Here is a 57,043-nt window from a genome sequence, read left to right as displayed (position 1 = left end):
CGGCGGTCATGATAGTCCTCGTACGCTGCGACGGTGCGGCGGCATAATGGACCGACCGCCGTCCCGCCATTGCGGAGGCGGCGACCACTAGGACGAGGGAAGCGACATGGACGTTCGCCAGCCGGACGCACCAAGGCGAATCCAGATCTGTGCCCGAACTGTGAAACATGTCACGTTGCGATCACGTCATATTGAGTAAGTACATTTAATACAAACCGTCTTGAGGGAGACTATTTCCGTGTCGGATGTTATCAGCGTGCGTGCAGCGACCAACAACGAAGTCGCTTTCATTGCCTGGGATATTGACGGAATGATGGACGGCTGTCTCGGCTTCGAGATCGTCCGCATCTATCCCGGGACCGGCGAGGAACGCTGTCTGGCGTCTTGGGTGCCTTTCCGGGGGCAACGCAACAAGGACTGGATTCCGCAGGATACCGGCGTCTGGCCGGTGCAGAAGACATTCTGGCGCGATCTTACGGTGCGGCGGCGCCGCGACAGCGTCGAAATCAGGCCGGATGGCGAATTGGTCGCCTACCGGGTGCGTCCAGTCGGCGACATGCGGCCCGGCCTCGATCCGGTGCCGGTGCGGCCCGAGAAAGCCTATACCGGAGCGGCTCGGCCGCTCGGCTATCTCGGACAAGGCGCCGTCAGCCCGACCATCTTCCTGGGATCGATGTTCGGCAAGGCGCGGCTCGCCTTCACCAACGGCGTGCTCTCGACGCAATGGCTGTCGCGAGCGCTGGAAGACGCCGGCATCAAGGTCGGGCAGCGCGACAAGATCAGGGCCGAGCTTCAGCGTCCCGGCAGCAAGATCCGCGCCTATCTTCACGGCGAGGTTCCGGATGTGCTCACCAGCCTGATGAAACGGGCCAAGGCCGAGGGCGGCACTGTCAGACTTGCCCTCTACGAGCTTGGCGATGACGAGTTGTGCGACGCGATCATCGACGCCAAGAACGTCGTCGACGTCATTCTGTCGAATTCGGGCAGGGATGAACAAACCAAGGCCTGGGACGCGGGCAACGCGCCGTTCAGAAAGCGGCTGCGCGACGCCGGCGTCGTGCTGACCGATCGTCTGTTCAACAACAACCATATCGGCCATAACAAGTTTGCCGTCTATCGCGACGCCCAGGGCAATCCGCAAGCGGTCATGACCGGCAGCACCAATTGGACGTCGACGGGCATTTGCGGACAGTCCAACAACGCCTTCATCCGCGACGACCCTGCCATGGCCGAAGTGTTCGATGCCTATTGGGAACGGATGAAGGCCGACGTGTTCCCGCCGCCGGCGAGCGATAGCGCCGCCGGACGTGTGGCGCAGAAGCAAGGCAGGCCGTTTCGCCTGAAGAATCGCACACCGAACCATGTCGATGGGACAACCATCTGGTTCTCGCCAAACGATCCCGACCGCAGCAAAAAGGACATCTCGGTGCGGCCTGTCGATCTCGAAGATGTTTTCGCACGGATCAAGGCGGCGAAGCAGGCGGTGCTCTTTCTCGTGTTCAATCCGTCGCGGCTTGGCAACAATTCGGTCATCGATCAGGCGGTCGCGGCGGCGACGGCGAATCCAAAGCTGATCGTGCAGGGCGCAATCAGCGATCACACCGCCATGCCCAACTATGTTGCTCCGACCCGGGATCCAGTCACCAACAAATCGAACAAGGACGGCAAATCGCCATTCGTCTTTCCGGAGAAGGTCTGGGAGGCGCCGAACGTCTCCATCGTCAGGGCGGCCAACCTGACGGAGGCCTCCGTTGCGCGGGATTTCCAGGCGGAAGTGCTGACCGTCGGCCATGCGATCGTGCACGACAAGATCGTGATCATCGATCCGATGGCCGATAATGCGACCGTCATCGCCGGCAGCCACAACCTTGGCTACAAGGCGTCCTATGAAAACGACGAGAACATGGTGATCGTCGAAGGCGACAAGACGTTCGCTGCGGCCTTTGCGGTGCATATGCTCGACGTGTTCGACCACTACAAGTTCCGCGCCTGGCGCAGAACGATTGGAGACGGACCGTCGGACAATGACGGGCTCTCCATCGACGACAAGTGGCTGAAGCCTTACGCGGAGGGCAGGAAGGGGGCGATTGCCCGGTATTTTCCGTAGTGGCCTGAATGGCGTCGCGGATTCCTTAACAAGGCATGCTCTGGCTGGCGCAAGCGGTTCCTGCCGCCGGTGCTTCCCGGCACGCCGCCGAAACGCTAATCGTGCAGGTTTCGTGGTGCGGATCATGGACCGGGCGGAACAGAACAGCGACCAGACAATGCAGTGGGCGGCGATCACCGGCGTGATCGCCACCGTTTCGGTGTTCGCCATCGCGCAAGGGCTGAGCTACCCGCTGCTGAGCTTCATCCTGCAGCGCCAGGGCGTCTCGCCGGCCATGATCGGCCTGTCGGCGGCAATGACGCCGGTCGGCTTTATCGTCTCGTCGCCGCTTATCCCGGCGCTGGCGCGCCGGTTCGGGGCAGGGCGCACGGCGCTGACCTGCGCGGCCCTTTCCGCGATCATGCTGGCGCTGATCGGCTGGACGCAAAATGTCTATCTCTGGTTTCCACTGCGCTTCCTGATCGGCGTGGTGACCAATCCGCTCTATGTGCTGAGCGAGATCTGGGTGATCGCGCTGGCGCCTCCGGCGCGCCGCGGTCGCGTGATGGGCATCTATTCTACAGTCATTTCGGCAGGTTTCGCGGCCGGCCCGCTGTGCCTGCTTGCGGTCGGCACCGAAGGATGGCCGCCGTTTCTCGTCGGCATCGCCGCATTCGTCTTTTGCGGCGCCTGCCTGGCGCTGGTGCTGGGACGGCTGCCAAAGGTCGATGAAGCCGGGCACCAGGTTTCGGTGATGGGGTTCATGCCGATGGCATGGCTGCTGCTGTCGGCGGTGGTGGTGGCCGCCGGTTTCGAACAGGGGGTGCTGGCACTGCTGCCGGTCTACGGAGCGCATTATGGCATCGCGGAGGCGCGCATGTCGGCGCTGCTGTCTGTCATGATCGCCGGCAACATCGCCATGCAGGTGCCGCTCGGCCTGCTGGCGGAACGGCTGACGGCGCGTCTGGTGCGATTTATCTGTGTATCGCTAACGGTGCTTGGATGCGTGCTGTTGCCGGTTCTCATCGAGACGCCGCTGATCTGGCCGTGCGTGTTTGTCTGGGGTGCGGTTTCCTACGGCATCTACACGATGTCGATCATCGAGCTTGGCGAGCGGTTCACCGGCTCGGCACTGGTCGCCGGCAACGCCGCCTTCTCGCTAATGTGGGGCGTCGGCGGCATCGCCGTGCCGCCGCTGGCGGGCGGCGCCATGGATATTCTCGGTGCGGACGGCCTGCCGATCACGCTTGGCGCCATTTGTCTGGCGTTGGCGGTCACAACCGTATTGCGGGGGCGAGCGGTCTAAAGCGCGTCGCGTCTGATGCGACGCGCTTTAGGTTGTTGTTTTTGCATGTCGTTATCGCAAAACCGCTGCACACTTTTGCGCGACATGCATTAATACAATTGCGGGGTGCCTTCATTTCCTTGCCATCTGGAAATCGCCCATAAATCACACTCGGCATGGTGTTCAGAGGGATGCATCCTGCGTAGAAGGTCTCGAATTTCAACGGCACGATCAAAATCGGGTATCAATCCAACATCGGACAGTTCCGTGTTCGCAAACACGTCAGGAAATCCTCCGCAGTTGGACAAAGCGCTTATGGAGACGTCTTGATCCAACAGGTCGTAGCCCAGGAAGGTAAATCCGTTCCAGTCGAGTGAACGCACGTCAACCGACGGTCTTCGGATCACATTGAGGACATTCAAATCGCCCGGATCGGCCAACTCCGAAAGGAGGAAGTCCAGGTCCACAAAGAAATCGAGCATGTAGTCCTCGTTAACAATATGGGGCCAGTAACTGTCTTTACCTGTCCCAGCGCGACCGGCCCGAGCATTCCATCGAGTGAGACGACCTCGCTTAATTGGGTGAGGCCGGACCAGTTTATGTACATGGTCCACGCAGTGCCGCTGAAAGGACCGAACTTCTCTTTGGCAATGTACAGATGTTGCATGGATTCCCTCGTGGCCTGCGGGCGGCAGGCGGCCCCACCTTAGGAGGCCAACAGCGCAATGGCTCCTTTTGCGTTCCAAGTTGAATACCGATAGTGGCAAGACGACGTTGCCGAGCCTTGACGAATTTATCGGAGACCACATGACCAGTTCGAACACAAAGGCGCGTCCCAATTCGGCGACTGAGGATCCCTTTCTCTGGCTGGAGGACAGAACGGGCAAGGAAACGCTCGACTGGGTTCACCGTCAGAACGAGATCACGGTCGCCGAGTTGCAGGGCGATCCATCCTACCAGACCTGCTTCCAAACCGCACTGGACCTGATGACGGCCGAAGACAACATTGCCGTCGGGTCTGCGCTCAACGGCCACGTCTATAATTTCTGGCAGGACAAGACCAACGTGCTCGGCCTCTGGCGGCGCACTCCGGTCGCTTCCTACAAGACCGAGAAGCCGGAATGGGAGACGATCATCGACTTCGACAGTCTGTCAGCCAAGGAGGGTGTGAAATGGGTGTTCAGCGGCGCCAGCCGGCTTTACCCCGATTTCAGCCGCTGCCTGCTCAGCCTGTCGCCGGATGGTGGCGACGCCAGCGAAATGCGCGAATTCGACATTGACAGCAAGTCCTTTGTCGAGGGCGGCTTTCGTGCTCCTGCCTCGAAGTCGGGCTTCAACTGGCTGGACAAGGACACGGTCATCGTCTCGGCTGCCTTCGAAGAGGACGAAAAAACCCAGTCCGGTTATCCGCGCGTGGTCAAGCTTTGGCAGCGCGGCACCAGGCTGGAGGATGCGACGCCGATTTTTGAGGCGCAGAAGCAGGATCTCGCCGCCGGCGGTTCCCTCGAATTCGACGGCGACAAGCGTCATCTGTTGCTGACCCGGACGCTCGATTTCTTTGCCTCGCACAGTTTTCTGCGTCTGCCCTCCGGTGAAAACAGGCGCATCCCGTTGCCGGACGACGTGACCGACGCGGTGCTGTTCAGGGATCAGTTCGTCTTTGGAGTGCGCAGCCCGTGGACGGCGCCGGACGGCACGCTGTGCAAACCTGATGGCCTCTATTCGCTGGACTTCGCGCGCTGGATCGAGACCAATGCGCTCGGACCTGTCGAGACCGTGCTCGAGCCGGCGGATCGTGTCTCGATTGCCGGCATTGCCCGCACGCGGGACCGGTTGTTCATCAATCTGATGGACAATGTGCGCGGCAAGGTCGTCGCCTGCGATCGCAGCGGCAGCGGCTGGTCGCTGCAGCCAGTGGCGCTGCCCGACAACGGCAGTGTCGGCATCAGCCACGCCGAGCGTTTCGGCTCCAGCGTGTCCTTCTCCTTCACCGACTTCCTGACGCCGAGCTCGATCATCTGGTCGGACGACAATGCAGCGATGCTGACAACCGTGAAATCGCAGCCGGCGCGTTTCGATGCGTCGTCGCTGGTCTCGGAACAGTTCGAGGCACGCTCGAAGGACGGCACCAAAATCCCTTATTTCGTCGTCAGGCGGCGCGACCAGGACGGGCCGGTGCCGACGCTGCTTTACGGCTATGGCGGCTTCGAAGTGCCGCTGCTGCCCGGCTATGCCGGCGTGCGCGGCCGGCTGTGGCTGGAAAAGGGCAATGCCTATGCGCAGGCCAATATCCGCGGCGGCGGCGAGTTCGGTCCGAACTGGCATCAGGCCGCGCTCAAGGCCAATCGCCAGAACGCCTTCGACGATTTCGCCGCGGTCGCGCAAGACCTGGTGAAACGCGGCATCGCCACGCCGGCGACGCTCGGCATCCAGGGCGGCTCGAATGGCGGCTTGCTGACCGGCGTTTCGCTGACCCAGCATCCCGAGCTTTTCGGTGCGGTGATCATCGACGTGCCGCTGCTCGACATGCTGCGCTACACCGAGCTGCCGCCCGGCGCATCCTGGATGGCCGAGTATGGCGATCCGGCGAAGCCGGAAGAGGCCGCGTCGCTGGCGGCTTACTCGCCTTATCAGCATGTCGAGCCCGATGCCGCCTATCCGCCGGTGCTGCTGACGACATCGACCGCCGACGACCGCGTCCATCCCGGCCATGCGCGCAAGATGGCGGCGCGGCTGCAGGCTGCCGGCCACGCGAAGACGCTGTTTTTCGAGGAGACCGAGGGCGGCCATGGCGGGCGCGGCGATCGCCGGCCGCAAGCGGCACAGGCGGCGATGAAGTATGTCTTCCTGCAACGGGCGCTGACCGGAACGGCTTGACGGAACGGCTTGAACTGATCGCATCAGACCGCCTAAGATGCTGCATGGCTTGGATGAAGGCATCATGCGCGTTTGGGGTGGCGGTGACGCCGTCGCCGCGCACGCTTCGCGCCGAGCTTTTGCGGCTTTGCGCCCGCATCGGCTATTCGCCGCCCGCCTTCCTCTGACGAATCCGCCCCCGCTGCAATTGCCGGATTGTCTGCAATTGCCGGATTGGTTCAAGAGGAAGATCAGACATGACCTATCAGAATTATTCGCTGAAGCAGCTTCAGCAGATCGATGCTGCGCATCACCTTCATCCGTTTACCGACCACAAGGAGATGCGCGAGGCCGGCTCACGCATCATCACCCACGCCAACGGGCCGTTCATCTACGATTCCGAAGGCACGGAAATCCTCGACGGCATGGCTGGGCTGTGGTGCGTCAACATCGGTTATGGCCGCGATGAGCTGGCCGACGCCGCTTACGCCCAGATGAAGGAACTGCCCTACTACAATTCCTTCTTCAAATGCTCGACCCCGACACCGGTGCTGCTGGCCAAAAAGCTGGCGGAACTGGCGCCGAAGCATGTCAACCAGGTGTTCTTCGGCTCGTCCGGTTCGGAGGCCAACGACACGGCGCTGCGCCTCGTGCGCCACTATTGGGCATTGGAAGGCAAGCCGGAGAAGAACCGCATCATCTCGCGCAAGAGCGCCTATCACGGCTCGACCATCGCCGGCACGTCGCTGGGCGGCATGGAGCCGATGCACAAGCAGCTCAACGGCGCGGTTCCCAACATCGTCCATGTGATGATGCCTTATGCCTATGAGCTGGCTCTGCCCGGCGAAAGCGACCATGATTTCGGCCTGCGCGCGGCCAAGGCCGTCGAGGATGCCATCCTCGAAGCCGGCGCCGACAAGGTCGCCGCCTTCATTGGCGAGCCGGTGATGGGAGCAGGCGGCGTGAAGATACCGCCGATGAGCTATTGGCCGGAAGTGCAGCGCATCTGCCGCAAATACGATATCCTGTTGATGCTCGACGAGGTCATCACCGGCTATGGCCGCACCGGCGAGTGGTTCGCAGCTCAGACATTCGAAATCGAGCCCGATACCATCACCACCGCCAAGGCGCTGACCTCCGGTTATCAGCCGCTGTCGGCGCTGCTGGTCGGTGACCGCATCGCCGCGACGCTGGTCGAGAAGGGCGGCGAGTTCAATCACGGCTATACCTATGCCGGCCACCCCGTGGCCTGCGCCGTGGCGCTGAAGAACCTCGAGATCATCGAGCGGGAAGGTTTGGTCGATCGGGTCAAGAACGACACCGGACCCTATTTCGCCAAGGCGCTGCAGGAGCACGTCGGCGGTCACGATCTGGTCGGCGAGGTGCGCTCGATCGGCCTGATGGGGGCGATCGAGATCGTCAGCGACAAGGCGACCAAGGCGCGCTTCCTGCCCGCCGGGAGCGCGGCCGTGACCGTCCGAGACCACGCAGTTGCCCAGGGCATGATGCTGCGCGCCACCGGCGATACGATGATCCTGTCGCCGCCGCTGATCTGGACGCGCGAGACGATCGACATGGCCTGCGGCCGCATCGCCAAGGCGCTTGATCTGGCGCAGGCCGATTTTGCGCAAGCAATAAGGTAGAAGGATCGCCGGGCGTCCTGCGGCCGGACGCCCGGCGTTTGAATGCCGGATTCTGCCAGCCGGAGGAGCCGCTCACCAAGAACCGAGGCCCGATCGGCGGATTTCACTTTTTTGTCTCGGGCAGCGCCGCTTTGCTCAAGGTCGTGCTGCGCTTAGGTACGGCGCGCCGCCGCCGCATAAATCGCTCAAGCAAGTTCCGTCTTCTCTTGCGCTGGACAAGATCGATATCGCTGACAAGCTTTGCGCCGCCCTCGCGCCGCTCCAATGTGATCTTGCGGCTATGAAAGGCTTCCAGCTCGGCGCGATGCGCCACGCTTATGATGGTGACCTTCGGCAATTCGTGAACGATCATCTCCATCATCTTGTCCTGGCTCTTTTCATCGAGTGCTGACGTTGCTTCATCCAGCACGATGATATCGGGGCTGTGCAGCAGAAGACGCGCGAAGGCGAGCCGCTGCTTTTCGCCACCCGAGAGGGTCTGGTCCCATGGCGCGTCGTCCTCGATCTTGTCATTCAGATAATCGAGCCCGACCTTGTCGAGGGCAGCCTTGATCTCGTCCAGCGTCCAGCGATCGGCGGCGCCTGGATAGGCGACTGCACGGCGAAGCGTCCCGGTGGGGACATAAGGCCGTTGCGGCAACATGAACAGCCGTCTGTCGGCGTGGATGTTGACGCTGCCGCCGCCCCACGGCCACAGACCTGCGACGGCCCGCACCAGCGTACTCTTGCCTGAGCCGGATTCGCCGGCGACGAGCACCCGCTCGCCTGATTCGATCACGACCTTGGTTTCCTTGACCACGGCGGTGCCGTCGTCGAGCGACACGGACAGATTGTTCAGGCTGAGCATCGCATCGCCTGCAGCTTCGCCGCGCTTTATGCGTCCGAGCGTGTTGCTCTGTTCCGCGCGCTCGAGCCCGTCGAGCGACATCATCAGCGAGGCGATGCGCCGTGCACAGGCGTTCCAATTGGCGAGACGGGGGTAGTTGTCGACCAGCCATCCGAACGCGCCCTGCACGATGGCAAAGGCAGAGGCAGCCTGCATGACCTGGCCAAGTGTCATGCCGCCTTCGAGAAACTTTGGAGCGCAAAGCAAAACCGGCACGACAGGCGCAAACAGACTCGCCCCCTGCGATACCAGCGCTGTGCGCATGTGCTGACCTGTAAGGAGCGCCCATTGCCTGAGCACATAGGCGAACGTCTTGTCTATGCCGCTACGCTCTTCCTCCTCGCCGCCGAGCAATGCGATACTCTCGCCGTTTTCCCGCACGCGCGTCAGCGTGTAGCGGAATTCGGCTTCCGCCTGATTTTTTTCCTCGGAGAGGTGGACGAAATGGCGGCCAATGACCGCCATCGAGGTGGATGTGATCGCCGCATAGAGCACCGCGGTGATGACGAGAAAGCCGGGAATGGTCACCGTCGATCCTGCGATCGTCAGGGTCAGGGCGCCGCCGATCGTCCAGAGCACCACGATGAAGGTCGAGGCCGCCAGAAACGCGTTGATGACACCGGCGATGAAGTCGACCGGGGATTCGGTGGCAATCCGCAAATCCTCCGTGACGCGTGCTTCAGGGTTCTGGTGGTCGCCGCCGACGAGGTTCAACTGAAAGTAGCGGCCGCTTGCAAGCCACCGCGCGATGACCGCGTTGGTGAGCCAGGAACGCCAGCGGCGCTGCATCGTCATGCGAAGGAAGACCTGTGCAACGACAAGGCTTCCGCTTCCGAGCACGAGCGGCACGAAAACGGCGCTCAGGACATAGACGGTGCGCGCATTGCGTTGCTCAAGGGCATCGAAAATTGCGCGATTCCAGACATTGATCCCATACTGGAAGCCGACATTGATGACGATCAGGAGCAATAACCCGATCGTGTACGGCCAAGCCCGCCTATCGCCTCCGCGGCCCCAGTAACCGCGCGCGCTGATCCAGAAACGCCTCAGCAAGTATCTCTTGCGCGCCTGCTCGGCCTCCTCAGGGGTCAGCTCCGGATCGGGTTCGACGAACTCCAGCGGCGGCGGGGCCGCGCCGACGATCTCAGACGCGGCTTCGACAGTCGATTGCTTCTCCTGGCGCGACTTCTCGGCATCGCGCGATTTGGAGACCGATTTCGGCTTGGATTTAGCCCCGGACATACCGGCGATAACGGCTTGGAAATCAGAAGGTTTCAATGATGTCCGCTCAAGCCGCTTGATCTCCACGTCAGCGCGGATGCGGTCGGCTTCGACCATCTGTGGGTCGACGTCGGTCAGGACCGCCGCCACCAGGCCGACGACCGTCTGGAGACGCGCCAGGGCGATCGCCTCACTGTCGTTGAAGAATGCGAAATGCAAAAACCGCGCTCCATCGGGAACGCGGCTTTGCCAGATACGCATGGCGCTTCGCTGACTGAACACTTGGCGAAACTTACGGGCTCCGGGACGCGAGACCTGATCCGGAGCGCCGGGCGGTTGCGATAGGCCGCCTCGCACTCCGTTCTACAGGGACATCGTTACCGGGTGGTTATCGATAGTTTAAGCAAATCTAAATTTCCGCGTTTCTTGCCGGAAACCGAAAGCCGGTCGAGTTCGAGGCTGAAAGCGCGTCGCGTCTGCTGCGCACGCTTTGCGCACCCTTGGGGGTTAAGCCCAAGCTTTTGGGCGACATGCATTACGCCGGGGTGCCGCGCAGGAATTTTATGATGCCGGAGAAGTCGGCAGCGGCATGCCCCTGGGCGTTGAACAGCGCATAAAGCTGGGCGGCCTCGGCGCCCAGCGGCGTCACCGCACCGGCGCTTTGCGCGGCTTCCTGCGACAGTTTCAGGTCTTTCAGCATCAGTGCCGCGGCAAACCCCGGCCTGTAGCCATTGTTGGCCGGCGATGTCGGCACCGGACCAGGGACCGGGCAGTAGGTGGTCAGCGACCAGCACTGGCCCGACGAGTTCGAGGCGACGTCGAACAGCGCCTGGTGCGACAGGCCGAGCTTTTCCGCCAGAACGAAGGCTTCGGCGACGCCGATCATCGAAATGCCCAAGATCATGTTGTTGCAGATCTTTGCCGCCTGTCCGGCGCCGTCATCGCCGCAATGGACGATGCGGCCGGCCATCGGCTTGAGGGTTGGTTCGGCCTTGGCAAAAGCTTCCTTCGCGCCGCCGGCCATGAAGGTCAGCGTGCCGGCGGCGGCGCCGCCGGTGCCGCCGGAAACCGGCGCGTCGATCGACAGCAGCTTGTGTCTGGCGGCAATGGCGTGGGCTTTTCGTGCCGATTCGACGTCGATGGTCGACGAATCGATGAACAGCGCGCCTTTCTTCGCTTTTGGCACGATGTCTTCATAGACCGACAGAACGTGTTTGCCGGCCGGCAGCATGGTGATGACCACATCGGCCTCCTTCACCGCGGCAACGGCATTGGCCATGGCGACGACGCCATGCTCCTTGGCGTTGGCGAGATTTTCCGAGATCAGGTCGAAGCCGTGAACGGCATATCCAGCCTTGACGAGATTGGCTGCCATCGGATTGCCCATATTGCCGAGGCCGATGAAGGCGATGGTGGTCATGATGGCACTCCGTGGTTTGGGTAAGGCAGTTGTAGGCAGGCAGTAGGCAGTAGGCAGTAGGCAGTAGGCGGCCTATTCGGGCGCGAGTTTGCTAATAAGTTGGCGAAGCATTTTTCCGATGCCCTCGGTCGCTAGCAGCACCTGATAAGCTTGATCATGCGTAGCTAGGCCAATGCGTTCAGCGATCTGCAGGTGCGTCTCGAACTCCTTCAACGACCCTTGGGCTATCCGGAGGAATTGCTGATAAGAGCCCCTGTTGTCTCGGCCATAACCTTCCGCGATGTTTGCAGGGATAGAGGTTGCCGAGCGGCGGATTTGGCTGGTCAACCCATACAATTCCTCTTTTGGCCATGGTTTGGTCAAGGCGTAGGTGGTGACGGCCAGATCCATCGCCTGCTGCCATACGATGAGATCCTTGTACGAATTGATCTTGCCGGTCATCTTGCTGCCTATTGCCTATTGCCTATTGCCTACTGCCTACTGCCTACTGCCTTACCGACCGATGAGGGCGCGTGCGATGATGACGCGCATGATCTCGTTGGTGCCTTCGAGAATCTGGTGAACGCGCAAATCCCGCACCAGCTTCTCGATGCCGTAATCGTGCAGATAGCCATAGCCGCCATGCAGTTGCAGCGCGTCGTTGGCAACGTTGAAGCCGACGTCGGTGACGAAGCGCTTCGCCATCGCCGACCATTTCGAGGCGTCCGGGGCCTTGCGGTCGAGCTTCGAGGCAGCGGCGTAAAGGAATATCCGTGCTGCCTGCAACTCGGTCTCCATGTCGGCCAGCTTGAATTGCAGCGCCTGGAACTGGTTGATCTTGGCTCCGAAGGCCTTGCGATCGGCGGTGTAGGACAGCGCCTTGTCGAGCGCCGATTGCGCCCCGCCCAGCGAACAGGCGGCGATGTTGAGCCGGCCGCCGTCGAGCCCGGCCATGGCGATGCCGAAGCCGGCGCCTTCGTCCGAGAGCAGGTTTTCAACCGGCACCTTGCAGTCCTCGAAGACGACCTGGCGGGTCGACTGCATGTGCCAGCCCATCTTGTGCTCGTTGGCGCCGAAAGACAGGCCGGGCGCATCTTTCGGCACGACGAAGGTCGAAATGCCCTTCGGACCGTCGGCGCCGGTGCGCGCCATGACGATGTAAAGGTCGCTGTCGCCGGCGCCCGAAATGAACTGCTTGACGCCGTTCAGCACATAGTCGCCGCCGCTCCTCACCGCACGCGTCTTCAGCGCCGCAGCATCCGATCCCGAACCCGGCTCGGTCAGGCAATAGCTCGCCAGCCATTCCATCGAGGTCAGCTTCGGCAGGAAGTGCTGGCGCTGCTCGTCGCTGCCGAAGCGGTCGATCATCGAAGCCACCATATTGTGGATCGAGATGAAGGAGGAGAAGGCCGGATCGGCGCGCGAAAGCGCCTCGAAGATCAGCACCGCGTCGAGCCGGCCGAGCGCTGAGCCGCCGACATCGTCACCGACATAGATGCCGCCAAGCCCGAGCGGGCCAGTCTCGCGGATCACGTCCGCCGGAAAATGCTTGTTGCGGTCCCAGTCGAGCGCGTTCGGCGCAACGCGATCGGCAGCGAAGGCCTCGGCCATTTGCTGGATGGCGCGCTGGTCCTCGTTGAGTTCGAACTGGCTGGTGCCCGCATCAACAGCGGCGTCCATGGCGTGCTCCGTAATGTCTTCGGCCTCCTGGCCTGTCGTTTTTGGCTTTGCGCGCGGTTCAATCTAGACCAATGATGCCGCCGCGCAAGCCGACTAGCTCCATCCAACGATCTGGGGGCGGCTGTGTGATAATGCGTGTCTGGGGCAAGGCGTGACGACAAATTTCGATGAGCTGCTTGAACGGTTCCACGCCACGCTCGAAACATTCGATGATGCGCTGGTGCGCGATGCGGTGGCCCGGATCGGCTGGGCCATGCCGGCGCGTCCGCTCGAGCCGCGTCCGCTTGCCTGCCTGCGCGAGCTCGACCGCATCGTCGAGCTTGCTCCGGCCAACGCCCAGCCGTTGGCGCGGCTGCTTGCGGAGCGTCGCGGCGAGCTGCGCTGGGGGCAGACCTACAGCGAGGCGGATCTCGGCAAGACATTCATCGACAAGTACGGCTGGCTGGAGGTCTTCGGCATGCGCGGCCATTTCGTCAACGACGAGGTCGCGGCCGGCTTGCTGATCCTCGGACCTGAAATCGTCTATCCCGACCACCATCATGTCGCCGAGGAGATCTACATTCCGCTGACCGGCGGCACCGAATGGCGCATGGACGAAGACGACTTTCGCAGGCGAGAGGCGGGTGAGGTGATCCACCATGCCTCTGATGTCAGCCATGCCATGCGCACCGGCAAGGAGCCTCTGCTGGCGCTCTACATCTGGCGCGGCGGACCACTGGCCGCGAAATCCACGATCACCGGCAGCGTTTCACAGGGCAGGAATTAATGGCGGCCAAGGCGATCATGCTGCAGGGCACAGGCTCCGATGTCGGGAAGACGGTGCTGGTCGCGGGCCTCTGCCGCGTGGCGAAAAAGCGGGGGCTGAAGGTGCGGCCGTTCAAGCCGCAGAACATGTCGAACAACGCCGCCGTCGCCAATATACCGGGTGACAGACGCGGCGGCGAGATCGGCCGCGCCCAATGGCTGCAGGCGATCGCCTGTGGCGTTGCGCCCACGGTCCATATGAACCCGGTGCTGCTCAAGCCGCAGACCGATATCGGCGCCCAAGTGGTGGTGCAGGGCAAGGTGTTCGGCGAGGCGCGGGCGCGCGACTACCAGGCGCTGAAAGCCCGGCTGATGGATGCCGTGCTCGAATCCTGGGCCAAGGTCGCCGAGGGTGCCGACCTCGTCATCGTCGAAGGCGCCGGCTCGCCGGCCGAGATCAATCTCAGGAGCCGCGACATCGCCAATATGGGCTTTGCGACGCGCGCCAACGTGCCGGTGATCCTGGTCGGCGACATCGACCGCGGCGGCGTCATCGCCTCGGTCGCCGGCACCCATCTGATCCTGCCGGAAGAGGACCGGCGCATGATCGTCGGCTACCTCATCAACAAGTTCCGCGGCGATGTCTCGCTGTTCGATGACGGCATCAAGGCGATCGAGAGCTTCACCGCCTGGCGCTGTTTTGGCATCGTGCCGTGGCTGAAGGCGGCGGCGCGGCTGCCCTCGGAAGATTCGGTTGTGCTCGAACGCCTGGCGTCCGGCGAGAAGCGCGCGCTGAAGGTGGCCGTGCCGATGCTTTCGCGCATCGCTAATTTCGACGACCTCGACCCGCTCAAGGCCGAGCCGCAGGTCGAGGTCGTCTTCGTGCCGCCCGGCCAGCATTTGCCGGCCGACGCTGGGCTGGTGATCATTCCCGGCTCGAAGTCGACGATCGGCGATCTGCTAAGATTCCGCGAGAATGGCTGGGACCGCGACCTTGTCGCCCACCGCAAGCGCGGCGGCCACGTCGTCGGCATCTGCGGCGGCTTCCAGATGCTCGGCCGTGTCGTGCGCGATCCCGACGGCATCGAGGGCAGCGCCACCGAGACCGAGGGGCTCGGCCTGCTCGACATCGAAACGGTGATGCAACCGGAAAAGACGGTGCGCAATGTCAGCGCGCGCTCGGTCCAGTTCGACCTGCCGCTCGAGGGCTACGAGATCCATCTCGGCCGCACCACCGGTCCCGACACGCTGCGGCCGTCCGCCGTCATCAACGGCGCCGATGACGGCGCCGTCTCCGCCGACGGCAAGGTGTCGGGGACCTATCTGCACGGGCTGTTTTCCGCCGACGCTTTTCGGGCGAAATTCCTGGAAAATCTCGGCGTCAAAGGCGGCGGCATCGATTATCGCGCCGAGGTCGAACGGGCATTGGACGAGGTCGCAGCCGAACTGGAAACCCACCTCGACTGCGACGCCATCTTTGGTCTGGCGCGTTAGCTGGCGGGCTCACCGGCCTTTGGCCAATAAGTGCCGAACGACCAGACATTGCCTTCCGGATCGCGGCAGATGAATTCGCGGCTGCCATAGTCGCGGTCGGTGAGCTCTTCCAGTATTTCGGCGCCGGCCTTCTTGGCTCTGGCATAAGCGGCATCGGCATCGTCGACGGCAACATAGATCGATCTGCCGCCACCGGGGCCCGGTGCGCCGACCATCTGGCCAAACTTGTCGTCGCGTGCGGTGCCCAGCATGATCATCGAGGAGCCGAAAGTCAGTTCGGCGTGTTGGACGATGTCGCCTTCGCCGTAGCGGGCATGAACGGCAAAGCCGAAGGCTTCACCCAGCCAGTCGATCATTTTCGCGGCATTGCGGTAGCGCAAGGTCGGATAGAGCCTGGGCGGTTCGACTGACATGGTCATGACGATCTCCTTCAATTGGATTTGGACGATAATCCAGTCTGGGCGAAGGCTTTTCCCACGTCTTGAAGAAATGTTACCTGCGCCTCTATGCCTGGGCGGCCAGCGCCGTCGGCGTTTCGCCGGCAAGGTCGCGGAATTCGCGCACCAGATGCGCCTGGTCGGCGTAGCCGCAATCGGCGGCGATATCAGCCCAATCGGATTTGCCCTGCCTTGACAGGCCGAGCGCCCGGTTGAAGCGGACGATGCGCGACAGCGTCTTGGGGCCGACGCCGATCGCGTTGGAGAATTTTCCCGCGAGATGCTTGCGGCTCCAGCCCAGCCTGTCGGCGAGCGATGCGACGCGAATGCGGCCACCCGAGACGATGATCCGGTCATAGGCCCAGGCGATTTCGGCCTGCATTTCGCGGGCGTCGGTCAGCCGCGCGGCGACGAACGTCTCGACAATGGCAAAACGTGCGCTCCAGCCGTGCGCATTGCCAAGTCTTTCGCGCAGCGCGATGCCTTCGATCCCGAGCACATCGTCGAGGCCGACCATGCGGTCGGTCAGTTCGCTCATCGCAAGGCCGAAGAAGCGTCGGGCGCCGAGCGGGGTGAAATTGATCTGGATGCAGCAGGCGCCGCCGCGGGATTCGATCACCACCGGACCGGCATAGAGGCCGGCGGCGAAACTGGCGAAGCGGTCGTTGTCGCCCGGCTCCTTGCCGAGTCCGATGGCGAAGGGTTCGGCAAAGCTGATGACCAGCGGCACGGTCAGCGATGCGTATTCGACGTTGCGGAAACGGCCGGGCATGGTTTCGCGGTAGCCGCAGATGTCAGTGACTGAACCCTGGAGCCAAGGGCCAGGCGCACGCCGAACCATCTCGAACCGGTCGAGGCCAGGACTGTGCTGGTTGCTGCCGTCTTCGCTCTGGGCAGACATGAGCTTTCCTCCGCCCGCGGATGGTAGCAGACCAACCCTCAGAATCAAAAGTGCCCGGCTTGTGGCCGGGCGCTCCGAGTTGCCTGAGAGATCTGAGGGCCTAAGCGCCGCGAACCAGGCAGCCGTCGGCAAGCACGACATAAGCGATGAGGACGATCCACACCGCGGCCAGGGGAATGAACGCAAAAACGCCGAGAGCGGCGAGAAGACCGATGATGGCGATAACAAGGGATATGATGAAAATAAGCTGCGTAGGCGCACTGAGATTCATGTGTGGCTCCTCCGACATGATTCGTACAACCGCATCCTATCAGGCGCCCCGTTCACCACCAATCAGCGTGCGCAGCGGCGGAGACCACCAATTATCGATCTTGGCGCCGCCCCTCATCGCCCTGCCGGGCACTTCTCCCCGTATAGGGACGGGGAGAAGAGGGCGGTGGCGACCTCGGTGAACATTCTGCAACGCTGGTGATTGGCGAAACCCTCGATGGGAGCGCCCCTCTCCCCGTCCCTATACAGTCCCTATACAGGGAGAGGATGCCGGCAGGCAGGAGCGATTGCTCTGTCGAACCACAGCCGACCATTTGCGCAAGGCCGATTCCGCGCTACCTATTTGCAACGAATCGGAAAGGGGTCGCTGATGGCATTCGCATTGCTGGAGCAGATACGCTCGATCTTCGACGGCGATCCCGGCGTGCGCAAGGTCGCGGACGATCCGGTGCTGTCGGCGGAACTGCTGATGCTGTTTCGCATGATTTTGGCCGACGGCACGGTCAACGAGAGTGAAATGGCCGCCTTCAGGCGCATCTGCCGGGAAGCCTTCGGCATTCCGGAAGCCAGCATCGACAGCGTCATCGAATATCTCAACGAGTTAGGCTACGAGACCAACGGCTCGCAAGCCATCGCGCAGTTCCGTGACCTCGACGTCGAGAGGCGCAGCCTGCTTGCCCGCCATATGGCCGAGATCGCCAAGGCCGATTCGCAACTTGCCGGGACAGAGATGCAGCTCTTGCGCCGCACCCTCGATTTGCTCGACATCAGCCCCGCCGATGTGGTGAAGGCCGAAGAGTAAGCCTCTCCCGACGGTCGGCTGTTCACCCCTGTTCCTGTAACCGCCGGGCAATCGCGCGGTGCAGGTCCGGGGCCGCAGCGACCAGCGCCTTGGTGGCTTCGCACTGCGGATGGTCGAGAACCGCGCTCGTCCTGCCGCGCTCGACGATCTTGCCGGCATGCATGATCATCACCTGGTCGGTAATGGCGCGGGCAACGGTCAGATCGTGGGTGATGAACAGATAGGCAACGCCGAGCTTCTGGTTGAGCTCGGCGAAGAGGTCGAGAATCTGGGCGCGGATCGAGACGTCGAGCGCCGAGACCGGCTCGTCGGCGACGACCAGCTTGGGGCGGGTGATGATGGCGCGGGCGATCGACAGGCGCTGGCGCTGGCCGCCTGAAAATTCGTGCGGATATTTGTCCATGTCGCGTGGACCAAGGCCGACTTCGTGCAAGGCCATTGCCACCATCTCGCGCCGCTCTGCATTGGTCGGCCTTTTCTCCAGGACATGCAGTGGCTCGGCGACCAGTTTTTCCACCTTCTGGCGCGGATCGAAGGAGCCGTATGGGTCCTGGAACACCACCTGCATGTCGCGGCGCGCCGGCTTGAGCTCCGCCTCGCTCTTGTCGGTGATGACTTCGCCGCGAAACCGGATCGTTCCCGATGTCGGCCCGTCCAGCGCGAGGACCATGCGGGCAAGCGTGGACTTGCCGCAACCGGAACGCCCGACCAGCGCCACAGACTGCCCAGGATCGATCGAGAACGAGACATCCTCGACGGCGCGGGTCGGAACCGCGCGCTGCAGCAGCGATTTGCGCCGTCCCGGATAGTCCCGCGTCACGCTCTCTACCTGAAGAAGAGGCTTGGCCTGGAGCATGGGGTTGCCGACCTCGTTTGTCCTGGCACGCGCCGGCACATGCATCGAGGCCTGCGCAAGTTGTCTTGTGTAGGGATGAAGCTGCTCGGACAGGGTGCGCGCCGTGTCGCCGGCCTCCATCACTTCGCCGTGGCGCAGGATGGTGATGCGCTCCGCCATTTCGGTCACCACCGCGAGGTCATGCGAGATCAACAGCAGGCCCATGCGGTTTTCTGCGACCAGGTCGCGCAACAGGTCGAGGATCTGCGCCTGCAGCACGACGTCGAGCGCCGTCGTCGGCTCGTCGGCGATCAGCAGTTTTGGTTTCAGCGCGCAGGCGATGGCGATGACGACGCGCTGGCGCTGGCCGCCGGAAAGCTCGTGCGGATAGCGCGACAGCGGGAATTGCGCTGCGGGCAAGCCGACCCGGTCGAGCATTTTTCGGGCGCGGTCCTCGGCGTCGGCGCGGCTTGCCCTGGTGTGCCAGCGGATGCCTTCGGCAACCTGCTCGCCAATGGTCTTGACCGGGTTCAGCGCCGTCATCGGTTCCTGGAAAACCATGCCGATATCATCGCCGCGCAGCGCGCACATCTGGTCTTCGCTGGCCGCGAGGATGTCGATGCCGTCGAAGACGACGCGCCCGCTGGCGCGCGCCGCCCAGGGCAGAAGCCGCATCACCGTCAATGCCGTGATCGACTTGCCCGAGCCGGATTCGCCGACCAGCCCCATCACCTCGCCGGGCGCGACGGCGAGCGCGACATCCCTCAGGATCGGCGTGTCGCCGATCGTCAGCGACAATTTCTCGATTTCGAGCAGGCTCATCGCTGCCGCCGCGATTTTGGGTCGAGGATGTCGGCAATACCGTCACCGAGCAGGTTCAGTCCAAGCACGGTGACGACGATCGCCATGCCTGGAAAGATCGCCATCCACGGCGCCATCCCCATGCGCGTCTGGGCGTCGAACAGCATCCGCCCCCAGCTCGGCATCGGCGGCTGTGTGCCGAGCCCGACATAGGAAAGCCCGGCTTCGGCCAGGATGCCGAGCGCGAACTGAATGGTGCCTTGCACCAGGAGCAAAGTAACGATGTTGGGCAGCACGTGTTCGATGGTGATCAGTGCTTTGCCTTTTCCGGCGGCACGCGCGGCGAGGATGAATTCGCGCGGCCAGATCGCCAGCGCGCCGGCCCGGGCGACGCGGGCGAAGACCGGGATATTGAAAATGCCGATGGCGATGATGGCGTTGAGCGCGCCCGGGCCGAAGATGGCGGTGATCATGATCGCTGACAGCAGGGCAGGGAAGGCGAAGACGAGATCGTTCAGCCGCATCACCGCCTCGTCGACGACGCCGCCGCGCGCCGCGGCAAGGGCGCCGAGCGGCACGCCAACGCCCATGCCGATACCGACCGCCACCAGCGCCACGGCGATCGAATTGCGGGCCCCGACCATGATCATGGAAAAAATGTCGCGGCCGAAATGATCGGTGCCGAACCAGTGCGCCGGCGAGGGTGCCTGGGTCTTGTCGGCGATGATCAGCCTGGTGACGTCAAAAGGCGTCCAGAAGAACGAGACGATGGCGACCGCCGCCACAAGTGCAGTGATGACGAAGCCGGTGAGGAACGAGCGGTTGGTGAAAGCCTTGACGAGGATGTCGGCAAAATTTTCCTCCGGGATGTCGAAGCGCAGCGTCATTGGCGGCTTCTCAGCCGCGGATCGACGACCGCATAGGAGAGATCGACAAGCAGGTTGACGGCGATGACGGCGGCGACCAGCAGCATGACGACGCTTTCGACGACGATCAGGTCGCGCTGGGTGATCGCCTGGAACACCAGCCGGCCGAGGCCGGGGAGATAAAAGACGTTCTCGATGATGATGGTGCCGGCGAGCAGGAAGGCGAACTGCAGGCCGAGAATGGTCAGCACCGGGATCATTGCGTTGCGCAGCGCGTGCCGCCACAGCACCGCGCGATGGGGCAGACCCTTGGCGCGGGCAGTGCGGATATAGTCCTCGTTCAGCACTTCGATCAGCGCCGAGCGGGTGACTCGGGCGAGGATCGCCGCTTGCGGCAGAGCGAGCGCGATCGCCGGCAGGACCAGCGATTTCAGCGCCGGCCAGACGCCGGCGCTCCATCCCGGAAAGCCGCCGGCCGGCACCAGCCGCAGCCAGACGGCAAACAGGTAGATCAGCATCAGCGCAAACCAGAAGTTCGGCACGGCAACACCAAGCTGGGCGGCGCCCATCGCGATCGTGTCGCCGGCCCGCCCGTGCCGGCCGGCGGAAAACAGCCCGACCGGAATGGCGATGATGGTGGACAGCGCCAGCGCGATCAGGGCCAGCGGCAGCGAGACCACGATGCGCTCGCGGACCAGGTCGATGACCGGCACCGAATAGGTGTAGGAACGGCCGAAATCGAGGCTCAGCAAGCCGCCTGCCCAGTGCAGATAGCGCGCGGCGAGCGGCGCGTTGAGGCCCATCTGGTTGCGCAGCAACTCGACCTGGTCGGCGCTGGCATTCATGCCCAGCATCAGCCGCGCCGGGTCGCCGGGAATGATCTCCAGCACGGCGAAGACCACCATCGAGGCCAGGACCAGCGTGATGAGCGCGATGGCAAGACGCTTGAGGAGATAGGCGGTCATGGGGGGAGGACCGCAGCGCTGCGGGACGCAAAGACCCGGCGACAGTGCTCTTTCACGTCCCCGTCTGTCCTGCCGGACGCGCCGGCCCGAGCCACGGGTCTCGGCAGGGCAGTTGCTTCAGACAAAAGATAGCGCTCGACCGGCCAACTGTTAATGCCGGCGCCGCCCCTCATCCGCCTGCCGGCACCTTCTCCCCGTATAGCGACGGGGAGAAGGGGGCTGGCCGCAACCTTGGCACCCCCTCTGCAACGCTGGAGATTGGCGAAATCCTTTGCGAAGGCGTCCTTCTCCCCGTCACTATACGGGGAGAAGTGCCCGGCAGGGCGATGAGGGGCAGCGCAGAACCGATGCGATTGCCCTGCGGCTCGGGCCAGGCATCCCGGCAGGACAGAGGGGGGTGCCACCGGCTGCAAGCTTCGCCTCTTTGGCCAGCAGCCCCTCACTCCGTCCACTTCACCTTGGTCAAATCATTGGCCTGGATCGGCGCATTTGCCCAAAAACCCTCGAGCTTGGCGTCCCAGACGCCGACTTTCGGCAGTTCGTAGAGGAAGCCGACCACGGCATCGTCGGCCAGTATCTTCTGCGCCTCGCCGAGCAGCGTCATGCGCTTGGCCTCATCGGAGGTGAGGTTCAGATCGGCGATGATCTTGTCGAAAGTCGGGTTGTCGTAGTTGAAGTAATAATCCTTGCGCGAATAGATATCGATGTCGTTGGGTTCGGTGTGGGAAACGATGGTCAGGTCGTAGTCCTTCTTGGTGAAGACCTGGTCCAGCCACTGCGCCCATTCCACCGGCACGATCTGCAGATCGATGCCGACATCGCGAAGCTGCGACGCGATGATCTCGCCGCCAAGTCGCGCATAGGGGGGTGGCGGCAGTTTCAGCGTCGCCTTGAAGCCGTTCTCCAGGCCGGCTTCCTTCAAGAGTTCCCTGGCCTTCTCGACATTGTGCGGATAGAGACCGGTGAGGTCGACATAGGCCTTGTTGGCGGGCGACATGTGCGAGCCGATCGGCACGCCAAGGCCGGCCGAGGCGCCGTCGATGATCGCTTTTCGGTCGAGCGCAAACGAAATCGCCTGCCTGACCTGCGGCCGGTCGAAAGGCGGCTTCCTGTTGTTCATCGAAAGGATGGTCTCACCCTCGGTCGCGCCGATCACCACCTTGAAGCGCGGGTCGCCCTGGATCTGGGCGACGCTGTCGGGATCGAAGAACGGGAAGGCCTGAACATCGCCGGAAAGCAGCGCAGGGACGGCGGCTGCGGCATCCGTGACGATGCGGAACTCGGCCTTGTCGAGGGAGACCGGGGCACCCCAGTAAGCGTCGGACTTGATCAGCGTGATCGACGAGCCCTTGGCCCAGGTCTGGAACTTGAACGGGCCGGTGCCGACAGGCGTTTCCTTGTTGGTGTCGGCTGTCTCCGGCGCGACGATGACCGCGTCGCCCCAGCCCATATTGTAGAGGAACGAACTTTGCGGGTTCTTCAGCGTGATCCTGACCGTCGCCGGATCGACCATTTCGACCGTATCGATGGCGGCGAACAGGCCCTTTTGTGCGTTCACGGAGTTGTCGGCACGGGCGCGATCGAGCGAGAATTTGACGTCGTCGGCATTGAAGTCGGTGCCGTCATGGAATTTCACGCCGCTATGCAGCTTGAAGGTGTAGACCTTGCCGTCGTCGGAAACGGTCCAGCTTTCGGCCAGAGCCGGCAGCACCTCGCCGTTCGGGCCGATGCGGGTCAGCCCCTCGAACACATTGGCGTAAAGCACCTCGTCGATCGCCGCCGCAGCACCTGCGGTCGGATCGAGATGCGGAGGTTCGAGCGTGATGCCGATGACCAGATCGCGCGCGGCAAATGCCGATGTTCCGGCAGACAGCACCAGGGCCGCAGCGGTGAGAATGGTTTTCCACAATTTCATCGTGCAACTCCCGATATGCTCAAAAACATGCTCGAAACCCGGTGGATAGAAGCGTGATTTCACCAAGGAGTAAATTGCGTTTCGTGCTTTCCGGCGGCGCCGGCAGGAATGTTTTTCCGCCCATCACCGGCTACCGAGCGCTCGCGCCCCTCAGCAGCACGTTGAGCCCGATCGCCATCACCTTGGCCGATTCGACCATGTCTGATATCCCCACCCATTCGTCGGGCCTGTGGGCGAGGTCGAGAATGCCCGGGCCATAGGCGATGCAGTCGTAGATGTGGCCGATGCGGGCAATGTGCTTCTGGTCGTAGGTGCCGGGCGAGATCACGTAGTCGGGCTCGCGGTCGAATACCTCCATGATGCCCCGCGCCACCGCCTTGACCACTGGCGCATCGCGCTCGGTCATCAGCGGCAGCACCTCCATGAGATCGCGGATCTCGTAGTCGAATTTCTTGCGCTCGCGCTTCAGCCGGTCGAGGATATCGGTCACCTCGCGCTTGACCGTGCCAAGATCCTCTTCGAGCAGGAAGCGGCGGTCGATGGTCAGCCGGCAGGAATCGGGGACATTGGGCGAGGGCAGGCCAGGCCGGAAATCCTCGGTCTGGCCGCCATGGATCGAGTTGATGTTCATGGTCGAGCGCTTGGCCCCGTCGGGCACGACCGGCATGCGCGTCACCTTGCGGTCGAGCGCCGGGAACAGATCGTCCTCGAAAGCCCTTAGCAGGGCGCCCATATGGCGCACCGCATTGTCGCCGAGGAACGGCATCGAGCCGTGCGCGATCTCGCCCTTGGTCTCGATCTCCGCCCACCAGACGCCGCGATGGCCAAGGCAGATGCGATCCTTGTTCAACGGCTCGGGGATGATGACGTGGTCGACTTTCGGCTTGGAGAAATAGCCGAGCTTTGCCAGATGGGCGACGCCGCCGAAGCCGCCGGACTCCTCGTCGACCGTGCCCGAAATCTCGATGGCGCCCGGGAAGTCGGGGAAAACCTCCATGAAGGCTTCGGTAGCGATGATCGAGGAGGCGAGGCCGCCCTTCATGTCGCAGGCGCCGCGGCCATGGACCTTGCCATCCCTGACGATGCCGGCGAAGGGATCGATGCTCCAGCCGTCGCCGGCTTCGACCACGTCGATATGCGAGTTGAAATGCACGCAGGCGCCGGGCGAGCGGCCATCGAAGCGGGCGACGACGTTGACGCGCGGGTAGCGGTCGGTGTCGCCGGGCGTGCCTTCGGCGCGGATGAATTCGACTTCGAAGCCGCGCTTTTTCAGCCGCGCTCCGACGTATTCGGCGCATGGCCGATAGGCCTCGCCGGGCGGGTTGATAGTCGGAAAGCGGATCAGGTCCGCGGTCAGCGCGACCAGGTCGTCGACCCGATCATCGACCGCTTTCAGCAGAAGTTCGTTCATTCGACGAATTGAGCAGCCAACGGTGCGTTTTGGCAAGCCTGTTGGCGGGTCGCGCCCTAGTTATGTGGTTACATGTCGCAACGGCAACTATCGCGGGAAATCGTTCAAATTCGCTGCTTTGGATTGGTGAATTTGTCAGAGGTGTGTGGTTACCTCATTCACTTGCGATTAAAGGATGAAGAATAGCGTGAAGGCAGGCAGGCAAGGGCAATCAAAGGGGTTTGATCGCATGAAAAAGACCGTTCTCATGGCAGCGGCACTGGCAACGATGCTGTTCGGTTCTTCGGTCGAGGGCTGGGCAGCCAAGCTGGTTGCAAGGATCGACGTGTCATCGCAGACGATGACTGTAAGATACGGCCGGGCGGTCTACCGATGGCGCGTATCCACGGCGCGCAAAGGCTATATCACGCCGCGCGGCAGCTACCGGCCGCAACGAACGGCACGGATGTGGTATTCGCGCAAATACGACATGTCGCCGATGCCTCATTCGGTGTTCTACCGCGGCGGCTATGCCATCCATGGCACCGGTGCGGTAAAATCTCTCGGGCGCCCGGCGTCGCATGGCTGCGTGCGGCTGCATCCCCGCAATGCCGCCGCCTTCTATTCGATGGTGCGGAAAGCCGGCTTCCGCAACACGCGCATCGTGGTGACCAACTAGAGCGCGGAAAACACGCCGATCGCCCCGACCAGAACCAGGCTTAGCGCCCAGATCACATCCAGATCAAACCAGCTTTTCGAAAGAAACTTTAATCCCAGCCACCGATAGACGCCGAAGGCCAAAGCGCCGCCCGCAGTGATCATCGCGCCGGTGTGGACCGCTGCCACGCCGATCGAGAGCGCTGCAGTTCGTGCAATGAGGGCGGTCGCGGCACGGTGCCCGGCATCCGTTTCAACGACGCCGCACAGGCCGAGGTAGATCGGCACCAGCATCAGGCCGGCGCCATGCGCGACGGCGACGAGAAAGGACCAGAGCGCCAGTCGCGACGGCGGCACGCGCGCCAGAAATCTAGGATGCCGCCGGTTGAAGAGCAGCCAGACTCCGAGCGCGACGACAATTAGACCTGCGCCAACGCGGATCTCGGTTTGCCAATCAACCAGCATGGTCATCAGCGCGAAGGGCAAGAGGACCACCGTCATGGCGACAAGATGCCCGAACGCCAGCGCCAGGAGTGCGCCCGGCAGCGCATGGGCTCGCCGTTCCATCAGGGCGGCCGAAACAGCAAGCGGCCAGCCCATACCCGGGTTTACGCCATGGTAAATCCCGCTGGCGACCACAGCAAGCCAGAGGCTGGCTGTGGTCGAAAGGAGTTCGGGCGACACCTAGGCCGATGGGTAGCAGAAACTGTCGGTAGAGCAGTCGCCGCCTTCAAGCCGGATCTGGTGCGTTCGATAGCCTTTGGGGAACTCGACGAAGAAGTTGGTGTCGAGCGTCAGGCCACCATTGGCGCCAACATCGGCCTTCACCATCGCCCCGCCGCGCTCACCGGGATAGAACTGGTCGTCCCAGGTCGAGTAGAGCGAATTGGTCCAATAGACACGCTTGCCGTCGCGGCTAATCTCGACCATCTGTGGCCCATAGCCGAAGACCTTGCCACAGGGGTGCTTGGTCTTCTTGACGATCCCACCCAGTTCGACCTTGCCCGCCAGAACCGGCTTCATCGGGTCGCTGACATCGTATTGATGCATTTCACCCGTACCCCAACAAGCCACATAGAGATACTTGTCGTCGAGGCTGAGGTCGATGTCGGTGACCAGAGGGGGCACCGCCGAGAAACCCTTCAGAAGATCCGGCAGATCGTCGGCATTGGCCGGTTGAGGCGGGATGACCGCCGTCTTCTTGGCCTGGAACTTGCCATCTGCGTCGCGCCACCAAGTCCAGATCGAGCCTTCGAGATTGGTGGTATCGACCACAACGCCGCAGAAGCCGTATTGCCGGACTGGATCATGCGCCGGGCGGATTTCGAGCGCCATTTGGTGATTGGCGCCCAGATCGATGGTCTGAATGTTCTTACGCGCACGCAGATCCCAGAAATGCATGCGGTGGCCGTACTTGTTGGACAGTAGATCCTCAGGGACGATGCCGTTTTCGAACTGCGGCGGCAGGGCCCATTCGGAACTGACCATGTAGTCGCGCGGCAGGTTCCACCAAAAATCGTAGTGCTTGTCCTGGGCGCCACGATCTATCTCATAGCGGCCAATGACATCGAAGGTCTGGCAATCCATGATGAAAATGCCCGGAGGACCGTCGGTACCGTCTTTGCCACCGCCGCCGAGCGTCGAGACATAGATGCCCTCGGGTCCGCAGTGGATCGTATGCGGGCGGGAATAGCCCGTCTTGCCAAAGACTTCTGCGGGTTCGATGATCTTGTGAATCTTGGCGGCTGTCGGCCCGCCCTTCACATCAATTATGTAGATGCGCGACGAACGAATGCCCGGAATGATCAGATAACGACGCTCCAAAAAGGCGTGGCCAGTCAGTGGTGATAGCGCCGAAGAACACGCATTCCAGCCGAAGTGATGAAACTCATCGCCCTTGTTTGGCATGATCACAGTGTGGACGATCTTGCCGAAATCCGGCGAATTTGGATCGACATTCACCACAGCCAAACCGTCGGGTTGCGAGAAGTCCGGGCTAAGCATCAACGTGTAGGCCAGAGTTTCCGGCGGCCCTTCCATAGCCAGCCTAGGTGACGGATAGAATGTGGGGTCTGGTCGCAGATTCATCGCGGTATCCTCCCTACGCGTTTGTGAAACTTTTTTTGGTACTCTCCGTGTCGCTCCCTTTTGAAATGCGGCCCAGGTAGGGATCACAATACACCAAGTCTCCTCGTCTGTCTGACACCGCGTCGCGCCAGCACTATTTACGTGGGCGAGCTTTGGGCAGAATATACCGGGTGGGAGGAAGCATTCGGAATCCCTGAATAATGCGCCCGAACGGCTTCCGACCGTTGGTTGCAAGGGAGGATAATCATGAAACGTATTTTCTCGCTCGCGGCGTGTACCGCGGCGTTATCGCTCGGCGTATCGAACGCCTACGCACAATCGGGCGGCGTCGACAAGGCGGTCGGCGGCTACAGCTTCGAAGAAGCCGCAAAGGAGGCCCCCGGTACCAAGGACTTCCATTCGGCCGATGGTCACCTTACATTCGCTATCGTGACACACACTGCCGGCAATGGCTTCTTCGATCCGGTCTACGTCGGCGCGACCGTCGCCGGCAACCTGATCGGCGCCAAGGTCCTGCTGCTCGGCTCGGAATCGCCGACTGACGACCCTGCCCGCGAGATCGAAATCCTGAACCAGATCGTGCAGGATCCGACGATCGACGGGCTGATCATGACAACGCCCCAGGTCGGCGCCTATAACGACATCGTCAAGGCTGCCGAGGCGAAGGGCATACCGGTCGCTACGACCAATTCCTTTGACGGCACGCTCCTCAACCGCAGCAGCATCGGCCACACCGGCCAGGACGCCTCCGCTGCCGCAATCGCTGGCGAGGCGCTCGTCAAGTGCCTCGCGGACAAGGGTATAGAGAAGGGTTCGATCGTCCTGCCGTCGTCGACCGCAATGGGCAACATCGAGGTGAACAACCGCGTCACTTCGGCTTTCAACGCCATCGTCAAGGGCTTGAAGGATGCCGGCAAGCTTGATGCCTTCAAGGTCGACGCGGGTCCGGAGAACACCGGTATCGACACCAATCCGAATGACCCGGTGAACGGCATCGTGACGCTGTTTGAATCGCGCGGCGACGTCGTTGGCGCGTTCGCCGGCAACAACGTGTTCACGCCGGCGCTTGCCAAGGCCGTCGCTCAGACCGGACTGACCGGCAAGATCTGCGCCTACGGTTTCGACCTCGGCCCGGCCCAGCAGGACGCGATGAAGAGCGGCGATCTGACCGGCGCGCTCGGGCAGCAGCCCTTCTTGCAGGGCTTCTGGCCGGTCATGCAGCTCTATCTGGAGATCGACCGCGGCATCGCGGCGGCCAACCTCGACACACGCGCCCAACTGGTGACGAAGGAGACCGTCGAGGATGTCGGCAAGCGCTTCGAGAACTGAGTCCACTCGGAACGTCTGAAATCATTGCGGGAGAGCGCAGGCTCTCCCGCAATGCGGCAGCAGGAAATCGACCAGAAGAGACCATGGCGCCTACCGCGACCACATCGCTCGGCCGTGCGCCGTCCCAGATTGTCGGCGGCTGGGAGGTGGGGCTCGTTGCCTTGCTTTTGCTGCTCTATCTCGGCGGCGCTCTCGTCAATCCCGCGTTCTTCGGGTCAACAGGAGCGTTTCACTCGCTGCTCCGCGACACCTCGCGGGTTGCCATCATCGCGGTCGGAGTGACCTTCGTCATCGTCAACAAGGACCTCGATCTTTCGGTCGGTTCAACTTACGGCCTAGTCGCCGTCGTCTTTGCCAGGCTGTTCGCGCCGAACTTCCTTGACCTCGGCGTCGTCACGTCGGCGATCCTCTGCCTGCTGCTCGGCACGCTGATCGGGCTGATCAACGGCGTGCTCGTCACCATCCTGAAGGTGCCGGCGTTCATCGCCACGCTGACCGTCCTCTTCATCGGCCGCGGCTTCGTGCTGGCGCTCACTCACGGCCAGGCAATCTACTACCCTGCCAAGGCGACCGGCTATCCGGGTTTTTTTCACCTCGGCGAGACCAACCTCCTCGGCTTCAACAACCAGATCGTGATCTTCCTCGTTGTCGCCGTGATCGGCGCCTATGTGCTTGCCAAGACGCGCTGGGGCTACGAGACCTTCGCCACCGGCGGCAACGAGCAGGCGGCGTCCTATGCCGGCATCCCGACCAACTGGGTGCGCATCCGAGCCTTCCTGATCTCCTCGCTCTGCGCGGCGCTGGCCGGCTTGATGTCAGCTGCGCAGGACAAGGGCGTGACGCCGCTCTACGGCGTCAGCGGTGAGCTGACCGTCATTGCCGCCGTGATCATCGGCGGCGCCTCGATCCTCGGCGGCCGCGGCCGGGTCGCCGGATCCTGCCTTGGCGCCCTTCTGGTGGTGCTGCTCGACAAGGTATTGCGCGAGGGCTGGCCGATCACGCGCATCATCAAGATCGGCGACGAGGAGATCACGGTCAACGCCGTTTTCTCGCTACCGGTCGGCGCGGTGCCGGTGTTCCTCGGGCTGCTACTCGTCGTCGCTGTGCTCATCGAGCCCTATCTCATCCGCCGCCAGGTGGCAGGGCGCCTCTGGGCCTGGCTCCGCGGCCGGCCGCCGCCGCCGGCCTACGAGATCGGCGGCATCGCGATCGAGGGGGTGCAGACCAAGGGCGCGATGGCGACCGACATGGCGTTGTCGGCCACCGGGTTCGGCAAGTTCCTCGCCCGGCGCGACGCGCTCGCCATCATCCTGACCGCGCTCCTGTGGCTGACCGGCCTCGCGCTCCGGCCGGACTACTGGTGGAACCTGTCCAACAGCTTCGCGATCTTGCTCAACTACACCGAGCTTGCGCTGATCACCATCGGGCTCACCTACGTCATCGCCGCCGGCGATATCGACCTCTCCGTCGGGGCGGTGCTTGCCCTCGCCGGCAGCACAGCCGCCTATTTCCTCAAGGTCCTCGGCGCCGACCCCGTGACCGCCGTGGCGATGGGCCTGCTGGCGGGCATGTGCGCCGGCCTCGTCAACGCGATCGTCACCGTCGGCTTCAAGCTGCCGGCTTTCATCGCGACGCTCGGCATGTTCTACATCGCCCGCGGCCTCGCCGCCTGGTTCGTCGCCGGGCAGCAGCTCACCGGCTGGCCCGAGGGCTACAACCTGCTTGGCCGCAAGGTGAACGACATCCTGCTGCACTACCGCATCTCGCTGCCGGACGGGCTGCTGCGCTCGATCGCCGAGGTGGTGAGCGTCCAGACCATCTGGATGCTGTTGGTCGCCCTCATTGCCGGCGTCGTGCTGGCCTACATGCCGTTCGGGCAGAAGGTCTATGCGACCGGCGGCAACATTCGCGCCGCCGCTTATGCCGGGATCAACACCAACCGGGTGCGGTTCTTCGCGCTCATGCTGGCGGCGCTCTGCGCGACAATGGCCGGGATCATCAACGTCGCCTACTTCCGCAGCTTCAACCCGGTAGCCGGCCAGTTCCGCGAGCTCGACGCCATCGCTTCGGTGATCATCGGCGGCGGTTCGATCTTCGGCGGCTACGGCACCGTGATCGGGGCGCTCGCCGGGGCGGCGGTGATCACCCTGATCCGGGCGCTGCTGCAGCTCAACGTCCAAGGCTTTACCATGCCCCAGCACTGGATCAACGTCTTCATCGGTGGCATCCTGATCGTGGCGGTGCTGATCGACATCTGGGTGCGCCAGGCCAACATCTTCGGCCGCCTGCGGGCGCGCCTCGCGCGGCGCACAAGAACGGCGGAAACGACCCATGCGTGACGCGACCAGGCCCGCACCGATCGTAGAAATGCGGGGCATCGAAAAAGCCTTCGGTGCGGTGCAGGCGCTCCGCAACGTCGACCTCGTGCTCTATCCAGGCGAGATCCTGGGCCTCGTCGGCGACAACTCGGCCGGCAAGTCGACGCTGATGAAGATCCTGACCGGCGCCTACCAGCGCGACGCGGGCGGCGAGATCTTCGTCGCCGGGCAGCCGGTGCACTTCAAGAGCCCGCACGAAAGCCGCGACGCCGGCATCGAGATGATCTACCAGGATTTCGCTCTTTGCGGGAATATGGATGTCGGTCAGAATATCTTTCTTGGCCGTTGGCCGCGCAGGGGCCTTTTCGTCAATCGGCGGAAAATGTACGCGGAAGCCGACAGTGTGCTGAAGCGGCTCAAGGTCGACGTGAACTCCGTCTATCAAAAGGTCGAGAGCCTTTCGGGGGGCCGTCAGCAATCGGTGGCGATTGCCCGCGCTATCTCCTTTCAGCCGCGCGTGGTGATACTCGACGAGCCGACCGCCAATCTCTCGGTGATGGCGACCGAGCGGCTGCTCGAAACCATGCTGGAACTGAAAAAGCAGGGCGTTGCCCAGATCATCATCTCCCACCGCCTCGTTGACATCTTCGCTGTGGGCGACCGCGTGATGGTGCTTAAGCGCGGCGAGAACGTCGGCGATCGCTACATCAAAAACACCGACGAGCATGAGGTCCTGGAGATCATCGTCTCCGGCACGCGAGAGCATGCACTTACGGCCGATGAGGCAATGCTTTGACCGATCAGGATCACTTTTCTCCTGGCGTCGCAGAAATGCGGCTAAAACCACCCGCTCTAAGTCCATCGAGATTGTGGCCCGAGATGGCGAAGGGACCGGTGTTGGGTGTGCTTTCTCGCCGTTGCGCCGCGATCACCACCCGAAGGTCGCAATGATTGCACCCAACGGGCGCCGAACCATTCGATGAGGATGTCAATCAGCGCACGCACCTTTCTGGGCGCAATCCCGCCAGGTGGCCGCACCACATAGATCCCCGCCTCTGGCGAGGGATAATCCGCCATCACTTGTCTCAATGTACCCTCCGCGATCGGCACGTCGGTAAGGAAGTCGGGCAGCGCAGCAATGCCCAGCCAAGAATGCGGCGGTTCAGAATAAAAGCGCTCTGTAGTGATCCTTCGCGCCCGGGCGCTGTCCCTCCGCGATCAAAGGTTCTGCACCGCAGCAGCGCGAGGGCTGGCGGCAGCGGCGAGCAGGGCTGAGCCCGCCAGAAGGGCGGCGGCGAGCAGGAAGGCGCTCCACCAGCCGGCAGCGTCGAACAGCATGCCGCCCGCGGAAGCGCCGCCGGCGATGGCGAACTGGATCAATGCGACCTGCAGCCCGCCTCCAGCTTCAAGATCGTCGGGAATGATCTGTGCCATCCATGTACCCCACGCCGGCGGAATCGGGGTGTTGAACAGCCCCCAAAGAACCAGAAGCAAAGCCGTGGCCCAAAGCACCGGTCCCACTGCGATCAGGAGCAGGGCGAGGAGCGCAAGCGCGCTCGGCAGCCCGATCAGCACGGCAGTGAGGTTTCGCCGAAGAACAAAGCCGGCGATGGACAGTCCCGCCAGGCCGCCTAGGCCGAGGCCCAGCAGCACCAGCGACAGGACGTTCACGTCGAGGCCGGTGACGCTTTCAAGGAATGGGCGCAGATAGATCGACAGCGAATTCATTCCCATGAATGCGAACCCAGTTGCGGCCATGCCGATGGTGAATGTCCGATTGCGCAGCAGACGGAACATGCTGGATACCGAAACGGACTCCATTGGCGGCATCTTCGGCAGAACGGCCAGTTGCCAGGCGAGCGCCGCGACGCCGACCGGGACTGTGACGAAGAAAGTGCCCCGCCACCCGATCAATTCGCCGAGGAAGCTGCCGAGCGGTGCGGCGATGACGATCGCCAATGCAGTTCCGCCCTGCAGCAGGGCGATCGCCTTGGGCAGGTCGGAGCCTGAGGCCAGGCGCGCCAATATGGCCGTGGAGAGCGACCAGAAGCCGCCGATCGCGATCCCGACCAGGGCCCGTCCGGCCAGAAACACCAGGAAGTTGGGAGCGAGGGCAACAGCCAAACTCGATGCGACCAGCACTGCCGTGTACAGCAGGACGACCGTTCTCCGGTCGAACCTGGCCAGCAGCGCGTTGCCGAACAGGCTGGTGATCACGGCAAAGAGCCCCGACACGGCGATCGCCTGTCCGGCCTGGCCTTCCGAGATGGCCAGGTCCTGCGCAATCGGAGTCAACAGGCTCACCGGCATGAACTCCAGGCCGACCAGGAGAAAGGTCAAAAGCGAGAGGCAGATGACGGCGGCCCATGGCGTTGCCGCCCCTTCAGCCGCCCGCGTGTCATCCAGTGTCAGTTCGATAGCCATTCGTGCGCTCCTGTCCGTCGACAGACTAGGTAGCCGGGCTGGTCTTGTCAGACTAGCAGCTATAATCTGCATGTCGTAGTGAACGGAGCTCACCAATGCCGCGTGACGAGTTCAGTGAGATGCGAGCCTTCCCTGAGGTCGCTCGGCAGCGCAGTTTTACGCGAGCGGCGGCCAAATTGGGTGTTACCCGATCGGCCCTCAGCCATACGATCAGGGCAATGGAGGAACGGCTTGGCGTCCGTCTGCTCTCTCGCACGACCCGCGATGTGGCGCCCACGGCGACCGGAGAACGCCTCGTCGAAAGCATCGAGCCGCATTTCGAAAGCATTGCCGCCGGGATCAGCGCGATCAGCGCCCTGCGCGGCCAGCCCTCGGGCCAGATCCGTATCGTTTGCCCCGATGATGCCGTCAATCTGGTCTTTCGCCCCAGGCTGCCAGCGTTCCTGCGAGACTACCCGGACATCAACGTGGAGCTCATTGTCGACAACGGCTTCACCAACATCGTCGAGAGTCAGTTCGATGCCGGTGTTCGACTTGGCGAGGCAATCGCCCGCGACATGGTGGCCGTTCGCATTGGTCCCGATGTCGGCATGCCGTCGTCGGCTCACCCGATTATTTCGCTCGTCGGGGTGCGCCGAGAAGCCCTCAGGACTTGACCGACCACAACTGCATCAACCTGCGGCTTCCCAGCTCAGGCGCGTTATATGCCTGGGAATTCAGGAAGAACGGACGCGAGTTCAGCGTCCGTGTGGACGGCCAGCTGACCCTGAACAATATCGCGCCGGCGCTTGACGCGGTCCTCGACGGCATTGGTTTGGCCTATGCACCGAAGGATCTTGTTCAACCCTATGTTGAGAATGGTCGGCTCAAGGAAGTCCTTGCCGACTGGTGCCCGACCTTTCAAGGCTATCATCTTTACTACCCCAGCCGACGCAATCAATCGCCGGCGTTTGCAGCCTTTGTCGCGGCTTTCCGGTACCAATCTCGATAGACCTTCTCGACCCGCCCCAAGATCGCAGATCGCGCGGGCTCGATCGGCACCGGAGCCAGGGTGCGCCGCCACTCTTCCGGCGCCTGGCCCTTGAATGGCGGTCAGTGCGCTGCCGGGTCAAACTCCACGCGATCGGGACGAGATCACCACGGGAACGGCCCGTCCTCGGACCGTTCGCGTCGAGGAGCGCAAGGCGAAGGGCTCACGCGGCCCGTTCGGCCGTGCCCTCGAATTTGTTGAGGTTCGTCGAAGTGAAGCCGGGGCAGGCAGCGTCGGCGCCGGCATCCTCAAATTCGATGGCGAAGGCGAGCGTCGTCGCATCGAGGGCAGTCTCCGAGGGGCTGTAAACAGGGCCGAACAAGGCGCGCTGTGGACTGGACGGGTCGACGCTGGCGATGCGTGCCGCCGGCGCTTCACCAAGCAGCCGCAACATCGCCTGCGTGACGGCGACGACGCCGAACACGTTGGTCTCGAACACCGCGCGTCCCTCGAGGGGCGCCGCATGCGAGGTGCCCTGCTTTCCCGCATCGGAAGTGCCTGCATTGTTCACCAGGACGTCGAGGCGACCGAACTCGTTACGGATGCGCTTTGCCGCGGCGGCAATCGAGGCCTGTTTCGTGACATCGAGTTGGACGGCGCGGGCATCCGCGCCGATGCTCTTTGCAGCCGTCTCCGCATGCTCGAGCTTGCGCGACCCTACGAGCACGGTGAGGCCGTGCGTCGCCAGATCCCTGGCGATCTGGAGGCCGATTCCCTTGTTGGCCGCAGTGACCAGGGCAATAGGTTTGACCCGCATGGTGATCTCCTCTTTTTGCATTGACGTGTAGGCAACGGCGCCATGCTGTGCTAATTTTCCCAATCGGAACTGCATTCCGTTTTATACGGAACATCGTTCCGTTTATCAAGTGGAAAAATCATGGACGACAAATCGGAGGAGCGGGGTGGTGGCTTGGAGCCCGTAAACTCGACGGATCGACGCGTGCGTGCGGACGCGCAACGCAACTCCAAGGCGCTGCTCGAAGCAGCAATGGCAGTGTTTGCGGCTTCGGGGGTCGATGCTCCGGTGCGAGAGATCGCCGATAAGGCCGGCGTTGGCGTGGGTACACTCTATCGGCATTTTCCGCAGCGTTCGGACCTGATCGTGGGCGTCTTCCGTAACGAAGTGGATGCCTGCGCAAATGCTGCATCTGCCATTGCCGCCGAATATGAACCCGGCGAAGCGCTCGCCCGATGGATGCAGCGTTACGTGGACTTTATCGCTGCCAAGCGTGGACTCGCCGCGGCCTTCTCCTCCGGCGATCCGGCATATGAGTCCTTGCCGCTGTATTTTCTTGAGAAACTTCGGCCCGCGCTGCAGGCCTTGCTGGATGCCGCGACCGAAGCGGGCGACGTTCGCTCGGACGTTGATGCGAAAGAACTATTGTTCGCGATTGCCAGGCTCTGCTCACCAGACCGCTATGGTGGAGGCCCCGACCAGGCACGACGGATGGTTGGCTTGCTGGTGGATGGGCTTCGCTATGGCGCCCCTTCGGTCGGCTGATTGGTCTTGCCAGGACAGGCCACAGAGTGATCGGTGACTAAACAAAAACCCGCCTCGGCAACCGGGCGGGGTCGGTGGCGCAATTAGAACATTGCCAACAATAGCATAATTGCTGTCACTCACTTCTACTCAGGCGGCTTCGCCGCGGTTCCTCGCCCGCTTGTGCTTCCCGCGCGGGCCGCTGATTTCCCATCTTTTGTGGAACCACATCCACTGGCCGGGATCCTCGCGCACCCAGCGCTCGACCACGTCGTTGAGCAGCTGGGTGGTGCCATGGACGTCGACACTGCCGCCGGCGGTGCGCGGCAAGATCAGTTTGTCCTCGATCTCGAGCCGGAAGCGGTTGCCCGGCAGGCGCACGCAGCGCGCCGGATAGACATCGCAGTCATAGTGCCGCGCAAGGGTGCCTAGGACCCGGTTGCTTTCGCATGGGCGGCCGAAAAAAGTCGTTTCGAGCCCGCTCGAGAATTTCTGGTCGACGAGCACGCCGATATTGCCGCCTTTCTCCAGGATGGCCGCCAGCGCGAACGAAGCGCCGGTCGCGGAGGGCAGCAGCGAGCCCATGGTCGAGCGGCGAGTCGAGAGGATGTAGTCGGCAAGGTAGGGGTTGTTGGGCGGACGAAACAGCGCCGTGATGTTCATGCCGAAAGTGGCTGCCGCCACCGGAAGCAGCTCGAAATTGCCGAGATGCCCGGTGAAGATGATATGCGGTTTTTGCTCGCCGGCGATTTGCACGAAGTGCTCGACCCCCTTGACCTCGATGCGGCCCGGTTTTGTCGCGGCGGGATCGTAGTCGAACAGGGCATCGAGAAAGACGTATTCCGCGGCAAGGCGAGCCATGTTGCCCCACATGTCGGAGGCGATGGCCTGGATCTCCTTGTCGCTCTTTTCCGGATAAGCCTTGCGCAGATTGGCAATGGCGACGTTATGGCGCCCCACCCAGGGGCCAATGCGGCGGGCGGCGCGGTCGGCGAAATTGAGCGCGCTGTCGACCGGCAGCAGACGCAATAGCCAAATCATCGTCATCGCGAGGCGCGCCAGCAGCCAGTAGTTGAACTGGCGCAGCCGCCTGCCGTGGCGGAACGCCAGGTCCCGGCGGAGCTTCTTGAAGGCGTTGCCGACCATTCCTAGACCATGATGTTTTCAGACAGCAGCATCATGGTCTAGCCGACGCGCAGGATGATCTTGCCGAACACGTCGCGGCCTTCCATGCGCTTCAGTGCGGTCTCGATGCCGTCGAAGCCGACTTCGGTGTCGATAACCGGAGAAACCAGCCCCGCCGCCATTTTCTGCATCGCGTCGGCCATGTTTTGCATGCGACAGCCGAACGAGCCGAGCAGCTTCAGCTGCTGCTGGAACAATTGCATCAGGTTGATCTGCGTCGACACGCCCGAGGTCGAGCCGCAGGTCACCAGGCGGCCGCCGCGTTTCAGGCACAGCATCGAGGCGGCAAAGGTGTCGGCGCCGACATGCTCGAAGACGACATCGACGCCCTTCTTCTTCGTCAGCTTGCGCACGACGCCTTCGAAACGGTCGTCGCGATAGTTGATGACGTGATCGGCGCCAAGCGCCTTCGCCTTGTCGATCTTGTCGTTCGAGCCAACCGTGGTGATCACGGTGCAGCCCATCTTCTTCGCCAGCTGGATCGCGGCGGAACCGATGCCCGAGCCGCCGGCATGGATCAGGATGGTTTCGCCGGGCTGCAGCCTGGCATTGTCGAACAGCATGTGCTCGACCGTGCCGAAGGTGACGGGCGCGACCGCGGCGCCGACGTCGGTCACGCCGGGCGGGGCAGGGACCAGCAGGCGCGCCGGCAGGTTTATCTTCTCTTGCGCAAAGCCGTCGAGATGGAAGCCGTGCACGCCCGAAACATGCTCGCAGAGATTGTCGCGGCCTTCGCGGCAGGCGCGGCAAAGCCCGCAGGTGCGCGCGCCGTAGATCGATACAAGCTGCCCGGGCACAAGGCTGGAGACGCCGGGGCCGACCGCCTCGACCTCGCCCGAGGCTTCGGCGCCGACGACCAGCGGCAGCTTGCGCTTGGCGAAGGCCATGCCGCGCCAGCCCCAGACGTCGATATGGTTGAGCGCCACGGCCTTGATGCGCAGCGTCACTTCGCCCAGCGCAGGCTGCGGCGGAAGCGGCAGGTCCACCGTTTGAAGGCGGCGGTCCTCGATAAGTTGCAAAGCGCGCATGGAGCCTGTCGGTTCTGTTGGCGAAGAACGGTCGCTTAGACTGGTTCCCGCGCCATGACAAGGCAGGTGTTCTGGCCGCCGAAGCCGAAGGAGTTCGACAGCACCGTGCCGACCTCGGCGTTGCGCTTCTGGTTCGGCACCACGTCGAGCACGATCGCCGGATCGGGATTGTCGTAATTGATGGTCGGCGGGATGGCGCTTTCGCGCATGGTCATCAGCGAAAACGCCGCCTCGACGGCGCCGGCGGCCGACAGCGTGTGGCCGATCATCGACTTGTTCGACGAGATCGGCATCGAGCCGATCCGCTCGCCGAACACGGTCGACAGCGACAAATGCTCCATCTTGTCGTTTTCCGGCGTCGAGGTGCCATGGGCGTTGACATAATCGATCTCGTCTTCGCCCAAGCCGGCATCGGCAAGCGCCGCGCGAACCGCCGCGATCGCCGGCGAGCCGTCCGGCTTCGAGCGGGTGCGGTGGAAATCGTCGGCCTTCTCGCCGCAGCCGCGCAGGATGCCGAGAATCGTCGCGCCGCGGGCGAGTGCCGCCTCGAGCGATTCCAGCACAAGCGCGCCGGAACCCTCGGCAAGGACAAAACCGTCGCGATCCCTGGAAAACGGTTTTGACGCCTTTTCGGGGATGTCGTTGTGGGTGGAGAGTGCGGAAAGCAGCGAGAAACGGATCAGCGCCTCGGCGGTCGCCGAGCCGTCGGCGCCGATCGACAGTGCCCGGTCGCATTCGCCGCGGCGGATCGCCTCGACGCCGAGCTGGATCGAGGTGGCGCCAGAGGCGCAGGCCGTCGACAGCGTGATCGGCAGGCCGCGCGTGCCAAAACGGTCGGCGAGCCGGTCGGCGATCGAACCGAATTGGGTGGTCTCGAAAACATCGAGCCCCTTCAAGCCGCGCGCCACCCGAAGCAGCCGTTCGGCGCCGATGTCGTGCTTGTCGGAATTGTACAGCGAAAAGCGCTCGCTCCAGTCGAGCTCGACCGGCGGCGAGGCGAGGAAAAGCGGCCCGCCGAAATCGCCCGAATCGAGCCCGGCTTCGGCCACGGCTTCCTGCGCGGCGATCTCGGCGAGGTCGTAGGTAAGATGGGAAGCGCCCTTGGAGCTCGACGGCAGGAAATCGACCGTGCCGGAGATGCGGGTGTTCAGATGGTCGACCGGAAAGCGGGTTATCGGATGGATGCCGGACGTGCCCGCGGTGAGCGCTGCCCAATTGTCGGCCTTGCCAACGCCCAGCGACGTCACCACGCCAATGCCGGTGACGGCAACGATCGGCCTGCCCATGTGGTCGTTCAGATTGGCCATGTTTTTGTCCCGAACCCTCTAGGCGGCGTTGACCAACGCCATGCCCTCGAATTGGTGATAGCCGATCGCCGTTGCAAGTACGGTCGTGGGAATGCCGTTGAACGGCTTCTCGGTGGCGGCGTCAAAAGCCGGGTAGGCGGCCTTGCGTTCGACAGCCAGTGCAGCCAGCGCCACGGCGAAGGGAAACTGCGCTTCCTTCATGTGGCCGGTCAGCGTCGAAAAACCGCGTGCGGCAATCGCCGGATTGGCGTCGAGCGCCGATTTCTCGGCAGCAGTCGCGGCATGGGCACCCGAAGCGCCTGAAATCGTCAGCAGCTCGCCGTTCGGCAATGCCGCCTGGCTGAGCAGCGCGGCAATCTCGGCATCGAGTTCGCCCTGCCGGCGTATGGCGCGTCCGGATACGACCGGGCCGAGTTCGGCATAGATCTTTCGCCCGCGGCTGATCGCGTGCTCGCGCTGTTCCAGGACGAGAAACGCACCGCCCGATCCAGTCACCACGCCGCCGCCGTCCAGGCCCTGTCTCTGCCAGACCGGTCTCCAGGGGCCGCGATGCAGGTAGCCGGCCAGCTCATAGCCAAGCAGCATGTCGGAATGTTCGGTCTGGAATGCTCCGCCGACCAGGATATGCGTCGATTGGCCGGAGCGGATGCGCGCGGCGGCTGTCTCGACGGCGGCCACGCCGGCACCTTCCTCGCCCATGAAGGTGCGCGACGAGCCGGTCACCTTGTGGACGATCGAGATGTTGCCGGCGAGCAGGTTGGAAAGCTGCGCCAGAAACAGCGTCGGCCGCAATTCGGTGGTCAGTTTCTCGTTGAGCAGCACGTCGCGGTCGTTGCGGCTTTCGGACGCTGCGAGAATGTCGGCGTCGACCGCCTCGTCGCGCTCGCCGCCGCCGGCAGCCACCACCATGTCCATGGTCGTGCAGAGATCGTCATTGCCCTTGATGCCGGCGTCGTCCAGCGCCATGCCGGCGGCATAGGTGCCGAGCCGCTGCCAGGTTTCCATCTGCCGCTGGTCGCCGCGCTTGGCGATCTGCAGGTTCCAGTCGATCTCCGGCAGCGGGTGGACGGTGTAGGGCGAGAAGCGCGCGGGTTCGAGCACCGGCTCCAGGCCGGGCTGGACGAGCTTGCGCCAATGCGCATCCGGACCTTCTCCCAGCGAAGAGACAAGGCCGATGCCTGATATGACGACGTCGTGGGGGCTCATGGGCGAGGGTTCATGGGGCGGCTGTTGTGGGTCAGGCTAGAAGACAAGCCATTTCAGGCGTTCTTTGCCATGACCAGCGCGTCGATCTTGGCGCACAGGTTCTTCATGACAAAGTAATCGTCGGTCGAGGCCTTGCCGTCATTGACCTCCTGCGTCCACTTTTCCAGCGGCACCTTGATGCCGAATTCCTTGTCGATGGCAAAGACGATGTCGAGGAAGTCGAGGCTGTCGATGCCGAGATCGTCGATGGTGTGGCTTTCAGGGGTGATCGTGTCGATATCGATCTCACTGGTGTCGGCGATGATCTTGGCGACTTTGTCGAACGTGGTGGACAAGGGCTTTTCCTTCGGTGGCGGGCGGAATCTGTCCGCATGTGTTTGCGCGCTCTCTAATCGGTTTTTCCGGGCAGGAAAAGGCCTGAACGCCGGGCGCAGATGGAATACCCACTCCGTAAACGCAAGAAGAGCCGTTGGCGACCCTCCCGGCGATTTGCCGCAACCAGCCCATCTCTGGTGTACCCGTGGTACAGAAATCTATGACCATAGAACGCGTGCAGACCGGAGTGCGCCTCGAAAAACGATTGGTGACGGTGCTCAAGGCCTGGCCGAGTATCGCGACATGAGCCTGGGTGACCACATCGAGGGCATCGTGCGGAATGCCTTCGAAGGCCAGACGCCGTTTTCCCCGGCGACCCTGGAAACAATCGGCCAATTGAAGTGCATCTACGGGTTGGAGCTCAGTGCGGCAGACAGCCACCGTTTGGCGGGAACGAGCGGGGAGGACGCGTGACCAACCATCTCGAGCGCAGCCACAGCATCGTGCTTCGGGGCCGATCGACCGCGTCTTTCCGCTGTTCACGCCGACTGGGGAGACCCTGTGGGTGGACGGCTGGGATCCGGAGTTTCTGCATCCACAAGACGGGAACACGCGCCAAGGCATGGTCTTCAGGACCACTCATGGTGATGAGACCACGCTCTGGGCCTGCACGGACTGGGACCCCGTCGCGCATCGCATCCGCTATGTCCGGGTGACGCCGGATACGCGTTTCGGATTTGTCGAGGTGGCCTGCCGCTCGACCGCTGACGGAGGCACGGAGGCGTGGATTGCCTACACGTTCACTGCCTTGAGCACGGCAGGAAGCTCGTATCTGTCCGAGCTGACGGAGGACGCGTTCGCGCAGATGATCGAGGGATGGAAGCTCCGTATCGAAGCGTGGCTGCAAGTGTGAAACATCTAACGCCAGGTGCCTTAAACTAACTGCCGCTAAGGGTGGAACTTTACCCTTCGCATCGTCTCCCGGAACAGCGCCGCGCCAGAAGCTGTCCTTGCCAAGCTGATCGAGAGATGTCGCCTCTGGGGCCGGAAACGGAAAGTCTGCTTTCGGGAACCATATGCGAAGATCAGCCGTTCCGTTCACGACCTCTCAGCAGACCTCGCGGCTCGCCGGCAGTGGAGATAGGATGAAGGTCAGCGACTGCTGGTTCGCTGGACTGACCCCGCAGCCACAGGCGATGAACTCTACTCGGTCATGTCGTCCTTCGGTCTCGGCGTCCACTTCATCACCATCCCCGGCCGCGGCGGCATAGTGCCGCCACGGCTGTTCCTTACGCCGGCTTCGCGGCCAGCCGTCTTAACGCCGCCAGCCCGAGCACCGGCCCGGGCACCAGCATCACGAAAACATACTGCGGTCCGGCGGTTTCAATCAGCCAGTCAAGCAGCGCGATCGAAACGATCGTGATTGAGAAGCCGATGCAATTGGCGATCGTCAGCGCCGAGCCGACGAGCCTCGGCGGGGCGAAACGGGCGTTGAGCGTGGAGAATTGGGGCGAGTCGCCGGCAACGACCACGCCCCAGAACAACAGGAAGGCGAGGAACACCGGCAAGGGCGCCAGGAACGCCAGCGGTGAGACGAGGCAGCACAGGCCGGACGCCGACAACTGCATATAGGCAACGCGCGCGCTGCCGATCCCCCGCGAAAGGTAGCCGCCGACCATGCAGCCGAGAAACCCGGTGGCGATCGCCGCGAAGCTCCACATCGAAACCGTCGCGCCGTCGCTGCCAAGTCGCGCCGCCAGCAGCACCGGCAGGAACGCGTAGAAGGCGTAGAGCTCCCACATGTGGCCGAAATAGCCGAGGGCCGACGCCCGGAAATCGGCCGAGCGGAAGATCGTCGCGAATGCGGCCGGGTCAAACTTCGCGACCGCTCTGAGCTGCGGCCCGTCCGGCACGAGAAAGAGCATCGCCAGACCGCCGGCGATCGATACCGCCGAGACCGACAGGATCACGCCCTGCCAAGGCAGATCGCCGCCCAGGCCGCGGATGAGATGGGGAAATGCCGTTCCGAGCACCAACGCCCCGACCAGCCAGCCGAGCGCGAGCCCGAGGTCGCGGTCGTACCAGCCCGACGCGATCTTCATGCCTACGGGATACATGCCGGCGAGAAAGAAGCCGGTTGCGAACCGAGCCGCGAGCAGGGGCAGAAACTCACCGCCGCTCGCCAGCGTCGCCGCATTTGCCGCCGCGCCGGCGAGCGTGGAAAGGAAGAAGATGATGCGCGGCGAGTAGCGGTCGGCGATCGCTAGCCAGGCGAAGATCAGCGTACCGGCGATGAAGCCGAGCTGCACGGCGATCGTGATGTCGCCGACGGCGGACGCCGGCAGGCCGGAGCTACGCTGCAGGTCGGGCATCACCGCATTGCCGGCGAACCACAGCGAAGTCGCGGCGAACTGCGAGATGACGATCGTCGGCAGGATGCGGGCAGGAACGGCGGGCAAGGCGGAATCCTCGTCATGACGTTTAGAATGGTTCCTAGCATGCTGTGCCGCACGGCAGCAGTGACAGGTCGCCGGCGGTTTGCCAGCCAGTCCTTCGCGGCCGCCCCGCGAAGAAGAACGTCACGGCTGCGGCTTGTCACCATTTGCTGCTCTCGCGCCTTGCGGGAGCGAACTGCGATATGATCAAAGCGATGCGGCAACGGCCGGCGGAATGATCGAGATGAGGCGCGTTGCTGCTCGGCAGCCTAGGGGCGACACCGGACTGGCAGCTTCTGGCTGCAGATCTCGACAACCGGACATTCCGGTCACCGAGGCCGGCGTTGAGACCGAAGCAGACCAGAGTTCCGCGCCCAGAAAGGACCTAGGGGCTGCTACGATGTGCGATACCCCTGATTTGGGGCAGCCCTGTTTTAATCCGTAAGGTTCGGGACCTTGGCTGAGGCCGGCTTGAACCGGGAGCACCAGCACAGGAGCGAAGATGACCCAGCATGCCGTAATAATCGCCGGAGGTGGTCCGACAGGGATGATGCTGGCGGGCGAGTTGACGCTGGCCGGCGTCGATGTGGCCATTGTCGAGCGGCGCCCGAGTCAGGATTTGCCGGGCTCGCGGGCCGGTGGTCTCCACGCCCGCACTATCGAGGTTCTCGATCAGCGCGGCATCGCCGACCGGTTCCTCGCCGAGGGCCAGAAGGCGCAGGTCACCGGGTTTGCCGGGGTCACGTTCGACATCAGCAGCTTTCCGACGCGCCACCCCTACAGTCTCGGGCTGTGGCAGAAGCATATCGAGCGGATTCTCGCGGGCTGGGTCGACGAACTGGCGGTGTCAATCTATCGCGGCACTGAAGTGACCGGCTTCACCCAGGACGACGTCGGTGTCGATGTGGCGCTCAGCGACGGCCGATCGCTGCGAGCGGACTATCTCGTTGGGTGCGACGGAGGGCGTAGCCTCGTCCGCAAGGCGGCCGGCATCGAATTCCCTGGATCGGAGCCCACCACCAGCAATCTGATCGCGCAAGCCGAGCTTGCCGAGACGCCGCCCGAATGGGGTATCCGCCGGGATGCCCTCGGCATCCATTCTATCGGCAGGGTGGATTACGAGATCCGCGATGGTCAGATAGTCTATGCAGATGAGGGGCCGGTCGGCGTCCTGGTGACCGAGCGGCAGGTCGGACAGACGGCCGAACCCACTCTCCGCGATCTCAGCGAGGCGCTCATAGCCGTCTACGGAACTGACTACGGGATCCATAATCCCACCTCGATCACCCGCTTTACCGATGCGGCCCGGCAGGCCGCAGCCTATCGCAAGCGACGGGTACTGCTCGCCGGCGACGCCGCCCACATCCATCCCCCGGATGGTGGGCAGGGCCTCCAGACCGGCGTGCAGGATGCGGTCAACCTCGGATGGAAACTGGCCCAGGTGGTCAAGGGCACGTCGCCGGAAAGCCTCCTCGACAGCTATCACGCCGAGCGCCACCCGGTCGCGGCCCGCGTGTTGCGCCACACGATGGCCTCGGTGGCGCTTCGCCGCGGGGACGAGCGCACCAACGCACTGCGAGACACCATGGCCGAGTTGCTCGGCATGGATGAACCTCGGCGGCGATTTGCGGCAATGATGTCTGGCCTCGACATTCATTACGACCTCGGACCGGGGCACCCACTGCTCGGACGCCGCATGCCCGACCTTGACCTCGTCACTGCCAACGGAACAGTGAGGCTCTTTTCGCTGCTGTACGATGCCCGCCCGGTGCTGCTCAACCTGGGCCAGGCCGGCGGCCTCGAAAACGCGCCGTGGGCAAATAGGGTCAAGGTGATCGACGCCAAGTATGAGGGCCCTTGGGAGCTTCCGGTTCTTGGGACGGTGAGCGTTCCCACTGCCGTATTGATCCGGCCCGACGGGCATGTTGCCTGGGTTGGCGACAAAACCCAGAAGGGCCTCACCGACGCGCTCGCTGCTTGGTTCGGATCCCCTGCTGCGGTGTAGCGCACCGCCCGCAACTGCTGCTTCGGGACCCGTGAGCCGGCTGTCTGCGATCAGGGTGAGTTCAGCGGTTAGCCGCCGTTCGGCTGAAGTGCCCAGCCCGACGTTTGGCCCGATCTCCTGACGGCTCCCTGTCAGGAGGGCCGTGCTAAACTTCTCCCACGATTGCTGAAGAACAAAAGGTCTTCGACTATGACGAATTGCCGTTTCTCGCCGCTCTCGGATCCAAGGCTCCGCCAGCCGACCGGGCGAAAGACATGCACCTGTACGGGTGGCTGATCGGAAGCTGGGAATGGACACCATACGTCATCTCGATGACGGCACGACCGAGGAATCAACCGGAGAAATCCATTTCGGCTGGGTGCTGGAAGGTCGCGCAATTCAGGATATCTGGATCAGGCCCAGACGCCCTGCGCCGTCCACCATGTATGGCACGACCTTGCGTATCTTCGATCCCGACATCGGGGGCTGGCACATCATCTGGAACGACCCGCTCAACCAGGACTACTCGCGCCAGACGGGGCCGGATGCGGACCACTATCGCGCATCATTTGGCCGTCCGATCGCAATCAAGGAAAGGGTTACGACAATGAGCAACAAGCACTTTTTGCGTGGCATGACCACGGTGAACTTCTGGGCCGACGACGTGGCCGCGGCGCGCGACTGGTACGCGGAGCTGTTCGGCGTCGAGGCGTACTTCCAGCGGCCCGACGCGGAAAACCCCGCCTATGTCGAGTTCCGAATCGGCGACGACGAGGACGAGTTCGGCATCATCGACCGCCGCTACGCACCAGCAGCGATGCAGCCCGGTCCGGGCGGTGCCATACTGCTGTGGCACGTCGACGACATCGAGGCGGCGTTCGCTCGGCTCAAGGCCATGGGCGCCACGGAGTACGATCCGATCACCAAGCGCGAGAGCGGCTTCGTCACCGCCTCGGTGGTCGATCCGTTCGGCAACGTATTGGGTATCATGTACAATCCGCACTACGTCGAGATGCTCGAGTCGCGGACAGGTAGGCAGATGAGGCCGCGTTCGCATGGGAGATTTGCCCCTAGGTGCAACGGGATACCAGGTTATCGATCGCATTGCGGCTTGGCCGGAAGGAGGGCGGTAGGCTGAAAGTATTCAACGCAGACAAGGCCGGTGCGGCCGGAGTCATGCTCGCGACGCTTGTCGGCGTGGCCGCGATGAGTCAGGTGTTTCGTACTATCGCGGCCATCGTCGCCCCCGGACTGCAACGTGAATTCGGACTCTCGACCGAAGAACTCGGCATCTACGCCGGCGCCTTCCATCTGTCCTTTGCCCTCGCCCAGATCCCGATGGGCCTGGCGCTTGACCTTTATGGCGTGAGAAAGACCGTTGGTTCGGCATTCCTCCTTGCAGTAGCGGGAGCGCTCCTGTCGTTCATTGCAACAGGCTTCCCGGTTTTGATGCTGGGGCAGTTGCTCATTGGCATCGGCTGCGCACCAGCCTTTGTGGGATCGCTGTTCTTTGTAAGCAAACATTTTTCCGAAAAGAGTTTTGCCCGAGTATCGGGCTTGGTTCTCAGCTTCAGCGGCCTTGGGTTACTGGCCACTGGCACGCCGCTGGCATGGGTAGTCGAACATTGGGGCTGGCGCAGCGCTTTTGTGGTGACGGGCGCGATGGCGGCGGCGAACTTGGTGTGCATCCTGGTCCTCGTTCGGGATGATCACGGCAAGAACTCAGGCGACATCGCAGGCGCAATTCGAGAGACGCTTGCGATCCTGAAAAAACGGCAGACCAAGGGCATCGTTGCGCTCGCGCTCGTTGGCTATTCGTCCTACATCGCGCTGAGGGGCCTGTGGGCGACACCCTTGTTCATGGAGCGACACGGCTTCACACTGACGGACGTCGGGAATGTGCTTCTCGCCTCATCGGTCGCGACCTTGGTTGGCCCACCGCTATTCGGTCTGGTGCGGGCGAAAGGACGCTCACGGCGATACCTGATCTGCGCGAGCATGGCCACTTCCGCCGGAATTTTCCTCATCCTTGCAATCTCCGCCAACTGGACCGTCGATGCTACGATGTGCGTTGCGCTTGGGGCGCTCACCGGCTTCACGATCTTGCAGTTCGCAGACACTAAGAGTGCATATGATCCTCAGGTCGTCGGCCGAGCATTCGGAATTCTGAACACAGCTGTATTCCTCGGCGTTGCCATCATGCAGGGCGCAACTGGATGGGTGGCGTCCACCGCGAGCACGTTTAGCATCGATCCATTCGCTGCTGTCTTCGCGTTCATCGCCGCGGCGTGCCTGCTGGCCATGGTCGCCTTCTTCATGCTTCCCTGGCCAGAATGGGAGGTCGGCAGCAAAACTGATGTTTAGGTATTAACGCCTTGCTAAATGGACGGTAAGCCAATCCTGATAGTGTCGAATGGGAGGCCGGGCGTGCTTACTCTAGTCGACAGCTACCGGGACGAAACCTGCCCTTCCGCTTTCGGGACGAAGTTACAGAGAAGCGGCCATTCCGCTGATCGACCCAATGCGGACGTTCGCTCTCCGAGAACGAATTCACGCCCATGACCCTAGGCAGACGCCTTACCGCCGGCCGGCCAACGTCCGCTCTGGACGTGGAAGCTGACGTCGCGTTGCTCCCGCCAGAGACATAAGGCGGGAGACGGCAATTTGTTGCATCAAGCCGGCAGCGGCTCGTGGAAACGGCACCAGCCATTTGGGCTGATTGCACCGGCAACGATCTCGCACCCGTTTGGCTCTCGGAAGTGAGTACACCCACCGCAGCGTCGGCCACGATTTGGGGTGTCCTGGTACAGCGCCAGCGCCTTGGTTGTCTTTCCGGCCGCCATCGGTCCAGTCATACAGGCTGAAAGGCCGCCGGCGCTGGCAATCGCCGCACCGGTCACAGAGACTTTCAGGAAATTGCGGCGAGACAGCGCTCGGCTTGAAGCTGCCGATCCGTGGTTCACATCATCATCTTTACTCATGGTCTTTCTCCAAGAGCAGCCCTCGTCGCAGTTGGCTCAGGTGCTCTTGAGCGTGCCGTTCATCCCTTCCGGATAAAAGCCGCCCTTGCTCACTCCGTCCTTGTCGCTGAGATAGACGATCCGGAGCACCTCCTGTGGCGTTCTGGTGAAGGCGATCGCATCGGGCGTCGACGGAACGATGTTGGCTTTTCCGTCCACCTGGATTCCCTGGTCCTTGTCTTCCGATCCGTCGATTTTGTCGCGGGCATCGGAGACGGCGTTGGCGGCCTTCCAGGCTTCCTCTCCCTTCCGGTATAGCGTCGATCGCGCCATTCCCATGTGGTAGGCCTCGACCGCCAGGATGCCTGCGGCGGCGGCGAGGAAGTCCTTGTTTTTCAGAACTGTCGCAGCACCGGCATAGGCGGTGACGCCGACATCCTCGAACAACATCCCGCCGAGAACGAAGTTCGTTTCGTTGCCGAAGGGGTCGAAGTCCGCACCGAGACCAGCTGCCTCCGCAACCGCCTTGAACCCCGCATCGAAATCGATCGCTGGCCGGTCGACGGCGTTGGCTCCAAGCGTCTTGCGGTAGAAGCGAACGTGCGCGAGTTCGTTTTCGGCGACTTCCTGCATGAATTCGCCGATGGCGGGCGTCTCGAAGGAGACTTGCTTGCCGCCAACGACGTCACCTGGTTTCGAACCGGCATCGGCTGCGTCGATGCCTTTTCCGGTGGTGCCGCGGAGGTAGTATTCAGCCTCCATATATTCGAGGTTGAGCGCAAAGCGGAAAATGTCCTCGTCCGATATGTCCTGTGCCAATACCGGAGAAGACCGTGCGATTCCGCCGAGTGCCGCTCCGGCACCGAGTACGACAAGTCCCTGAAGCGACTGACGCCGGGATAGGTGAAGTGCGCCCTGCATGGCGGTCTCCTATGTTTGTTGATTCAACGCCGCTGTCAGCACCGCGGCGCCGAGTGCATTTGCCTGATGATTAGATGGTCCGGGCCGCCAAAATATTCCCGCGTCCCGCTACAACATCCCCGCGAAAGGAGCCGGCGTAATCTCGGCATGGACGGCGTCTACGTGCGCTCAGTCGCCGTGTTCAACGGATGAGTATCCTTTCGAACCAGGCGGATTGCGAGCCGGTCTAAGACTGATTGCGCGAGGCGGTCACAACGGGCGCCAGCGAAGAGAAACGTATCCGTGAACACGGTGGCGAGCTTGTCCCGCAGCGCCTCGCGGAGCAGCCGCCGTGCGCGATAAAGACGGGTGCTCACCGTCTGAGGTCGCAATGCCAAGAGAAAAGCCGTTTCCTCAATGCTCATTTCCTCGACGTCTCGCATGACAAAGACGATGCGAAAGGGCTCTGGCAAGCCACCGACGGCTCGCTCCAGGAGGTTGCGGATTTCAGCGAGAGCGGCCGCCTCTTCGGGATCAGGCTTGTGGGCGCTGAACGGAGCGACCATGCCCTCGATGGCTTTCACGTCGACGGTGGGCCGCCTTTTCCGGCGGCGTCCCAGCGCCTCATTCAGCGCGATCCGGGTGAGCCAGGTCGACAGCTGCGCCTCCGCGCGGAATTCGGCCAGATGGGTGAAGGCGTGGATATAGTCTCCTGAAGTACGTCCTCGGCCTCGGTGTCGTCGTTCAGGACGGCGCGGGCGACCCGGTGAAGCCGCTGATTGTGACGCTTGATGATTAACCAGAATGCGGCGGGGTCACGCTGTCGCGCGTGTTCAACCAGCCCCGCATCGTCAAGGTCCTCGATCCTCACTGCCTCGGTGGATCCGGTCGGCTTCATCATAGGCGCTCCAGATGCATCAGCCTGCCGCGATGCGGGCGGGGTGGCTCCGCGCGGCGTGGCCTGAGGAAGTTCACCTCAAATTGCTCTTCGGAAACAGCACGCGATCGGGTTTTGCATTCATTCGCGCCAGCATTTCCTTGATCAAGCGTGTTTTGGTGCGCCCCGCTTCCTTCGGCGGCACGAGGTAACGCACGATGGCCTCGAGCCAGGTGTTTTCACTGACGCGAAAATGAACCACGGGATGCTCCTTCACTTCGAGTTCGTCCACCGGCGTTTGCGACAGGATGTGCTTATAGACCTTCACCTTCTGGCTCATGATGTCGCCGATCTGCTCGTCGACGACCTCTCTCATGGTTTTCGCTACGAATTCCAGATCGCTTTCATAAGCGAGCTGGAACTTGATTTCGTTCCAGACATAGGGAAACAGCGGCCAGGAATAGTTGAAGACCGGCGTGTCAAACACGGTGGAGTTCGGAAACTTGATGACGCGTCCGCTCGGATGATCGGTCCAAAGATGTTCGCCGCCGAATTCCCATAATGTCGTGTCGAGATAGCTGACATCAATGACATCGCCATGGGCATCGCCGATGCGAATGCGGTCGCCAACGCGATAAGGCGCCCTGGCCAAAACATAAATCCACGCGATGAAACTGGAGATCGGCATTTGCAGGGCAAAGCCGAGAATCAGTGAAATCAGGCCGAGTGAAACAACCGCAGTGTACCAGTTCACAAATAAGACTGAAATGGCCACGAAGAAGATGGCGACGACGACGACTAACCGAAAAATGCGTTGCAAGTTGAAGCGCGAAACACGATTGGGAATTCGGCCAATGAGAAAGACTTCGATAACATTCGCAACGGTCAGCATAACGAAAATGAGAAGGCCGCCCCTGACGTAGTTCAGCACGCGAACGCGCAAAGGCGCGTCAAGCCATTCTAAGCGCCAATTGATCAGGACTTGGACGCCAAAAAGCAGCAAGGCAGCGGCAGCGAAACCAACCGTCCACCAGACGTCTTCCTTGCGTAGGCTGAAGCGGAATTTTTCCTCGGGCTTTTTCGCCTTCTGTTCCATAGTTTTTGGGTCAGCAGTCTGTTGCGCGGCCCGTTCGAGTCGGGAAAGGTTCTCCTGTTTCTTGGCGCGCGGTTCCAAGGGTTCACCTCCCGATGTGGCCATCAACACCCAGCCAGTGCCTTCTCGTTCCTCGACGGCGGCATTCCGGCAAACGACCCAACGTCAGTCGCTGACTGGCTCCCTGCCGGTCCCCGACAGCTGGCCTTCATTCCGGCGGGCCCGTCTTTGGTGAAATAGGGCGGCAAGCACGTCGCCACCATATTCGGCAAGTGCCTTATAGCCCCATCCGAAATTAAGTTGAGTTTGGTATCAGCAGCTCCCCGATAGCTCACCGGTAGAGATCTCGACTGTTCATCAAGCGGCCGTTGGTTCGAATCCAACTCAGCCTTCATCGGCCGGCGCGTTTCTTGCGTGAGGCGGACTTCGCTCCTGCGGCGGGATCATGCCGGCGGATAGCCGCCAATCCATTGGATTGCACGTATTGACTCGGGCCCATCACAACGACTGAGCGAAAGGCGGGATTCGGGATCGAGCTGAGCGTCGACGAACGGCCGATATCGGCGCTAAGCCGACATCTCTGATGGGTGTCGCAAACGTCCGCATTGGGTCATCTGCGTAGATTCGGCCGAGGCCGAACGAACGAGCTACCGCTAGGGGGGTCGGAACCGGTATTCCGTTTAGGGACCAAGCGTTAGATTTCACCACTGGCGAACGCTTCAACTGGCTCCAGCGCAGATTAGAAAGTGACGCGGCCGAGCACGCGCAGGCCGTCGCCTTGCGGCTCGACGATCACGGCTTCGCCTTCGCGCGGCGAGATGCCGGTGAGCGCCATGATGTTCTCCAGATGGGTGACCATGACGACATTGTCGGAGCCGGAATAGGCGCTGATCTCGTTCACGATCGCCTCGAGCTGGGCGGCTTTCTCGCTGGCGTCGGTCTTCAGCAGGTCAAGCGGAGCGAAGGGTTCGGGCTCTTCTCTGAAAGCGGTGCGAGCCGTGTCGAGGGCGCGGCAATAGCGGCTGGACAGCACGCGCTCGACCGGCGCCGCGCGGGCGTCGAAAAGCGCGCCGATCTTGCGTGCCTGCTGCTTGCCGCGCACCGAGAGATTGACCTGGGTGGCGCATTTCTCGATGTCGAAATTCGCCGGATCGGTAGTGCCGGTGACCATGGCATGGCGAAGCAGCACGACATGTCCGCCGTCGCGCAACAGCGCCCAGCCGGCTTCGGTCGCGTGGGCCGCGGCGGGAATGACGAGCAGCAATAGAGCCAGCATAGATCGAAGCATCAGGCGTCCTTTTCCAGTCACCGGAGGTGGGTTCCGGTGACCGCATATAGGGACGGCAAAGCCGGCTGAAAAACAAGGCATCACCTATCCCGGCTGTTTGCGAGAACCGACCGCTTTGCCAAGCGGGGCGGTTGCGCTCAAATCCCGGCTCGCCTATCAGGGGAAAAATGTCTCCACTCATCGAAACCGTCCTTTTTGTCTTCGGCCTTGTCGCGCTCGGCTATCTGGCCGGGCTCACCGGCTATCTGAAGGCCGAGGCGGGTGGGGCCATCGCCGAATTCGCCGTCGGGGTGGCGATGCCACTGCTTCTGTTCCGCACCATGGTCAACGCCGATTTCCATGGCACCGCGCCCTGGTTGTTCTGGGGAGCCTATTTTACGGCTGCCGCAGTGACGTGGGCCGCAGGCCACCTGGTCATCACCCGGGTGTTCGGGCGCGACGCGCGTGCCGGGGTCGTCGGCGGCGTGTCGTCGGCTTTTTCCAACCTCGTCCTGCTCGGCATCCCGTTCTTCCTCGGCACATTCGGGCCAAGTGGATTCGAAGTGCTGTCGCTGCTGATTTCCGTGCATCTGCCGACGATGATCATGGCATCGATCATCCTGTTTGAGATCTTTGGCCGCGGCGACGAGCATGTGCATCCGCTGCGCATCATCCGGCGCTTCTTTCGAAAGTTGCTCTCCAATCCGCTGATCATCGGCATCCTGGCCGGATGGGTGTGGCGTATCACCGGCCTGCCATTGCCGGCGCTGGCGGTCCGGCTGGTCGACGCGCTGGCCAACATCGCCGGACCGGTCGCGCTGTTTGCCATGGGGCTGGGCCTGTGCCGTTTCGGCATCTCCGGCAATGTGCGGCCGGCGCTGGCGCTGTCGGCGCTGAAGCTGATGCTGATGCCGGCCGTCGCGCTCGGCCTGGTCTGGCTGCTTGGCCTGCCGCCGCTGTCGGCGAAAGTCGCGGTCGTGGCGGCCGCGCTGCCATCCGGGGTGAATTCCTACCTGATTGCGACGCAGTTCAACACCGGCCAGGCGCTGGCATCGAACCAGATGACCATCGCCACCGCCTGCGCGGTCGTCACCACGGCGTTTTGGCTGACGGTGGTGGTCCAGGTGTTTGGATAGGTATGATCGATATTGATGCCTGCGAAGGGCGGTTTCCTGGTGCTTCAGGTACTCATATACCCAACGTTACGCTCCGTTCCGGTTCTCGGGAGCCGCCGGTCCGGTCGTTTCCTCACGCACCCTCAAGCAACAACGGGAGCGCAAATCGGCCTCGCCTTGTGCTGGCCCAAACCCTATATGCCATCTTGCGATTGATCGCGGGGCTTGCCCTAGGTAAAGAGCAGTGGCTCCAGGCGTGTCGGCATCGATGCCAGTGCGCACGCCCGTCAAGGAGAATCCAGATAGCGGCCCGTCAGTGCGCCGAACGGAGGCTAGACCATGCTTCAGAAAACCAGCCATTTCATGCGCCAGGCCAATCTCATCAACGGCGAGTGGGTGCAGGCCGACAGCGGCCAGACGGTCGACGTCAACAATCCGGCCACCGGCCTCAAGATCGGCACCGTGCCGAAGTCGGGCAAGGTCGAGACGCGCCGCGCCATCGAAGCTGCCGACGCCGCCTTCCAGACATGGCGCAAGACGACCGCGCTCGAGCGCTCGAAGCTGTTGCGCAAGCTGCATGACGCCATGATGGACAACCAGGATGTACTGGCCGAGCTGCTGACCATCGAGCAGGGCAAGTCGCTGTTCGAATCGAAGGGTGAGATCGGTTCGGCGGCCTCGTACATATTGTGGTTCGCCGAAGAAGGCCGCCGCACCTATGGCGATGTCGTGCCGTCGCCATGGGCGGACCGCCGCATCCTGGTGACCAAGGAGCCGGTCGGCGTCATCGCCGCCATCACGCCGTGGAATTTCCCGTCCTCGATGCTGGCCCGCAAGCTCGGCCCAGCACTTGCCGCTGGCTGCACCGCGGTCGTCAAACCGGCGTCGCAGACGCCTTATTCCGGCCTCGCCTGGGGCGCGCTCGCCGAGGAGGTCGGCTTCCCCAAGGGCGTCATCAACATCCTGACCGGCGCCGCCGGCGAGATCGGCGACGAGATCTGCGCCAACCCGCTGGTCAAGAAGATCACCTTCACCGGCTCGACCGAGGTCGGCAAGATCCTGATCCAGAAGTCGTCCGTCACCGTCAAGAAGGTGTCGATGGAACTCGGCGGCAACGCGCCGTTCCTGGTCTTCGACGACGCCGATATCGAGCGCGCCGTCGCCGGCGCGATCACCGCCAAATACCGCAATTCCGGCCAGACCTGCGTCTGCACCAACCGCTTCCTGGTCCAGGCTGGTGTCTACGACAAGTTCGTCGAAAAGCTCGCCGTCGCCAGCGACGGGCTGAAGGTCGGTTCCGGTCTCGATGACGGCGTGCAGCAGGGGCCGCTGATCGACGAGAAGGCGGTCGAGAAGGTCGAGGAACTGATCGCCGACGCCACCGCCAAGGGCGGCAAGATCGTCGCCGGCGGCAAGCGCCATGCGCTCGGCGGTTCGTTCTTCCAGCCGACGGTGATCGCCAATGCCACACCGAAGATGCGCTTCATGAAGGAAGAGATCTTTGGCCCGGTAGCGCCCGTGTTCAAGTTCGAAACCGAAGAGGAGGCGATCGCGCTCGCCAATGATACCGAGTTCGGCCTCGCCTGCTATTTCTACACCGGCGATCTCGGCCGCGCCTTCCGGGTCATGGAAGGGCTGAAATACGGCATGGTCGGCGTCAATGAAGGCCTCATCACCACGCCCGAGGCGCCGTTCGGCGGCGTCAAGGAATCGGGCCTCGGCAAGGAAGGCGGACATCAGGGCATCGAGGATTATCTCGACACCAAATATGTCTGCATCGGCGGCCTCGGCCTCTGATCGGGCAGGGGTCTGTTGACTGCCAATGGACCCAAACCGGCCCGAGAGGCCAGGCGGGGATCGATCAACCAACTGACGTTTCGGGCATGGCGATGAAGGACGGCGAGGTTTTTGGCACGACGCAGGCGGGCGAGGCCATCCGCCGCTTCAGCATCCGCGGCGGCGGCCTCACCGCCAACATCATCGGGCTTGGCGCCATCATTCAGGATTTGCGGCTGGCCGGCCACGATGCGCCGCTGGTGCTCGGCTATGACAGTTTTGAGCCCTATGAAACGGATACGGCCTTCTTCGGCGCCGTCGTCGGACGCTATGCCAACCGTATCCGCGATGGCCGCTTCACCATCGCCGGCCAGCGCTACCAGACCGAGCGCAACTTCCTCGACAAGCACACGCTGCATGGCGGCTCGCAAGGTTTTTCGCACTGGCCATGGGAGGTTTCGCTGCATGGCAGGGATTTTGTCACCCTGACGCTGCATGATCCCGACGGCACGATGGGCTTTCCCGGCGCGCTCGACGTGACCTGCACCTACAGGTTGAAGATCCCGGGCACGCTCAGCGTCGAGCTGACCGCCACCTGCGAGGAGCCGACGCTGTGCAATCTCACCCAGCATTCCTATTTCAACCTGGATGACGGCGGCGCCGGCGATGTCCTCGATCACCGGCTGATGCTGAACGCCGGCGCGTATCTTCCGGTCGATGGCGACCTGATCCCGACCGGCGTCGTGAAGCCGGTCGACGGCACGCCGTTCGATTTCCGTCAGGCGCGGCCGCTGCGCATGGAGAGCGAGGGCAGGCAGCTCCCCTACGACCAGAATTTCTGTCTTGCCTCGACGCGCGGGTCGCTCAAGCTGGCATCATGGGCGCAAGGCGCGAATTCCGGCGTCGAGATGGAGCTGTGGACCACGGAACCGGGCGTGCAGCTCTATACCGGCCAGTATCTGGCGCCAGCTTCGCCGGGGCTCGGGGGAGTTCATTACAAGGCCTATTCGGGCTTCTGCCTGGAGCCGCAAGTCTGGCCGGATGCGCCGAACCGGCCGTATTTCCCGCAGGCCACGCTATGGCCGGGCCAGATCTACCACCATGTGACGGAATACCGGTTCCGACTGCCTGGCGCTTGACGCAAGGATACCGGTACCGGCTTTTGCAGTGCTTACCTTCGGTCCGGACAGGACCGTGCGCAAAGTTCAAAGAACGTCCTTTGCGGCGCGGGACTGGATGGCCGCGCCGGCCGCGGATCTGCTGCCCGTGGAGTATTTCCACGTGGTTTTCTCCCTGCCTGCCGAGATCGCGCAGATCGCTTCTTGGAACAAGAAGGCTGTCTATGACCTGCTGTTTCGGGCATCGGCCGAGACGCTGACCACGATCGCGGCCGATCCCAAGCGCCTCGGCGCACGCATCGGTATGACCAGCGTGCTGCACACCTGGGGATCGGCGCCGACGCATCACCCGCATGTTCACATTATCGTGCCTGGCGGGGGACTGTCGCCGGATAGCACCCGCTGGATCGGCTGCCGCCCCGGGGTGCCGGGTCGCCATCCATCACAACCAGTCCCAAGAGACGATATGACGCTTCTCTACTTCCCTTCGCGGCCGCCCGACGGCAGGCCGTGACCTGAGGCGGACGTGGCGATCGAAACAGAATGAGAGCCTACCGCATCGGTGCACACAGCACGACGGTTAGATGGTATGGTGCCCGTCTGGTCAGCCTTTCCAGGGATAAGCATGGAACGCCGTTTGGCCGCGATTCTGGCAGTGGATGTAGTCGGTTTTAG

At 62.8% G+C, this 57,043-nt stretch carries 50 protein-coding genes and 3 pseudogenes (1 of these 53 cut by a window edge); 23 read left to right on the top strand and 30 right to left on the bottom strand.

Annotated features, from left to right (window positions below; genetic code table 11):
* Positions 1-10 carry the start of a trimethylamine methyltransferase family protein gene (locus AC0L3H_RS25160; RefSeq protein WP_473587249.1) on the bottom strand. Its footprint begins 1,568 nt before the window's first position, so only the first 10 of its 1,578 coding nucleotides appear in the window; the start codon lies at positions 8-10; its stop codon lies beyond the left edge, outside the window.
* Between the two features lie 228 nt (positions 11-238).
* On the opposite strand from AC0L3H_RS25160, the gene AC0L3H_RS25155 reads away from it, so the two are divergent.
* A complete protein-coding gene (locus AC0L3H_RS25155; protein WP_473587248.1) occupies positions 239-2,107 on the top strand; it encodes a phospholipase D-like domain-containing protein in 1,869 nt (622 codons plus the stop codon).
* Positions 2,108-2,231: 124 nt separating this feature from the next.
* Entirely contained in the window at positions 2,232-3,392 is a 1,161-nt protein-coding gene (locus tag AC0L3H_RS25150; protein WP_473491347.1) for an MFS transporter, read from the top strand.
* Positions 3,393-3,481: 89 nt separating this feature from the next.
* Here the strand turns inward: AC0L3H_RS25150 and AC0L3H_RS25145 are convergent, their stop codons facing one another.
* Positions 3,482-3,853, bottom strand: a complete 372-nt coding sequence (locus tag AC0L3H_RS25145; RefSeq protein ID WP_473587247.1) for a hypothetical protein — start codon at positions 3,851-3,853, stop codon at positions 3,482-3,484.
* Between the two features lie 325 nt (positions 3,854-4,178).
* Between AC0L3H_RS25145 and AC0L3H_RS25140 the strand changes: the two genes are divergently transcribed.
* The 3 genes from AC0L3H_RS25140 (at position 4,179) to AC0L3H_RS25130 (ending at position 7,870) form a co-directional block, all read left to right on the top strand.
* Positions 4,179-6,248, top strand: a complete 2,070-nt coding sequence (locus AC0L3H_RS25140; RefSeq protein WP_473587246.1) for a prolyl oligopeptidase family serine peptidase — start codon at positions 4,179-4,181, stop codon at positions 6,246-6,248.
* Positions 6,249-6,292: 44 nt separating this feature from the next.
* Positions 6,293-6,415, top strand: a complete 123-nt coding sequence (locus AC0L3H_RS25135) for a capsid protein (protein ID WP_091599613.1) — start codon at positions 6,293-6,295, stop codon at positions 6,413-6,415.
* 69 nt (positions 6,416-6,484) lie between these two features.
* Entirely contained in the window at positions 6,485-7,870 is a 1,386-nt protein-coding gene (locus AC0L3H_RS25130) for an aspartate aminotransferase family protein (protein ID WP_473587245.1), read from the top strand.
* Positions 7,871-7,973: 103 nt separating this feature from the next.
* On the opposite strand, the gene AC0L3H_RS25125 is transcribed toward AC0L3H_RS25130, so the two are convergent.
* The 4 genes from AC0L3H_RS25125 to AC0L3H_RS25110 all read right to left on the bottom strand — a co-directional run bounded on the left by AC0L3H_RS25125 (position 7,974) and on the right by AC0L3H_RS25110 (position 13,056).
* Complete coding sequence (locus tag AC0L3H_RS25125; RefSeq protein ID WP_473587261.1) at positions 7,974-9,998, bottom strand: ABC transporter ATP-binding protein/permease; 2,025 nt, start codon at positions 9,996-9,998, stop codon at positions 7,974-7,976.
* 514 nt (positions 9,999-10,512) lie between these two features.
* A complete protein-coding gene (mmsB, locus tag AC0L3H_RS25120) occupies positions 10,513-11,397 on the bottom strand; it encodes a 3-hydroxyisobutyrate dehydrogenase (RefSeq protein ID WP_473587244.1) in 885 nt (294 codons plus the stop codon).
* Between the two features lie 72 nt (positions 11,398-11,469).
* Positions 11,470-11,838 carry a four helix bundle protein gene (locus tag AC0L3H_RS25115; RefSeq protein WP_473587243.1) on the bottom strand — a complete coding sequence of 123 codons (369 nt, stop codon included), beginning with the start codon at positions 11,836-11,838 and terminating at the stop codon, positions 11,470-11,472.
* Between the two features lie 51 nt (positions 11,839-11,889).
* On the bottom strand, positions 11,890-13,056 hold the full coding sequence (locus tag AC0L3H_RS25110; protein WP_473587242.1) for an isobutyryl-CoA dehydrogenase: 1,167 nt from the start codon (positions 13,054-13,056) through the stop codon (positions 11,890-11,892).
* Between the two features lie 151 nt (positions 13,057-13,207).
* Between AC0L3H_RS25110 and AC0L3H_RS25105 the strand changes: the two genes are divergently transcribed.
* Together AC0L3H_RS25105 and AC0L3H_RS25100 are read left to right on the top strand one after the other, a co-directional pair.
* Positions 13,208-13,822, top strand: coding sequence for a dimethylsulfonioproprionate lyase family protein (locus AC0L3H_RS25105; protein WP_473587241.1), 615 nt, complete (start codon positions 13,208-13,210; stop codon positions 13,820-13,822).
* Positions 13,822-15,294, top strand: coding sequence for a cobyric acid synthase (locus tag AC0L3H_RS25100; RefSeq protein ID WP_473587240.1), 1,473 nt, complete (start codon positions 13,822-13,824; stop codon positions 15,292-15,294). The genes AC0L3H_RS25105 and AC0L3H_RS25100 overlap by 1 nt, the downstream gene beginning before the upstream one ends.
* On the opposite strand, the gene AC0L3H_RS25095 is transcribed toward AC0L3H_RS25100, so the two are convergent.
* From AC0L3H_RS25095 to AC0L3H_RS25085, 3 genes are all read right to left on the bottom strand, one after another.
* On the bottom strand, positions 15,291-15,713 hold the full coding sequence (locus tag AC0L3H_RS25095; protein WP_473515885.1) for a VOC family protein: 423 nt from the start codon (positions 15,711-15,713) through the stop codon (positions 15,291-15,293). The genes AC0L3H_RS25100 and AC0L3H_RS25095 overlap by 4 nt on opposite strands.
* Positions 15,714-15,798: 85 nt before the next feature.
* Positions 15,799-16,632 (bottom strand): helix-turn-helix domain-containing protein, encoded by an 834-nt coding sequence (locus AC0L3H_RS25090; protein WP_473587239.1) that lies wholly within the window; start codon positions 16,630-16,632, stop codon positions 15,799-15,801.
* Between the two features lie 100 nt (positions 16,633-16,732).
* Positions 16,733-16,903 carry a hypothetical protein gene (locus tag AC0L3H_RS25085; protein ID WP_473587238.1) on the bottom strand — a complete coding sequence of 57 codons (171 nt, stop codon included), beginning with the start codon at positions 16,901-16,903 and terminating at the stop codon, positions 16,733-16,735.
* Between the two features lie 369 nt (positions 16,904-17,272).
* On the opposite strand from AC0L3H_RS25085, the gene AC0L3H_RS25080 reads away from it, so the two are divergent.
* Positions 17,273-17,704: a TerB family tellurite resistance protein gene (locus tag AC0L3H_RS25080; RefSeq protein WP_473587237.1), complete on the top strand. Its 432-nt coding sequence runs from the start codon at positions 17,273-17,275 to the stop codon at positions 17,702-17,704.
* A 22-nt stretch (positions 17,705-17,726) separates the two neighbouring features.
* Here the strand turns inward: AC0L3H_RS25080 and AC0L3H_RS25075 are convergent, their stop codons facing one another.
* From AC0L3H_RS25075 to AC0L3H_RS25055, 5 genes are all read right to left on the bottom strand, one after another.
* Positions 17,727-19,361: an ABC transporter ATP-binding protein gene (locus tag AC0L3H_RS25075; RefSeq protein ID WP_473587236.1), complete on the bottom strand. Its 1,635-nt coding sequence runs from the start codon at positions 19,359-19,361 to the stop codon at positions 17,727-17,729.
* Complete coding sequence (locus tag AC0L3H_RS25070) at positions 19,358-20,227, bottom strand: ABC transporter permease (RefSeq protein ID WP_128166841.1); 870 nt, start codon at positions 20,225-20,227, stop codon at positions 19,358-19,360. The genes AC0L3H_RS25075 and AC0L3H_RS25070 overlap by 4 nt, the downstream gene beginning before the upstream one ends.
* Positions 20,224-21,171 (bottom strand): ABC transporter permease, encoded by a 948-nt coding sequence (locus AC0L3H_RS25065; protein WP_473587235.1) that lies wholly within the window; start codon positions 21,169-21,171, stop codon positions 20,224-20,226. The genes AC0L3H_RS25070 and AC0L3H_RS25065 overlap by 4 nt, the downstream gene beginning before the upstream one ends.
* A gap of 439 nt (positions 21,172-21,610) precedes the next feature.
* Positions 21,611-23,086, bottom strand: a complete 1,476-nt coding sequence (locus tag AC0L3H_RS25060) for an ABC transporter substrate-binding protein (protein WP_473587234.1) — start codon at positions 23,084-23,086, stop codon at positions 21,611-21,613.
* 130 nt (positions 23,087-23,216) lie between these two features.
* On the bottom strand, positions 23,217-24,497 hold the full coding sequence (locus tag AC0L3H_RS25055; RefSeq protein WP_473587233.1) for an acetylornithine deacetylase/succinyl-diaminopimelate desuccinylase family protein: 1,281 nt from the start codon (positions 24,495-24,497) through the stop codon (positions 23,217-23,219).
* Between the two features lie 229 nt (positions 24,498-24,726).
* Here AC0L3H_RS25055 and AC0L3H_RS25050 point away from each other — a divergent pair, with 229 nt between their 5' ends.
* Positions 24,727-25,155: a L,D-transpeptidase gene (locus AC0L3H_RS25050; protein ID WP_473587232.1), complete on the top strand. Its 429-nt coding sequence runs from the start codon at positions 24,727-24,729 to the stop codon at positions 25,153-25,155.
* On the opposite strand, the gene AC0L3H_RS25045 is transcribed toward AC0L3H_RS25050, so the two are convergent.
* Positions 25,152-25,817 (bottom strand): hypothetical protein, encoded by a 666-nt coding sequence (locus tag AC0L3H_RS25045; protein WP_473587231.1) that lies wholly within the window; start codon positions 25,815-25,817, stop codon positions 25,152-25,154. The genes AC0L3H_RS25050 and AC0L3H_RS25045 overlap by 4 nt on opposite strands.
* The gene (locus tag AC0L3H_RS25040; RefSeq protein ID WP_473587260.1) at positions 25,818-27,221 is read right to left on the bottom strand and encodes a selenium-binding protein SBP56-related protein; all 1,404 of its coding nucleotides are present in this window, start codon (positions 27,219-27,221) and stop codon (positions 25,818-25,820) included.
* Between the two features lie 246 nt (positions 27,222-27,467).
* Between AC0L3H_RS25040 and AC0L3H_RS25035 the strand changes: the two genes are divergently transcribed.
* The 3 genes from AC0L3H_RS25035 (at position 27,468) to AC0L3H_RS25025 (ending at position 31,664) form a co-directional block, all read left to right on the top strand.
* Positions 27,468-28,550: a substrate-binding domain-containing protein gene (locus tag AC0L3H_RS25035; protein ID WP_473587230.1), complete on the top strand. Its 1,083-nt coding sequence runs from the start codon at positions 27,468-27,470 to the stop codon at positions 28,548-28,550.
* Between the two features lie 83 nt (positions 28,551-28,633).
* A complete protein-coding gene (locus AC0L3H_RS25030) occupies positions 28,634-30,889 on the top strand; it encodes an ABC transporter permease (RefSeq protein WP_473587229.1) in 2,256 nt (751 codons plus the stop codon).
* Positions 30,882-31,664 carry an ATP-binding cassette domain-containing protein gene (locus AC0L3H_RS25025; RefSeq protein WP_091598255.1) on the top strand — a complete coding sequence of 261 codons (783 nt, stop codon included), beginning with the start codon at positions 30,882-30,884 and terminating at the stop codon, positions 31,662-31,664. Before AC0L3H_RS25030 ends, AC0L3H_RS25025 begins: the two co-directional genes overlap by 8 nt.
* Before the next feature lie 56 nt (positions 31,665-31,720).
* On the opposite strand, the gene AC0L3H_RS25020 is transcribed toward AC0L3H_RS25025, so the two are convergent.
* Both AC0L3H_RS25020 and AC0L3H_RS25015 read right to left on the bottom strand, forming a co-directional pair.
* Positions 31,721-32,008 (bottom strand): hypothetical protein, encoded by a 288-nt coding sequence (locus AC0L3H_RS25020; protein WP_473587259.1) that lies wholly within the window; start codon positions 32,006-32,008, stop codon positions 31,721-31,723.
* A gap of 78 nt (positions 32,009-32,086) precedes the next feature.
* Positions 32,087-33,292 carry an MFS transporter gene (locus AC0L3H_RS25015; protein ID WP_473587228.1) on the bottom strand — a complete coding sequence of 402 codons (1,206 nt, stop codon included), beginning with the start codon at positions 33,290-33,292 and terminating at the stop codon, positions 32,087-32,089.
* Positions 33,293-33,387: 95 nt separating this feature from the next.
* On the opposite strand from AC0L3H_RS25015, the pseudogene AC0L3H_RS25010 reads away from it, so the two are divergent.
* A pseudogene (locus tag AC0L3H_RS25010) lies at positions 33,388-34,283 on the top strand (LysR family transcriptional regulator).
* Positions 34,284-34,485: 202 nt separating this feature from the next.
* Here AC0L3H_RS25010 and AC0L3H_RS25005 read toward each other — a convergent pair.
* Positions 34,486-35,079, bottom strand: a complete 594-nt coding sequence (locus AC0L3H_RS25005; RefSeq protein ID WP_473587227.1) for an SDR family NAD(P)-dependent oxidoreductase — start codon at positions 35,077-35,079, stop codon at positions 34,486-34,488.
* Positions 35,080-35,199: 120 nt separating this feature from the next.
* Between AC0L3H_RS25005 and AC0L3H_RS25000 the strand changes: the two genes are divergently transcribed.
* Positions 35,200-35,823 (top strand): TetR/AcrR family transcriptional regulator, encoded by a 624-nt coding sequence (locus AC0L3H_RS25000; protein ID WP_473587226.1) that lies wholly within the window; start codon positions 35,200-35,202, stop codon positions 35,821-35,823.
* A gap of 129 nt (positions 35,824-35,952) precedes the next feature.
* Here the strand turns inward: AC0L3H_RS25000 and AC0L3H_RS24995 are convergent, their stop codons facing one another.
* Genes AC0L3H_RS24995 through AC0L3H_RS24975 form a run of 5 tightly spaced genes read right to left on the bottom strand, consistent with a single transcriptional unit; the run spans position 35,953 to position 40,863 of the window.
* Positions 35,953-36,948, bottom strand: coding sequence for a lipid A biosynthesis lauroyl acyltransferase (locus AC0L3H_RS24995; protein WP_473532328.1), 996 nt, complete (start codon positions 36,946-36,948; stop codon positions 35,953-35,955).
* 38 nt (positions 36,949-36,986) lie between these two features.
* Positions 36,987-38,015 (bottom strand): zinc-binding dehydrogenase, encoded by a 1,029-nt coding sequence (locus tag AC0L3H_RS24990; RefSeq protein WP_473587225.1) that lies wholly within the window; start codon positions 38,013-38,015, stop codon positions 36,987-36,989.
* A 35-nt stretch (positions 38,016-38,050) separates the two neighbouring features.
* Positions 38,051-39,322 carry a beta-ketoacyl-ACP synthase gene (locus AC0L3H_RS24985; protein WP_473587224.1) on the bottom strand — a complete coding sequence of 424 codons (1,272 nt, stop codon included), beginning with the start codon at positions 39,320-39,322 and terminating at the stop codon, positions 38,051-38,053.
* Between the two features lie 18 nt (positions 39,323-39,340).
* On the bottom strand, positions 39,341-40,528 hold the full coding sequence (locus AC0L3H_RS24980; RefSeq protein ID WP_473587223.1) for a beta-ketoacyl-ACP synthase: 1,188 nt from the start codon (positions 40,526-40,528) through the stop codon (positions 39,341-39,343).
* 53 nt (positions 40,529-40,581) lie between these two features.
* Complete coding sequence (locus AC0L3H_RS24975; RefSeq protein ID WP_023802974.1) at positions 40,582-40,863, bottom strand: acyl carrier protein; 282 nt, start codon at positions 40,861-40,863, stop codon at positions 40,582-40,584.
* 283 nt (positions 40,864-41,146) lie between these two features.
* Here AC0L3H_RS24975 and AC0L3H_RS24970 point away from each other — a divergent pair, with 283 nt between their 5' ends.
* Both AC0L3H_RS24970 and AC0L3H_RS24965 read left to right on the top strand, forming a co-directional pair.
* Positions 41,147-41,317, top strand: a complete 171-nt coding sequence (locus tag AC0L3H_RS24970; protein ID WP_473587222.1) for a hypothetical protein — start codon at positions 41,147-41,149, stop codon at positions 41,315-41,317.
* A gap of 91 nt (positions 41,318-41,408) precedes the next feature.
* Entirely contained in the window at positions 41,409-41,756 is a 348-nt protein-coding gene (locus tag AC0L3H_RS24965; protein ID WP_473587221.1) for a hypothetical protein, read from the top strand.
* 376 nt (positions 41,757-42,132) lie between these two features.
* Here the strand turns inward: AC0L3H_RS24965 and AC0L3H_RS24960 are convergent, their stop codons facing one another.
* A complete protein-coding gene (locus AC0L3H_RS24960; RefSeq protein ID WP_473495704.1) occupies positions 42,133-43,302 on the bottom strand; it encodes an MFS transporter in 1,170 nt (389 codons plus the stop codon).
* Positions 43,303-43,780: 478 nt separating this feature from the next.
* On the opposite strand from AC0L3H_RS24960, the gene AC0L3H_RS24955 reads away from it, so the two are divergent.
* The 3 genes from AC0L3H_RS24955 to AC0L3H_RS24945 all read left to right on the top strand — a co-directional run bounded on the left by AC0L3H_RS24955 (position 43,781) and on the right by AC0L3H_RS24945 (position 47,626).
* The gene (locus AC0L3H_RS24955; RefSeq protein ID WP_473587220.1) at positions 43,781-45,283 is read left to right on the top strand and encodes an FAD-dependent monooxygenase; all 1,503 of its coding nucleotides are present in this window, start codon (positions 43,781-43,783) and stop codon (positions 45,281-45,283) included.
* A 289-nt stretch (positions 45,284-45,572) separates the two neighbouring features.
* A complete protein-coding gene (locus tag AC0L3H_RS24950) occupies positions 45,573-46,400 on the top strand; it encodes a VOC family protein (protein ID WP_473495705.1) in 828 nt (275 codons plus the stop codon).
* 38 nt (positions 46,401-46,438) lie between these two features.
* On the top strand, positions 46,439-47,626 hold the full coding sequence (locus tag AC0L3H_RS24945; protein ID WP_473587219.1) for an MFS transporter: 1,188 nt from the start codon (positions 46,439-46,441) through the stop codon (positions 47,624-47,626).
* A 308-nt stretch (positions 47,627-47,934) separates the two neighbouring features.
* Here AC0L3H_RS24945 and AC0L3H_RS24940 read toward each other — a convergent pair whose 3' ends face one another.
* The 5 genes and pseudogenes from AC0L3H_RS24940 to AC0L3H_RS24920 form a co-directional block, all read right to left on the bottom strand.
* Positions 47,935-48,243, bottom strand: coding sequence for a twin-arginine translocation signal domain-containing protein (locus tag AC0L3H_RS24940; protein ID WP_091593897.1), 309 nt, complete (start codon positions 48,241-48,243; stop codon positions 47,935-47,937).
* Between the two features lie 36 nt (positions 48,244-48,279).
* A complete protein-coding gene (locus tag AC0L3H_RS24935; RefSeq protein WP_128173319.1) occupies positions 48,280-49,143 on the bottom strand; it encodes a ferritin-like domain-containing protein in 864 nt (287 codons plus the stop codon).
* Between the two features lie 158 nt (positions 49,144-49,301).
* Positions 49,302-50,023 (bottom strand): annotated as a pseudogene (locus tag AC0L3H_RS24930) (RNA polymerase sigma factor).
* A gap of 70 nt (positions 50,024-50,093) precedes the next feature.
* Positions 50,094-51,173 carry a mechanosensitive ion channel family protein gene (locus AC0L3H_RS24925; protein ID WP_473587218.1) on the bottom strand — a complete coding sequence of 360 codons (1,080 nt, stop codon included), beginning with the start codon at positions 51,171-51,173 and terminating at the stop codon, positions 50,094-50,096.
* Positions 51,174-51,831: 658 nt separating this feature from the next.
* Positions 51,832-52,380, bottom strand: coding sequence for a histidine phosphatase family protein (locus AC0L3H_RS24920; protein WP_473494535.1), 549 nt, complete (start codon positions 52,378-52,380; stop codon positions 51,832-51,834).
* Positions 52,381-52,547: 167 nt separating this feature from the next.
* On the opposite strand from AC0L3H_RS24920, the gene AC0L3H_RS24915 reads away from it, so the two are divergent.
* The 4 genes and pseudogenes from AC0L3H_RS24915 to AC0L3H_RS24900 form a co-directional block, all read left to right on the top strand.
* Positions 52,548-53,495, top strand: coding sequence for an AEC family transporter (locus AC0L3H_RS24915; protein ID WP_287195576.1), 948 nt, complete (start codon positions 52,548-52,550; stop codon positions 53,493-53,495).
* A 318-nt stretch (positions 53,496-53,813) separates the two neighbouring features.
* Positions 53,814-55,271 (top strand): NAD-dependent succinate-semialdehyde dehydrogenase, encoded by a 1,458-nt coding sequence (locus tag AC0L3H_RS24910; RefSeq protein ID WP_473494537.1) that lies wholly within the window; start codon positions 53,814-53,816, stop codon positions 55,269-55,271.
* 86 nt (positions 55,272-55,357) lie between these two features.
* Positions 55,358-56,389 (top strand): aldose epimerase family protein, encoded by a 1,032-nt coding sequence (locus tag AC0L3H_RS24905; protein WP_473587217.1) that lies wholly within the window; start codon positions 55,358-55,360, stop codon positions 56,387-56,389.
* An 82-nt stretch (positions 56,390-56,471) separates the two neighbouring features.
* Positions 56,472-56,792: pseudogene (locus tag AC0L3H_RS24900) on the top strand (IS91 family transposase); the annotation flags it as partial.
* Between the last annotated feature and the right edge of the window lie 251 nt (positions 56,793-57,043).

It is taken from the genome of Mesorhizobium sp. WSM4816, from assembly GCF_055811535.1.
Note: the sequence above shows the minus strand (reverse complement) of the source record. Positions and strands in the feature narration are given on the sequence as shown.

Bases quoted from the DNA above. Each gene is read 5' to 3' on its own strand.
- AC0L3H_RS25150 (WP_473491347.1), top strand. From the start codon at position 2,232: ATGGACCGGGCGGAACAGAACAGCGACCAGACAATGCAGTGGGCGGCG.
- AC0L3H_RS25145 (WP_473587247.1), bottom strand. From the start codon at position 3,853: ATGCTCGATTTCTTTGTGGACCTGGACTTCCTCCTTTCGGAGTTGGCC.
- AC0L3H_RS25140 (WP_473587246.1), top strand. From the start codon at position 4,179: ATGACCAGTTCGAACACAAAGGCGCGTCCCAATTCGGCGACTGAGGAT.
- AC0L3H_RS25135 (WP_091599613.1), top strand. From the start codon at position 6,293: ATGGCTTGGATGAAGGCATCATGCGCGTTTGGGGTGGCGGTGACGCCG.
- AC0L3H_RS25130 (WP_473587245.1), top strand. From the start codon at position 6,485: ATGACCTATCAGAATTATTCGCTGAAGCAGCTTCAGCAGATCGATGCT.
- AC0L3H_RS25125 (WP_473587261.1), bottom strand. From the start codon at position 9,998: ATGTCCGGGGCTAAATCCAAGCCGAAATCGGTCTCCAAATCGCGCGAT.
- mmsB (WP_473587244.1), bottom strand. From the start codon at position 11,397: ATGACCACCATCGCCTTCATCGGCCTCGGCAATATGGGCAATCCGATG.
- AC0L3H_RS25115 (WP_473587243.1), bottom strand. From the start codon at position 11,838: ATGACCGGCAAGATCAATTCGTACAAGGATCTCATCGTATGGCAGCAG.
- AC0L3H_RS25110 (WP_473587242.1), bottom strand. From the start codon at position 13,056: ATGGACGCCGCTGTTGATGCGGGCACCAGCCAGTTCGAACTCAACGAG.
- AC0L3H_RS25100 (WP_473587240.1), top strand. From the start codon at position 13,822: ATGGCGGCCAAGGCGATCATGCTGCAGGGCACAGGCTCCGATGTCGGG.
- AC0L3H_RS25095 (WP_473515885.1), bottom strand. From the start codon at position 15,713: ATGACCATGTCAGTCGAACCGCCCAGGCTCTATCCGACCTTGCGCTAC.
- AC0L3H_RS25090 (WP_473587239.1), bottom strand. From the start codon at position 16,632: ATGTCTGCCCAGAGCGAAGACGGCAGCAACCAGCACAGTCCTGGCCTC.
- AC0L3H_RS25085 (WP_473587238.1), bottom strand. From the start codon at position 16,903: ATGAATCTCAGTGCGCCTACGCAGCTTATTTTCATCATATCCCTTGTT.
- AC0L3H_RS25080 (WP_473587237.1), top strand. From the start codon at position 17,273: ATGGCATTCGCATTGCTGGAGCAGATACGCTCGATCTTCGACGGCGAT.
- AC0L3H_RS25075 (WP_473587236.1), bottom strand. From the start codon at position 19,361: ATGAGCCTGCTCGAAATCGAGAAATTGTCGCTGACGATCGGCGACACG.
- AC0L3H_RS25070 (WP_128166841.1), bottom strand. From the start codon at position 20,227: ATGACGCTGCGCTTCGACATCCCGGAGGAAAATTTTGCCGACATCCTC.
- AC0L3H_RS25065 (WP_473587235.1), bottom strand. From the start codon at position 21,171: ATGACCGCCTATCTCCTCAAGCGTCTTGCCATCGCGCTCATCACGCTG.
- AC0L3H_RS25060 (WP_473587234.1), bottom strand. From the start codon at position 23,086: ATGAAATTGTGGAAAACCATTCTCACCGCTGCGGCCCTGGTGCTGTCT.
- AC0L3H_RS25055 (WP_473587233.1), bottom strand. From the start codon at position 24,497: ATGAACGAACTTCTGCTGAAAGCGGTCGATGATCGGGTCGACGACCTG.
- AC0L3H_RS25050 (WP_473587232.1), top strand. From the start codon at position 24,727: ATGAAAAAGACCGTTCTCATGGCAGCGGCACTGGCAACGATGCTGTTC.
- AC0L3H_RS25040 (WP_473587260.1), bottom strand. From the start codon at position 27,221: ATGAATCTGCGACCAGACCCCACATTCTATCCGTCACCTAGGCTGGCT.
- AC0L3H_RS25035 (WP_473587230.1), top strand. From the start codon at position 27,468: ATGAAACGTATTTTCTCGCTCGCGGCGTGTACCGCGGCGTTATCGCTC.
- AC0L3H_RS25030 (WP_473587229.1), top strand. From the start codon at position 28,634: ATGGCGCCTACCGCGACCACATCGCTCGGCCGTGCGCCGTCCCAGATT.
- AC0L3H_RS25025 (WP_091598255.1), top strand. From the start codon at position 30,882: ATGCGTGACGCGACCAGGCCCGCACCGATCGTAGAAATGCGGGGCATC.
- AC0L3H_RS25015 (WP_473587228.1), bottom strand. From the start codon at position 33,292: ATGGCTATCGAACTGACACTGGATGACACGCGGGCGGCTGAAGGGGCG.
- AC0L3H_RS25005 (WP_473587227.1), bottom strand. From the start codon at position 35,079: ATGCGGGTCAAACCTATTGCCCTGGTCACTGCGGCCAACAAGGGAATC.
- AC0L3H_RS25000 (WP_473587226.1), top strand. From the start codon at position 35,200: ATGGACGACAAATCGGAGGAGCGGGGTGGTGGCTTGGAGCCCGTAAAC.
- AC0L3H_RS24995 (WP_473532328.1), bottom strand. From the start codon at position 36,948: ATGGTCGGCAACGCCTTCAAGAAGCTCCGCCGGGACCTGGCGTTCCGC.
- AC0L3H_RS24990 (WP_473587225.1), bottom strand. From the start codon at position 38,015: ATGCGCGCTTTGCAACTTATCGAGGACCGCCGCCTTCAAACGGTGGAC.
- AC0L3H_RS24985 (WP_473587224.1), bottom strand. From the start codon at position 39,322: ATGGCCAATCTGAACGACCACATGGGCAGGCCGATCGTTGCCGTCACC.
- AC0L3H_RS24980 (WP_473587223.1), bottom strand. From the start codon at position 40,528: ATGAGCCCCCACGACGTCGTCATATCAGGCATCGGCCTTGTCTCTTCG.
- AC0L3H_RS24970 (WP_473587222.1), top strand. From the start codon at position 41,147: ATGAGCCTGGGTGACCACATCGAGGGCATCGTGCGGAATGCCTTCGAA.
- AC0L3H_RS24955 (WP_473587220.1), top strand. From the start codon at position 43,781: ATGACCCAGCATGCCGTAATAATCGCCGGAGGTGGTCCGACAGGGATG.
- AC0L3H_RS24950 (WP_473495705.1), top strand. From the start codon at position 45,573: ATGGACACCATACGTCATCTCGATGACGGCACGACCGAGGAATCAACC.
- AC0L3H_RS24945 (WP_473587219.1), top strand. From the start codon at position 46,439: ATGCTCGCGACGCTTGTCGGCGTGGCCGCGATGAGTCAGGTGTTTCGT.
- AC0L3H_RS24940 (WP_091593897.1), bottom strand. From the start codon at position 48,243: ATGAGTAAAGATGATGATGTGAACCACGGATCGGCAGCTTCAAGCCGA.
- AC0L3H_RS24935 (WP_128173319.1), bottom strand. From the start codon at position 49,143: ATGCAGGGCGCACTTCACCTATCCCGGCGTCAGTCGCTTCAGGGACTT.
- AC0L3H_RS24920 (WP_473494535.1), bottom strand. From the start codon at position 52,380: ATGCTTCGATCTATGCTGGCTCTATTGCTGCTCGTCATTCCCGCCGCG.
- AC0L3H_RS24915 (WP_287195576.1), top strand. From the start codon at position 52,548: ATGTCTCCACTCATCGAAACCGTCCTTTTTGTCTTCGGCCTTGTCGCG.
- AC0L3H_RS24910 (WP_473494537.1), top strand. From the start codon at position 53,814: ATGCTTCAGAAAACCAGCCATTTCATGCGCCAGGCCAATCTCATCAAC.
- AC0L3H_RS24905 (WP_473587217.1), top strand. From the start codon at position 55,358: ATGGCGATGAAGGACGGCGAGGTTTTTGGCACGACGCAGGCGGGCGAG.